This is a genomic window from Nitrospirillum amazonense (genome assembly GCF_029594735.1).
In the GTDB taxonomy this organism is placed as follows: domain Bacteria; phylum Pseudomonadota; class Alphaproteobacteria; order Azospirillales; family Azospirillaceae; genus Nitrospirillum; species Nitrospirillum amazonense.
On record NZ_JARPAF010000001.1, the window covers coordinates 1,250,109 to 1,294,522 of the forward strand.

Annotated in this window: 39 protein-coding genes (1 of these 39 only partly in view); 20 read left to right on the forward strand and 19 right to left on the reverse strand. The window is 68.3% G+C overall.

Annotated elements, in window-relative coordinates:
• The 3 genes in view from P5F91_RS05035 to P5F91_RS05045 are tightly spaced (at most 30 nt apart) and all read right to left on the reverse strand, a layout consistent with a single transcriptional unit that may run on beyond the window.
• On the reverse strand, positions 1 to 560 hold the 5' portion of the coding sequence (locus P5F91_RS05035; protein WP_145612400.1) for an HvfC/BufC N-terminal domain-containing protein. 190 nt of this gene lie to the left of the window's left edge; only the first 560 of its 750 coding nucleotides appear in the window; it begins with the start codon at positions 558 to 560; its stop codon lies beyond the left edge, outside the window.
• Positions 553 to 1,470 (reverse strand): MNIO family bufferin maturase, encoded by a 918-nt coding sequence (gene bufB, locus P5F91_RS05040; RefSeq protein ID WP_145612401.1) that lies wholly within the window; start codon positions 1,468 to 1,470, stop codon positions 553 to 555. Before bufB ends, P5F91_RS05035 begins: the two co-directional genes overlap by 8 nt.
• A gap of 30 nt (positions 1,471 to 1,500) precedes the next feature.
• Positions 1,501 to 1,818, reverse strand: coding sequence for a BufA1 family periplasmic bufferin-type metallophore (locus tag P5F91_RS05045; protein ID WP_186454868.1), 318 nt, complete (start codon positions 1,816 to 1,818; stop codon positions 1,501 to 1,503).
• A 305-nt stretch (positions 1,819 to 2,123) separates the two neighbouring features.
• On the opposite strand from P5F91_RS05045, the gene P5F91_RS05050 reads away from it, so the two are divergent.
• The 5 genes from P5F91_RS05050 (at position 2,124) to P5F91_RS05070 (ending at position 5,849) form a co-directional block, all read left to right on the forward strand.
• On the forward strand, positions 2,124 to 2,732 hold the full coding sequence (locus P5F91_RS05050) for a YceI family protein (protein WP_040843798.1): 609 nt from the start codon (positions 2,124 to 2,126) through the stop codon (positions 2,730 to 2,732).
• Positions 2,733 to 2,779: 47 nt separating this feature from the next.
• Positions 2,780 to 3,352, forward strand: coding sequence for a cytochrome b (locus tag P5F91_RS05055; RefSeq protein WP_277906694.1), 573 nt, complete (start codon positions 2,780 to 2,782; stop codon positions 3,350 to 3,352).
• Positions 3,353 to 3,390: 38 nt separating this feature from the next.
• Entirely contained in the window at positions 3,391 to 3,969 is a 579-nt protein-coding gene (locus P5F91_RS05060) for a YceI family protein (protein ID WP_277906695.1), read from the forward strand.
• Positions 3,970 to 4,126: 157 nt separating this feature from the next.
• Positions 4,127 to 4,711 carry a YceI family protein gene (locus P5F91_RS05065; RefSeq protein WP_145612404.1) on the forward strand — a complete coding sequence of 195 codons (585 nt, stop codon included), beginning with the start codon at positions 4,127 to 4,129 and terminating at the stop codon, positions 4,709 to 4,711.
• Between the two features lie 148 nt (positions 4,712 to 4,859).
• Positions 4,860 to 5,849 carry a CBS domain-containing protein gene (locus tag P5F91_RS05070; protein ID WP_145612405.1) on the forward strand — a complete coding sequence of 330 codons (990 nt, stop codon included), beginning with the start codon at positions 4,860 to 4,862 and terminating at the stop codon, positions 5,847 to 5,849.
• Between the two features lie 69 nt (positions 5,850 to 5,918).
• Here the strand turns inward: P5F91_RS05070 and ilvD are convergent, their stop codons facing one another.
• The 3 genes from ilvD to P5F91_RS05085 form a co-directional block, all read right to left on the reverse strand.
• Positions 5,919 to 7,763, reverse strand: coding sequence for a dihydroxy-acid dehydratase (gene ilvD / locus P5F91_RS05075; RefSeq protein ID WP_145612406.1), 1,845 nt, complete (start codon positions 7,761 to 7,763; stop codon positions 5,919 to 5,921).
• 137 nt (positions 7,764 to 7,900) lie between these two features.
• Entirely contained in the window at positions 7,901 to 8,791 is an 891-nt protein-coding gene (locus P5F91_RS05080) for an ABC transporter ATP-binding protein (protein WP_277906696.1), read from the reverse strand.
• A gap of 12 nt (positions 8,792 to 8,803) precedes the next feature.
• On the reverse strand, positions 8,804 to 9,700 hold the full coding sequence (locus P5F91_RS05085; RefSeq protein ID WP_277906697.1) for an ABC transporter permease: 897 nt from the start codon (positions 9,698 to 9,700) through the stop codon (positions 8,804 to 8,806).
• A 282-nt stretch (positions 9,701 to 9,982) separates the two neighbouring features.
• Between P5F91_RS05085 and P5F91_RS05090 the strand changes: the two genes are divergently transcribed.
• Entirely contained in the window at positions 9,983 to 10,324 is a 342-nt protein-coding gene (locus P5F91_RS05090) for a hypothetical protein (RefSeq protein ID WP_277906698.1), read from the forward strand.
• 27 nt (positions 10,325 to 10,351) lie between these two features.
• Positions 10,352 to 11,812: a methyl-accepting chemotaxis protein gene (locus P5F91_RS05095; RefSeq protein WP_186454869.1), complete on the forward strand. Its 1,461-nt coding sequence runs from the start codon at positions 10,352 to 10,354 to the stop codon at positions 11,810 to 11,812.
• 77 nt (positions 11,813 to 11,889) lie between these two features.
• Here the strand turns inward: P5F91_RS05095 and P5F91_RS05100 are convergent, their stop codons facing one another.
• Both P5F91_RS05100 and P5F91_RS05105 read right to left on the reverse strand, forming a co-directional pair.
• The gene (locus tag P5F91_RS05100; protein ID WP_246134509.1) at positions 11,890 to 13,560 is read right to left on the reverse strand and encodes an MDR family MFS transporter; all 1,671 of its coding nucleotides are present in this window, start codon (positions 13,558 to 13,560) and stop codon (positions 11,890 to 11,892) included.
• A gap of 32 nt (positions 13,561 to 13,592) precedes the next feature.
• A complete protein-coding gene (locus P5F91_RS05105) occupies positions 13,593 to 14,711 on the reverse strand; it encodes an HlyD family secretion protein (protein WP_277906699.1) in 1,119 nt (372 codons plus the stop codon).
• A 282-nt stretch (positions 14,712 to 14,993) separates the two neighbouring features.
• On the opposite strand from P5F91_RS05105, the gene P5F91_RS05110 reads away from it, so the two are divergent.
• Complete coding sequence (locus tag P5F91_RS05110) at positions 14,994 to 15,611, forward strand: TetR/AcrR family transcriptional regulator (protein WP_145612409.1); 618 nt, start codon at positions 14,994 to 14,996, stop codon at positions 15,609 to 15,611.
• A 79-nt stretch (positions 15,612 to 15,690) separates the two neighbouring features.
• On the opposite strand, the gene P5F91_RS05115 is transcribed toward P5F91_RS05110, so the two are convergent.
• A complete protein-coding gene (locus P5F91_RS05115; RefSeq protein ID WP_277906700.1) occupies positions 15,691 to 16,482 on the reverse strand; it encodes a hypothetical protein in 792 nt (263 codons plus the stop codon).
• Positions 16,483 to 16,981: 499 nt separating this feature from the next.
• Between P5F91_RS05115 and hpnA the strand changes: the two genes are divergently transcribed.
• The 7 genes from hpnA to P5F91_RS05150 all read left to right on the forward strand — a co-directional run bounded on the left by hpnA (position 16,982) and on the right by P5F91_RS05150 (position 25,217).
• Positions 16,982 to 17,983, forward strand: a complete 1,002-nt coding sequence (gene hpnA, locus P5F91_RS05120; protein ID WP_145612411.1) for a hopanoid-associated sugar epimerase — start codon at positions 16,982 to 16,984, stop codon at positions 17,981 to 17,983.
• On the forward strand, positions 17,980 to 19,230 hold the full coding sequence (locus P5F91_RS05125; RefSeq protein ID WP_145612412.1) for a glycosyltransferase: 1,251 nt from the start codon (positions 17,980 to 17,982) through the stop codon (positions 19,228 to 19,230). The genes hpnA and P5F91_RS05125 overlap by 4 nt, the downstream gene beginning before the upstream one ends.
• The gene (gene hpnC, locus P5F91_RS05130) at positions 19,227 to 20,105 is read left to right on the forward strand and encodes a squalene synthase HpnC (protein WP_277906701.1); all 879 of its coding nucleotides are present in this window, start codon (positions 19,227 to 19,229) and stop codon (positions 20,103 to 20,105) included. Before P5F91_RS05125 ends, hpnC begins: the two co-directional genes overlap by 4 nt.
• The gene (gene hpnD, locus P5F91_RS05135; protein WP_277906702.1) at positions 20,102 to 20,983 is read left to right on the forward strand and encodes a presqualene diphosphate synthase HpnD; all 882 of its coding nucleotides are present in this window, start codon (positions 20,102 to 20,104) and stop codon (positions 20,981 to 20,983) included. Before hpnC ends, hpnD begins: the two co-directional genes overlap by 4 nt.
• Complete coding sequence (gene hpnE / locus P5F91_RS05140; protein ID WP_277906703.1) at positions 20,983 to 22,272, forward strand: hydroxysqualene dehydroxylase HpnE; 1,290 nt, start codon at positions 20,983 to 20,985, stop codon at positions 22,270 to 22,272. The genes hpnD and hpnE overlap by 1 nt, the downstream gene beginning before the upstream one ends.
• 115 nt (positions 22,273 to 22,387) lie before the next feature.
• On the forward strand, positions 22,388 to 24,391 hold the full coding sequence (gene shc, locus P5F91_RS05145) for a squalene--hopene cyclase (protein WP_422394445.1): 2,004 nt from the start codon (positions 22,388 to 22,390) through the stop codon (positions 24,389 to 24,391).
• A 121-nt stretch (positions 24,392 to 24,512) separates the two neighbouring features.
• Positions 24,513 to 25,217 (forward strand): phosphorylase family protein, encoded by a 705-nt coding sequence (locus tag P5F91_RS05150; protein WP_186454870.1) that lies wholly within the window; start codon positions 24,513 to 24,515, stop codon positions 25,215 to 25,217.
• Here the strand turns inward: P5F91_RS05150 and hpnH are convergent.
• Together hpnH and ispH are read right to left on the reverse strand one after the other, a co-directional pair.
• Positions 25,152 to 26,288, reverse strand: coding sequence for an adenosyl-hopene transferase HpnH (gene hpnH, locus P5F91_RS05155; RefSeq protein ID WP_040850176.1), 1,137 nt, complete (start codon positions 26,286 to 26,288; stop codon positions 25,152 to 25,154). The two genes, P5F91_RS05150 and hpnH, sit on opposite strands and share 66 nt — an antisense overlap.
• A 104-nt stretch (positions 26,289 to 26,392) precedes the next feature.
• Complete coding sequence (gene ispH / locus P5F91_RS05160; RefSeq protein ID WP_145612417.1) at positions 26,393 to 27,313, reverse strand: 4-hydroxy-3-methylbut-2-enyl diphosphate reductase; 921 nt, start codon at positions 27,311 to 27,313, stop codon at positions 26,393 to 26,395.
• Between the two features lie 711 nt (positions 27,314 to 28,024).
• Between ispH and P5F91_RS05165 the strand changes: the two genes are divergently transcribed.
• The 4 genes from P5F91_RS05165 to P5F91_RS05180 all read left to right on the forward strand — a co-directional run bounded on the left by P5F91_RS05165 (position 28,025) and on the right by P5F91_RS05180 (position 33,396).
• The gene (locus P5F91_RS05165) at positions 28,025 to 28,438 is read left to right on the forward strand and encodes a copper resistance CopC family protein (RefSeq protein ID WP_211107025.1); all 414 of its coding nucleotides are present in this window, start codon (positions 28,025 to 28,027) and stop codon (positions 28,436 to 28,438) included.
• Positions 28,439 to 28,454: 16 nt separating this feature from the next.
• On the forward strand, positions 28,455 to 30,113 hold the full coding sequence (locus tag P5F91_RS05170; RefSeq protein ID WP_145612418.1) for a CopD family protein: 1,659 nt from the start codon (positions 28,455 to 28,457) through the stop codon (positions 30,111 to 30,113).
• Between the two features lie 83 nt (positions 30,114 to 30,196).
• Positions 30,197 to 32,815, forward strand: a complete 2,619-nt coding sequence (locus tag P5F91_RS05175; RefSeq protein WP_277906704.1) for an MMPL family transporter — start codon at positions 30,197 to 30,199, stop codon at positions 32,813 to 32,815.
• Positions 32,816 to 32,922: 107 nt separating this feature from the next.
• Entirely contained in the window at positions 32,923 to 33,396 is a 474-nt protein-coding gene (locus tag P5F91_RS05180) for a VOC family protein (RefSeq protein WP_277906705.1), read from the forward strand.
• 61 nt (positions 33,397 to 33,457) lie between these two features.
• Here P5F91_RS05180 and P5F91_RS05185 read toward each other — a convergent pair whose 3' ends face one another.
• From P5F91_RS05185 to hpnI, 7 genes are all read right to left on the reverse strand, one after another.
• The gene (locus P5F91_RS05185; protein ID WP_186454871.1) at positions 33,458 to 35,047 is read right to left on the reverse strand and encodes an inorganic phosphate transporter; all 1,590 of its coding nucleotides are present in this window, start codon (positions 35,045 to 35,047) and stop codon (positions 33,458 to 33,460) included.
• 192 nt (positions 35,048 to 35,239) lie between these two features.
• Positions 35,240 to 35,884: an HAD family hydrolase gene (locus P5F91_RS05190; RefSeq protein WP_277906706.1), complete on the reverse strand. Its 645-nt coding sequence runs from the start codon at positions 35,882 to 35,884 to the stop codon at positions 35,240 to 35,242.
• A 38-nt stretch (positions 35,885 to 35,922) separates the two neighbouring features.
• Positions 35,923 to 37,530, reverse strand: coding sequence for an inorganic phosphate transporter (locus tag P5F91_RS05195; protein ID WP_145612421.1), 1,608 nt, complete (start codon positions 37,528 to 37,530; stop codon positions 35,923 to 35,925).
• Positions 37,531 to 37,620: 90 nt separating this feature from the next.
• The gene (locus P5F91_RS05200) at positions 37,621 to 38,580 is read right to left on the reverse strand and encodes a lysylphosphatidylglycerol synthase domain-containing protein (RefSeq protein ID WP_277906707.1); all 960 of its coding nucleotides are present in this window, start codon (positions 38,578 to 38,580) and stop codon (positions 37,621 to 37,623) included.
• 11 nt (positions 38,581 to 38,591) lie between these two features.
• On the reverse strand, positions 38,592 to 39,488 hold the full coding sequence (hpnK, locus tag P5F91_RS05205; RefSeq protein ID WP_277906708.1) for a hopanoid biosynthesis-associated protein HpnK: 897 nt from the start codon (positions 39,486 to 39,488) through the stop codon (positions 38,592 to 38,594).
• Positions 39,489 to 39,641: 153 nt separating this feature from the next.
• The gene (hpnJ, locus tag P5F91_RS05210; RefSeq protein WP_211107027.1) at positions 39,642 to 41,069 is read right to left on the reverse strand and encodes a hopanoid biosynthesis associated radical SAM protein HpnJ; all 1,428 of its coding nucleotides are present in this window, start codon (positions 41,067 to 41,069) and stop codon (positions 39,642 to 39,644) included.
• Positions 41,066 to 42,421 carry a bacteriohopanetetrol glucosamine biosynthesis glycosyltransferase HpnI gene (gene hpnI / locus P5F91_RS05215; RefSeq protein WP_277906709.1) on the reverse strand — a complete coding sequence of 452 codons (1,356 nt, stop codon included), beginning with the start codon at positions 42,419 to 42,421 and terminating at the stop codon, positions 41,066 to 41,068. The genes hpnJ and hpnI overlap by 4 nt, the downstream gene beginning before the upstream one ends.
• A gap of 249 nt (positions 42,422 to 42,670) precedes the next feature.
• On the opposite strand from hpnI, the gene P5F91_RS05220 reads away from it, so the two are divergent.
• Complete coding sequence (locus P5F91_RS05220) at positions 42,671 to 43,426, forward strand: MlaA family lipoprotein (RefSeq protein WP_186454872.1); 756 nt, start codon at positions 42,671 to 42,673, stop codon at positions 43,424 to 43,426.
• 305 nt (positions 43,427 to 43,731) lie between these two features.
• Here P5F91_RS05220 and P5F91_RS05225 read toward each other — a convergent pair.
• Positions 43,732 to 44,414 (reverse strand): ABC transporter substrate-binding protein (locus tag P5F91_RS05225; protein ID WP_277906710.1); only part of this gene is annotated, 683 nt, incomplete at its 5' end.

Consider the following 44,414-nt stretch of genomic DNA (forward strand, 5'->3'; position numbering starts at 1 on the left):
AGCACCAGCACCTCGCCATCCGCGGCGTCCGGTGCCGGCGGCACCCAGGTCTCATCCTCCTGCGCCTGGCGCCACAGGGGCAGCACGTCATGCCCCAGCCACAGCACCCGAGCGGCCGGATGGGGGATGAAGCGCAGCCGGGCATAGTCGCCGGGGGGGAAGGCCGTCAGTTGCTCCACCGTCAAGACGGGGGCGTCGGCGGCGAAGTAGGCCTCCATCACCGCCCATTCCAGGCGCGCCATGTCCGCCGCCCCAGTGTCCAACGGCGCCAGCGCCGCGGGGAAGCCGCCGCCGTAGGCCGCCAGTTGCGGCCGCGTGGGCGGGTGGGCGCGCACAAAATCCAGGGCCGCCGTGCGGAAGGCCGGCACGCCCATCAGCCGCAAGGTGACGGGGAAGGCGGTGGCCAGTGCCTCCGCCAAGGATTGCTGGACGTTGGCGCGATAGATTTTCAGCCGCGCCCCGGCCACCGCGCCGGGGGCGAGGTCTATTCCGGCCCCGCCCTCACCGCCGCCGGCGGCCAACAGGGCCCGCTGCATCTGTTGCTGGAAGGCCTCAAGCATGGGCCGCCACCCCGTCCAGCAACGACTGGGCGTGGGCCGCCTCCCCCAGCAGCACCTCCAGCGGCGGCACGTCCATGTCCCATTCCACCAGCACCGGCAGCGGCCCGGTACGGGACAGCACGCCGGCCAGCAAGTCCCAGACGGTGTCCGACACCCGGCTGCCATGGTCGTCGATCAGCACCACGCCGCCGGCCCCCGCGTCCGGGCCCACCCAGGGGGCGAAGGCCTCGCGCCGATGGCCGGCCACATGAATCTCGCCCACCGCCTCCAACGGGAAATCCGCCAGATAGGCGGCGGCGTCGAAGCCCAGATTGTGGGCGCAGACCACCACGTTGTTCACATCCAGCAGCAGGCCGCAGCCGGTGCGTGCCACCAGATCCGCCAGGAACTGCGGCTCGGGAATGGTCTCCACCCCCGGCGGCAGGATCAGCGGCATGTAGAGGGAGGGATTCTCCACCAGCAGGCGGCGGCCCAGGACATCCTGGGCATGGGCGATGTTGATCGCCACCACGTCCCGCGTCTCCGCCGTCAGCGGCAGGGGCAGCAAATCGTTGAGGTAGGCGCCGCCGGTGCCGGTCCAGGCCAGGTGGTCGGAGATCTGGTCAGGCTGCAGCCGGTCGTACAGCTGACGCAGATTGGCCAAATGATTGGCATCCAGCCCGGCGGCGCTGCCCAGGGACAGCCCGACCCCATGGCAGGACAGGGCGTAGTCGCGGCGGATGGTTTCCAATGCCGCCAAACGCGGCCCACCCGCGACCAGATAGGTTTCGCTGTGCACCTCCACCCAGGCCACGTCCGGCCGCTCCCCGCTCAGGAAAGCCGGGACGTGCGGGTGGCGCAGGCCGATACCGGCGCGGCGCGGCAGGGTAACCGCCGGGGTGGCGCCCGGGGCCGGGGCGGCGGTGTCCATGGGCGCCCTTCTGTCCACGGGGCCGGCCGTTCAGTCTTGCGCCGGCTTCGGCACGGCCGCCTTGGGGGGCTTGCCCACGCCCTTGAATGGTTTCAGCTTGCCGCCCATGGTCTTGCACTCGCCCTTGGCCACGTCGAGGTATTCCTGGCCGTCGTAGTCCACCTTGGACATGGCGCCGCAATCGTGGGTGCCGGCGGCCGACGCGCAGGAATTCTCCCCCGCCTTGGCGACGCCGTAGCACTTTTCCCGCCCCGGGGCCAAGGGGGCGTCGTGCGCCGCCGCGCTGAGCGCCGTCAGGGCGCCGGCCAGGGCCAAGGCTGCGGTCAGGGCGGTGGTTCGGTCGGTCATCAGGCCATCCTTCGGCAAAGACGGGCGCCATCGCGCGCGCCCGGGGCCGCCCCGCTGGGGGCGAGCCCGCAGACCCTACGCCCTTTGGCGCCGCGACAAAACCCCTGCCTTGCGTGTGAAATCGACGCGGTGAGGGCACGATTGGTGCGACGAATGGAACAATGAATTCCAGGTGACCTTGATTGTGGGCGAGGGCGGCGCGACTTAGATTAGGCCCGTACCGCCGGTCACCACCCGTCCCACGGGTGGCGGCCGGCGTTCCCTCCCTCCTCGGCCGTCCGGCCTGCTTCCACAAGGACCATCCCATGAAGCGCATTCCCGCCCTGATGCTGGCCGCCGCCCTGTTGGCCGCCCCCGCCACGGCCCTGGCCCAGGCGACCACCGATCTCAGCAAGGTCGAAGGTGGCCACTTCACCCTGGACAAGAGCCACGCCAAGGTGGTGTTCGCCATCACCCACTTCGGTTTCTCCACCTACTACGGCGCCTTCCCGGATCTGGAAGGCACGCTGGACTTCGACCCCAAGGCGCCGGCCAAGAGCAAGCTGGACGTGACCATCAACGTGAAGGGCCTGGCCACCGCCAACCCGAAGCTGGATGAGCACCTGAACAGCCCGGACTTCTTCGACACCGCCAAGTTCCCGACCGCCACCTTCAAGACCACCAAGATCGAGGTGACCGGCGCCACCACCGGCAAGATCACCGGCGACCTGACCCTGCACGGCGTGACCAAGCCCGTGACCCTGGACGCCAGCTTCCACGGCGGCGGCAGCAACCCGATGACCAAGGCCTATGTCGTCGGCTTCGACGCCAAGGCGCAGGTGAAGCGGTCCGAATTCGGCGTCGACAAGTACGTGCCCTACGTCGGTGACGAAGTCGAACTGCTGATCAGCGGCGAATTCGACCGCGCCCAGTAATAGCGTTACTATCCATCGCGTTATCGGACTGAAGGGGGAGCCGGACCATGACCGTCGCGGCGCGTTACAACAGCGTGGCCATCCTGGTTCATTGGCTGACCGTCATCGCCATCCTTGCCCTGTTGATCATGGGCTGGACGATGACGTCGCTGCCACCCGGCTCCCCCGACCAGTTCAAGCTGTTCCAGTTGCACAAGTCGGTGGGCATCACCGTGCTGGCCCTGACCCTGTTCCGGGCGGCCTGGCGTCTGGCCCATCGGCCCCCACCCCTGCCGGCCCACATGCCGGCGTGGGAGAAGTGGGCCGCCCACCTGGGCCATGCCGGCCTGTACGCCCTGCTGCTGGGCATGCCGCTGACCGGCTGGGCGGTCGTCTCCACCTCGAAATTCAACATCCCGACCGTGCTGTACGGCCTCATCCCCTTCCCCCACATGCCCGTCCTGACCGACCTGGAGAACAAGGCGCCGATCAACGACGTGGTGTCGGAGGCGCACGAGCTGGCCGCCTGGATCCTGGTGGCCCTGGTGGTGGTCCACGCCCTGGCGGCGCTGCGCCACCACTTCCTGGTCAAGGATGATGTGCTGCTGCGTATGGTTCCCCGTTTCGGCCGCCGGGCCTAAGTCCCCGGCCACCCTTTCCAAGACTGAGGATGCCCATCATGAAGTTCCTCGCCCCGCGCGTTGCCACCACCTGGGCCGCCACCGCCCTGGGCGCCCTGCTGCTGGCCGGCCCGGCGTCGGCCGCCGGCTGGACTGTGGACACCGCCCACAGCAAGCTGGGCTTCACCGGCAGCCAGAGCGGCACCGCCTTCAGCGGCCAGTTCACCCGCTGGGATGCCACCATCGATTTCGACCCGGCCAACCCGGCCACCGGCCACGCCACCGTCACCATCGACATGGCCAGCGCCAAGACCGGCGACGTGCAGAAGGACCAGTCCCTGCCCGAGGCCGACTGGTTCAGCACCAAGGCCTTTCCCAAGGCGGTGTTCGAGGCCACGACCTTCCGCGCCAAGGGCGGCAACCAGTATGACGCGGTGGGCACCCTGACCATCCGCGGCATCAAGAAGGACGTGACCCTGCCCTTCACCCTGGACGTGGCCGGCGGCAAGGCCCATGCCGTGGGCAAGCTGGATCTGGTGCGCACCGACTACGGCGTGGGCCAGGGCGCCTGGGGCGACGGCAAGATGGTGGCTCTGGCCGTCAGCGTCACCGTCGATCTGAACGCCACCGCCAAGTAAGCCGTATAAGGGCAGGCGCGTGAACGAGGCGGCCCCGGCGCGATGGCGTCCGGGGCCGTTCGTTTTACAGCGTATGCTACGCGGGGTCGCAGGCCCCGCCGCCGGCCCGTCGATTACCATGGGGGACCGCCGCACCGCATTCCTGGAGGCCGTTCCCGTGACCCCGCGCCCATCCATCCTGACCCCCGTCCTGTCCATCCTGATGCTGGCCGCCCTGCTGTTGCCCGCGCCCGCCGGGGCCGCGACCTGGACCGTGGACAAGGAAGAAAGCGTGCTGGGGTTCATCGGCAAGCAGAGCGGCAAGGAATTCACCGGCCGCTTCGGCCGCTGGAACGCCGCCATCGACTTCGACCCCGCCGACCCCGCCGCCAGCCATGCCAAGGTGACCATCGCCATGGGCAGCGCCACGATCGGCGACGCGGAAAAGGACCAGGCCTTGCCCGGCGAAGACTGGTTCAATATCCAGGCCTTCCCCGACGCGGTGTTCGAGGCCACGACCTTCCGCGCCAAGGGCGGCAACCAGTATGACGCGGTGGGCACCCTGACCATCCGGGGCATCAGGAAGGATGTCGTCCTGCCCTTCACCCTGGACATCACCGATGGCAAAGCCCACGCCGTGGGCCGGCTGGACCTGGTGCGCACCGACTATGACGTCGGCGGACACGGCCTGTTCAGCAAAGGCCGGACGGTGGACCTGAACGTGGCGGTGGTCGTCGATCTCATGGCCACGGCCCAGCCCTGACCACCGCCCATTACCAAAGGGTAGCCCCAGCGACGCATTGGAGGAAGGCCGCTACGGCCATGATGCAGCGCAAAGACTGCGCCATTTCATTGGGTTATCTTTTCCCGGAACGGCCCCGACGGATCCATTGAGAAGAGAGCCCCGCCCCATGCGCGCCCACGACGTGATGACCGAGGATGTCCTGACCCTGGCGCCCGACACGCCGGTCAGCCGCATCGCCACCCTGCTGCTGGACCGGGGCGTCAGCGCCGCGCCGGTGGTGGACGGCCATGGCGGCGTCATCGGCATGGTCAGCGAAGGCGACCTGATCGCCCGGGACGAGGCGGGGGCAGACCATGAGGCGCGGCGCGACTGGTGGCTGGCCCTGGTGGCGGAAGGCGAACAGCTGCCCGCCTACTTGGCAGACACACAAAAACGGGAGCGCACTGCCCGGGACATCATGTCCGCCCCGGTCATCACCGTCGACATCAACACCGACACGGCCGAAATCGCGCGTCTGCTGATGACCCATGGCATCAAGCGCGTGCCCGTGGTGCTGGACGGATCGCTGGTGGGCATCGTGTCACGCGCCGACCTGTTGAAGGTGCTGGCGGCCGAGCCCGCCGAGAAGACTGAGCCCGCGCACCGCCCCGGCCTGTTCCAGCGGTGGGAGAGGAAAGCGCCGCCCGCGCAGGCACCGGTGCGTGAGCCGGCGCATGAACCCCTGTTCCGCGCCGCCGACTTCCGCCACCTGGTGGGCAATTTCCACGACGAGAACGCCCGCCAGCTGGCCGAGCAGCGCAAGGAGGCGCTGGTCCGCCGGCAGGAGAAGGTGCAGGAATTGATCGACCATCATGTGGCCGACCATGGCTGGCACAAGCTGCTGGAGGGCGCGCACGACGCCGCCGCGCGGGGTGAGAAGGAATTCCTACTGCTGCGCTTCCCGGCGGAATTGTGCAGCGACGGCGCCCGCGCCATCAACGCCCCGGAACCGGACTGGCCCCGCACGCTGCGCGGTGAGGCCGCCGAGATCTACCAGCGCTGGCACCATGAGCTGCAGCCGGCGGGCTTCAGCCTGACCGCCCGCGTCCTGGACTTCCCCAACGGCTTCCCCGGCGACGTCGGCCTGTTCCTGGTGTGGGGCGAGGCAGAGGGGTAAAGACATTCAAGCGCCCGATGCGTCGTGCGCCTGTAGCGGCATGAGGTGGAACCTCATGCCGCTGCCCGATCAAATCCCCGACGTGTCCCGCACCGCCCCGCGCGAGGCGGAGGTGGCGAAGTAGGCGTAGGCCTTGAGCGCGCCGGAGACCTGGCGGTCACGGGTGGCGGGCTTCCAGGCCTTGGCACCCTTGGCCTTCATGGCGTCGCGGCGGCGGTCCAGTTCACTGTCCTCCACCTCCAGCCGGATACTGCGGTTGGGGATGTCGATGACGATGCGGTCGCCCTCCTCCACCAGGCCGATGGTGCCGCCCTCGGCCGCCTCGGGCGAGATGTGGCCGATGGACAGGCCGGAGCTGCCGCCGGAGAAGCGGCCGTCGGTCACCAGGGCGCAGACCTTACCCAGGCCCTTGGACTTCAGGTAGCTGGTGGGGTACAGCATCTCCTGCATGCCGGGGCCGCCGCGCGGGCCCTCATAGCGGATCAGCACCACGTCACCCGCCTGCACCCGGTTGCCCAGGATGGCGGAGACGGCATCGTCCTGGCTTTCGAACACGCGGGCCTTGCCGGTGAAGGTCAGGGCCGCGGGGTCCACGCCCGCCGTCTTCACGATGCAGCCGTCGACCGCCAGGTTGCCGTACAGCACGGCCAAGCCGCCGTCCTGGCTGAAGGCGTTCTCCTTGCTGCGGATGACGCCATTCACGCGGTCCCGGTCCAGGCTGGTGTAGCGCGACGCCTGGCTGAAGGCCTGGGTGGTGCGCACGCCGCCGGGCGCGGCCGCGTAGAACTCGGCGATGTCGGCGTCGTTGGCGCGGGTGATGTCCCAGCGGTCCACGGCGGCGCCGATGGTGGGGGCGTGCACGGTGGGCACGTCGCGGTGCAGCAGGCCGGCGCGATCCAGTTCGCCCAGGATGCCCATGATGCCGCCGGCGCGGTGCACATCCTCGATATGGACGGTGGCGGAGGACGGCGCCACCTTGCACAGGTGGGGCACGCGGCGCGACATGCGGTCGATGTCGGCCATGGTGAAATCCACCCCGCCCTCATACGCCGCGGCCAGCAAATGCAGCACTGTGTTGGTGGAGCCGCCCATGGCGATGTCCAGCGCGATGGCGTTCTCGAACCCCTCGAACGTGGCGATGGAGCGCGGCAGGACGCTGGCGTCGTCCTGTTCATACCAGCGCTTGGCGATCTCTACCGCCGTGCGGCCGGCCCGCAGGAACAGGGCCTTGCGGTCGGCGTGGGTGGCCAGCACGGTGCCGTTGCCGGGCAAGCCCAGGCCCAGCGCCTCCACCAGGCAATTCATGGAATTGGCGGTGAACATGCCGGAGCAGGAGCCGCAGGTGGGGCAGGCGTTCTGTTCCAGCGCCTGGACCTCGGCATCGCTGACGCTGTCGTCCGCCGCCGCCACCATGGCGTCGATCAGGTCGACCGAGCGGATCTCGCCATGCACGGGGGCCTTGCCGGCCTCCATCGGGCCGCCGGAGACGAACACGGTGGGGATGTTGAGGCGCAGGGCGGCCATCAGCATGCCGGGCGTGATCTTGTCGCAGTTGGAGATGCAGACCAGGGCGTCGGCGCAATGCGCGTTGACCATGTATTCCACGGCGTCGGCGATGACCTCGCGCGAGGGCAGGCTGTACAGCATGCCGGCGTGCCCCATGGCGATGCCGTCATCCACCGCGATGGTGTTGAATTCCTTGGCCACGCCACCGGCCGCCACCACCTCGCCCGCCACCAGCTGGCCCAGGTCCTTCAGATGCACGTGGCCGGGCACGAACTGGGTGAAGGAATTGGCGATGGCCACGATGGGCTTGCCGAAGTCGGCATCCGTCATACCGGTGGCGCGCCACAGGCCGCGGGCGCCGGCCATGTTGCGGCCATGGGTGGTGGTGCGGGAGCGAAGCTGGGGCACGGAACCAGATCCTGAAAGATTGTTACCTGACTGGGGCCAATTTCTAAAACTATCTGGCCGCAGAGGCAACCTTTCCGGCGTTGGCCTGGGCGATCCCCCGGCATGCCCAGCGCGCGGGTCAGCACAGGGGCCAGCACCTAACCCCGCCGCCAGGCCCGGATGCGTCCGACGTCGATGGCGGCGCGATAGGGGCGGCCGTCGGCGCCCAGGCGGGCGCCCGGCGCCAGGCGCAGTATGTCGCGATGGTAGAAGTCGATGCCGGTGTAGGGGTCGCCCAGAAAGACCTTCCGGCCCTGGTCCAGCACCAGCAGGCTGTCGCAGGATTCTTCCAGCAGCGCGCTGGTGTGGCTGATGATCAGCACGGTGCGGCCCTCGCCGCACAGCTGCTTGATGCGGCGGCGGCATTTGTCCTGGAAGCGTTCATCGCCCACCGCAAGGATCTCGTCCAGCAGCAGCACCTCGTTCCGGATGTGGGATGAGACGGCAAAGGCCAGGCGCATGTACATGCCGATGGAGTAGTGCTTCACCGGCGTGTTCAGGAAGTCGGCGATCTCCGCGAAGTCGATGATCGCGTCCACCACCTCGCGCGCCTCGGCCTGGGTCATGCCCAGGATGGCGCCGCTGAAGTCGATGTTCTCCCGCCCCGTCAGTTCGGGGTGGAAGCCGGACCCGATCTCCAGCAGGGCGCCCACCCGGCCGCGCACCACGGCCTCACCCTTCGTGGGCGCGGTGATGCGCGACAGGATGCGCATCAGCGTGGTCTTGCCCGAGCCGTTGCGGCCGACGATGCCCAGCACGCCGCCCTGGGGAACGGTGAAGCTGAGGTCGTCCAGCGCCCAGAAGCCGGTGGGTTCCGCCCGTCCGCGGCGCCCGGCCAGCAGGTCGTAGATCATGCCTCCCCGCCCGGCGCCGCCATAGCGTTTGGACAGGTGCCGCACCTCCACCGCCGGGGGTGGCAGGGCGTTGGCCAGGCGGTGGGATTCGCGGATTTTGGCGCCGACCGCCCCATCGAACGTGCACAAGGTCATGAGGGGACCCCTTCAGATCAGATCGGCCATGGCCGGTTCCATGCGCCGCACGGTGCGCAGGCCCAGCAGCAGCAGCCCGGCGGCAAGCGCCACCGACAGCAGGGCCGGCACCGGTTCCGGCGCGGGGGTGCCCAGCAGGGCGGTCCGCGCGCCCTCGATCACCGTCACCATGGGGTTCAGGCGATAGACCGCACCCATCACCCCGGGCACCAGGTGGGCGGGATAAATCACCGGGGCCGCCACCATCAGCACCTGGGTGGTCAGCGGCAACAGATGCCCCACGTCGCGAAAGCGCAGCACCAGAGCGGACAGCAACAACGCCGCGCCCGCGCCGGTGACGAGCAGCAGGGCCAGCGGCCCCAGCAGCAGCAACCAGCGCACCTCCGGCCAGATGCGGAAAACGGCCAGCAGCAGCGCCAGGCACACCAGGCCCGCCGCCATATCCACCGCCGCCACCATCAGCGAGGCCAGCGGCATGTGCAGACGGGGGAAGTAGACCTTCGTGACGAAGTGGGCCTGGTGCAGGATGCTGGCGCTGGCGTCCATCAGCGCGCGCGAGAAAAACTGCCACAGCACCAAGCCGGTAAAGGCGAACACGGGATAGGGGGCGTCGCCGCCCGTGGGCACGCCCAGCAGATGGCCGAAAATCCCCCAATAGACCAGCATGAGCAGCAAGGGCTGCAGGATGGCCCAGCCCGCCCCCAGCCAGGTCTGGCGGTACCTGGCCTTAAGGCTGCGCCGCGCCAGCATCAGGGCGATGCGCCGGGTGCGCCAAGCCTCCGCCAGCCAGGGTAGCAGGCCCGGCCCGCGGGGGGTGATCAGCGTCGCGTCGGGCGACAGGGGGGCGGGCGGCAGGGGGGCGGGCGACAGAGGAGCGGGCGGCGGGGGCGTGAAGGAAGCCAGGCTCATGCCCCCGCTCCCGACCGCGCGCGATCCGTGACAGTTATGCCTTTCGACATGGGTGATCCTGGACTTTAGGCGAAGGTGCAAACGTGAGGCTATCACTGCCGAACGGGCCCACGCCTGTCGCGGCAGCCCCCCTGCGAATTGACGCAGCGCCACGGGGCCTACGCCGTCCTTAGGTCCATCGGGATAGGTCGTCCGACCTAGAAGGCGAATTAACTCATTCCATAGGTTTGGGCGCCATCGTGACGCCATTGGTTAATGGGCGGAGCACACAAGGTTCCAGTCATGGCGGACATGGGGGCGAAGGTCACGGGCAAGGGGCTGGCGTGGGCGGTGGTCGCCACCGTCGCATCGTTGCTTCCGGCTTTGGCCGGGGCCGCCTTCCCGCACCGCACTGCCGGTTTCGCGCTGGCGCTGTTCCCACCCTGGACCGACCAGGCCGGCCAATTGCAGGCGCTGGCCCGGGCGGATGTCCTGCTGGTCGATGGCGGGCCGGGACGGTGGGTGGTCAAGGTGGGGAACGGCCCTTTTCCCGGTTTCCTCCTGGACGGAGGCTTGCTGGTGCCGCTCAACGGGTTCCAGGCGTGCGGTATCGCGGCCAAGGCGGCCGCGCCCTTTCGCGGCTGACATGTTTAGCAAGGTCGAGGCGACAAGATGATCAAGATGTCCTTCATCCGGGCCATGGCCCTTCGGGTCTTCGTCGTGTTCCTCTGGGTATGCGCGCCCGTGGCGGCGCTGACCGGCGGCCTGTCCGGCAACGGCTGGATGGGGCCGGGCCTGGCCGCCGCAGCCCTGGCCGCCGTGCTGACGGGCGGCCTGCTGCTGCGCCTGCCGCGGCAGACGCTGGAATACATGACGGCCCTGCTGGCGGTGGCGCAGACCTCCGTCCTGGTCATGGCGGCCTCGGGCGCATGGCAGCTGGACTACCACATGGTCTACTTCGCCGTGCTGGCCATGCTGACGGCCTTCTGCGACTGGCGCATCATCATCCTGGCCGCCGGCGCCACCGCCGTGCATCACCTGACCCTCAGCTTCCTGGTCCCGGCCTGGGTATTCCCCGACAGCGAGGGCGACGTGCGCCGGGTGTTGTTCCATGCCGCCGTCGTTATCATGGAGACCGGCATCCTGGTGTGGCTGGCCTGGAGCCTGGAGCGCCTGTTCGCCGCCATGGACAAGGCCCTGGCCAAGGCCGAAACCGCCGCCGCCGAAACCGAGGCCCTGCGCCAGCAGCAGGAGCAGCAGGCCCAGCAGGCCCGTCAGCAGCGGGTCGCCCTGCGCCTGGCCCTGGCGGACCAGTTCGCCAGCGAGATTGCCGGCCAGACGGACCGCCTGGTCGGGGCCATGACCAACCTGTCCGACAACGCCGGCGCGCTGGACCAGCTGGCCGACAGCGCCCGCAGTTCAGCCACCGGCGCCACCGCCGAGGCGGAAGACGCCATGAGCCACGCCGGCACCGTGGCGGCGGCGGTGGAGGAGATGGCCGCGACCATCGCGGAGATCGTGCGCTCCGTCGAGGACGCCGCCAGCCGCGCCCGTTCGGCCGCCACGCAGGTGGAGGCGGTGGACCGCCAGGTCACGACCCTGGGCGAGGTCGCCACCCGCATCGGCAGCGTGGTGCAGATGATCAGCGACATCGCCGGGCAGACCAACCTGCTGGCGCTGAACGCCACCATCGAGGCGGCACGGGCGGGTGAGGCGGGCAAGGGCTTCGCCGTGGTGGCCAGCGAGGTGAAAAGCCTGGCCAATCAGACGGCCAAGGCCACCGAGGACATCACCCAGCAAATCCAGGAAATCCAGGCCGCCGCCCAGGGCACGGCCAGCGCGGTGGCGGAGATCGCCCAGTCGGTCGCCGCCCTGGACGCCAGCTCTGGTGAGGTCGCCAATGTCATCGGCCAGCAAAGCGCGGCGGTGGACGAGATCTCGCGCAGTATCCAGCTGGTGTCGGACCGCACCCGCCGCCTGGGGGAGGCGGTGGGCGGCATGAGCGACCTGGCGACCCAAGTGGCCAGCCAGGTGACCGCCACCCGCAGCACCGCCGTCCACGCCGACGGTACGGCCAGCGCCATGCGGAGCGGCATCCAGGGCTTCCTGACCCGCCTGCGGGAGAACGCCTGACGCCTTTGGACACAGCCCGGTCATCCATGGCCGCAGCCGGTCATTGCGTCACGACCGGCCACGGTCCCGGCGGGTCTTCAGTGCGCGCCGCCGGCGTCCGCCCCGGAAGCGGCCTTCTTCAGGAACAGGATGGCGACGGCCGAGAGGGCCATGGCGCTGCCCAGGAAGAAGAAGGCGTCGCTGTAGGCCATCAGCCAAGCCTGGGCGCGAACCCCTGCATCCACCTCCGCCACCGCCTGGCGCCAGGCGGTGAGGGCGTCGGGCACGCCGTGTTCCATGAACTTCCGCTGCAGCATGGCCAGGTGCTGGCGGGTGCTTTCCCCGAACAGGCTGACCTGCCCCGTCATGACGTTGGAATGGAACTGTTCACGCTTGGTCAGCCAGGTCTGGGTCAGCGCGATGCCGACGGCGCCGCCCAGGTTGCGCATCATGTTGAACAGACCGGAGGCGGAGCCCGCATTCTCCTTCTCGATGCCGCCGGTGGCCAGCACCGACAGCGGCGTCATGACCAGGGCCTGGCCGAAGGCGCGCACGATGTTGGGCCAGAACAGCTGGTCCGATGCGCTGCCCAGCCACAGGTGGATGTTCATGAAGTTGCTGCCGGCGAAGACCGCCGCCCCCACCAGGGCCAGCCAGCGGGCGTCAAATCGTTTCATCAGCATCGGCACCAGGGGGATCAGCACCAGTTGCGGCAGGCCCACCCAGGCCATGACGGACCCGATCTGCTGGGCGTTGTAGCCCTGGATTTGGCCGAGGTAGCGCGGCAGCAGGTAGGAAGAGGCATAGAGCACCACGCCCAGCAGCACGTTGGCGACGATGCCCAGGCCGAAATTACGCCGCGCCAGCAGGCGCAGGTTTAGCAGAGGCTTGGCCACCTTGAGCTCGATGACCAGGAACGCGCCCAGCGCCACGGCGGCGATGACGGCCAGCCGCACGATGTAGGCGGAACCGAACCAGTCGTCCTTGTTGCCTTCCTCCAGCACCGTCTGTAGGCAGGCCAGACCCACCGCCATGGTAGCAATGCCCCACCAGTCACCCTGGCGCAGCAGGTTCAGGCGCAAGGGCGCCCGCTCCAGCGAGGCCCACAGGGCCGCCACCATGAACACGCCCGGCACCAGGTTGATGTAGAATATGTACTTCCAGCCGTAGGTCTCGGTCAGGTAGCCACCGATGGTGGGACCGATGGCGGGTGCGAAGGTGGCGGTCAGGGCGAACAGGGCCAGGCCCAGCGGATGCCGCGACTTGGGCAATAGGGTTATGATCAGCGTGAAAGCCATCGGGATGAGCACGCCGCCGCAGAAGCCCTGGATGGCGCGTAGCACGATCATCTGCTGCAGGTTCTGGGCGAAGGCGCAGGCGACGGAAAACAGCAGGAACAGCACCGTGTTGGTGATCAGGTAACGGCGCACGCTGAACACCTGGCTCATGAAGCCGGACAGCGGGATGACGATGATCTCGCCGATCAGGTAGGCGGTGGCGATCCAGCCGCCATCGTCCACGCCAGCGCCGATACCGCCCTGGATGTCGGCCAGGGAGGCATTGACGATCTGAATGTTCAGCACCGCCATGAACGCGCCCAGCACCGACCCCAGCACGGCCAGCCAGGTCTTGAACGGCACATGGTCGGCGGCGGGGATGGAGGGCGCGGCCCGGCCCCCGTCGTGGGGGGCCGGGCCGCTGGCCGGCGGCAGGGTGCGGGGGAGGGTGCCGCCGGCGGTCAGGATGGTGCTGCTGTCGAGGGGAGCCATGGCTTGGAGCCTTCAGCGATCCGGTGCGGCCCTCAGCGGGCCATGGGGTAGAGGCCTGAGGTGGACGTCGCCAGCTGCGGCGCCTGGGCCGCGTGGGCGGGCTGCACCCGGGTATCGATCACCGGCTCGGCCGACATGCCGGGGCGCAACAGGCCCGCCAGGGGCTGGCCTTCGTCCAGCACGATCTTGATGGGGATGCGCTGCACGATCTTGGTGAAGTTGCCGGTGGCGTTGTCCGGCGGCAGCAGGGCGAAACTGGTGCCGCTGGCAGGCGACAGGCTGTCCACCCGGCCCTTCAGGGTGGTGCCGGGAAAGCTGTCCACCGTCACCTGCACCGGCTGGCCGGGACGCACCTCGGTCAGCTGGGTCTCCTTGAAATTGGCCAGCACATAAACCTGGGACAGGGGCACCACGGCCATCAGTTGGGTGCCGGCCTGCACCAATTGGCCGACCCGCAGGGTGCGGGCACCCACCGTGCCGTCGATGGGGGCGGCGATGGTCGTGTAGGACAGGTTGAGCGCCGCCTGGCGGGCGACGGCCTGGGCGCGATCCAGCACGGTCGCGGCCTTGGCCTCGGCGGTGGCCAGCACGTCGACCTGCTTCTGCGCCGCCACCAGGGCCGCCTGGTCGCGCTGCAAGGTCGACGCCTTGTCCGTCACCGCCGCCTCGGTCTGCTGCGCGCGCTGCACCGTACCGAATCCGGTCTTCATCAGGTCGCGATAGCGGTCGCGGTCCTGGCGGGCGAAGGTCAGGTTGGCCTGGTCGGCGGCCAGCGCCGCCTGGGCCTGGGCCACCACGGCCTGCTGCTGCGTGCGCTGGGCCTGGATGTTGCGGATATCGGCCTCGGCCGTGGCCACGTCGGCCTTGGCCTGGTCCAACGCCGTGCGGAAGTCGCGGTCATCGATGCGGGCCAGCACCTGGCCGGCCTTCACCGGCTGGTTGTCCTCCACCAGCACTTCCGCGATATAGCCCGACACCTTGGGCGCCACCGTCGTGTAATCGGCCTGGACATAGGCGTCGTCGGTCGATTCGAGGAAGCGCCCCGTCTTCCAATAGTAATTCCCGCCGACGGCGGCCCCACCCAAAAGCGCTATGGCCGCGACGGCACCGGCCAATACTTTAACGGAAGACTTCTTTACAACCCCGCTCACCGCTACTCTCCTTGCATCTGATCCCGCAGGGACGACCGGGGGCGTTCCGGCCCAAGGAAGGATGGGCCGGGAGTGGAACCGGATGTCGGCGGGAAGGACCATTTCGCTATGGTCCGTTTCGTAACGGTAAGGTAGTGTGAAACCGGTGTGAGGAGCACTGCGACAAACGAAACGCTGTGTAGCGTTTCATATCCATGGCCGTGCGACGCGCATCACAGACCGGCCCCGGTCAACCAGGGGCCGGCTTAATAATCGGGGCTTCATTTTGAGCGAGGAGAGAGGGTGACGGATAAAGCCATGCGGGGGCCTGGACGGCCCCGGTCAGACCAGGCCCGGGACGCCATCCTGGACGCCGCCTTCCAGTTGCTGGAGGAAAACGGCCTGGAACGCTTCACCATTGAGGGAGTGGCCGCCCGTTCGGGCACGGCGAAGACGACCATCTACCGCTGGTGGCCGGGCAAGGGCGCCCTGGCCATGGAGGCGCTGCTGGCCCATGCGGAGCTGACGGTGCCGATTCCGCACACGGCGTCGGCCGTGTCCGACCTGCGCACCGTGCTGGACGGCATCGCCCGCAGCTTCGCCGGCGCCACCGGCCGGGTGGTGGCCAGCATCGTGCTGGCGGGGCAGAACGACCCGCCGACGCTGAAGGTCTATCATGAGAAGGTGGTGGAGCCGCGGCGCCAGCGCCTGCGCGACATCATCGAGCGGGGCAAGCGCAATGGGGAGTTCCGCCCCGACCTGCACGTGGAAACCCTGGTGGAGGCGATGTACGGCGCCCTCTATACGCGCCTGCTGATCCGTTTCAGCCCGCTGGACGAGCCGGGGTGGATGGACCGGCACATCAACCAGCTGCTGGAAGGCGCCCTGCCCCGGCCGCTGTGCGGCCAGGCGGCCAAATAGAAAAAGGGCCCGGGAGTCGGGGGACTCCCGGGCCTTATCCATATCTTTCGGAACTTGGGTCTTTTGGACCCGGCCGGCCTTAGGCGGCCAGCGCCGTGGGTTTGCTTTGCATGGCGATGGCCGGGCGGCGGTCCCGCCCCTTGGCCTGGTCGCGCAAAGCCACCAGGGCGCGAGCCCAGTCGCCCAGTTCATCCCCCCGGGCGGCGGCGGCCATAACGGCGCGCAGATCGTCGTTTCCGGCCCCGGCCCAGCGGGCCAAGGGGCGGCGCAGCAGCGCCAGCAGGAACAGGGCGCTCATCATCATGGCCGCGGCCGTACCCAGCACGCCACCCCAGGCCGTCAGGCGGATGGTGCGCGCCTGCAGGCGGCCGGCGTCGGCCGCCAAGCCGTCCAGGACCTGGCCCTGGGTCTCGATGAAGGCCCGGGCCAGGCCGGCGGCCTGGGCGTCCAGCGGGCCCACGGTGGTGCGCAGGCGGGTCAAGGCACCGGCCTCGTCACCGCCGCGCACGGCCGTCACCATGGCCGTCATTTCCGTCAGGGCCTGGGCCTGCGGCGCCAGGAAGGCCGCGTCGGCGGCCCGGTCGCGCAGGCCGGCGACCAGCAGCCCCATCTCCGTCAGCCGCGCGGATGCGCGCTCGACAAAGGTACCGCGATCGGCCGCCGGTTCCAGCAGGGTGTTCAGCGCGTCGCGCTGCACGGCGCGGCTGATGGCCCGCACGTCCGTGGCCTGCACCAGCGTGGTCCGCGCCTGGTCCAGCGACTGGGCAACCCGCGCCACCCGGTCCTGGCCCACCTGGCCAGCGGCCACCAGCACGCCGCCCAGGGCGGCAACACCAATGACAGGCAACAAAAACTGGACCTTCACGCGCATCTCTCAAATCCCCCGGATCGTTTCAAGGTCCCGCAGGCGCGACGCCTCGGGACAACCCACCTCGCTTGCTGGAAATTCGACTGATGGCATCACCGTGATTCCACCAGCCCCTCCTACAACCATGAGCACAATGCATCCTGACCGGCGGGTCAATCAGTATTGGACGCACATAACCGAATGGTCAGATGATATTGTAGATGAGATGGGATGGCGAGTACGGGCGGGCGCCCATTCGCGATGCAACATTTACAGGAAATCCCGCATCATCAGCGTGGCCGACAGTAGTTAACATACCGTTAAATACTTAGCCGTCCGCTGGGCGCCGGCGGCCCTGGCGGCGGCGGCGCACCTGTGGCATCGGCGCCGCAGCAGGCCAGCCATCCGCCGGACGCCGGTGCCCAACCCTTTCCCCTCCGCACCAGGGAAGTGATATGGTCCGCGCCGATTGATGGGTGCCGACCAAAGCCCAACCAAAGCATTGATGGGGACCGTAAGGCCGATGGCCGATAAGCAGCGACTGTTCATCACCGGGGCGACGGGATTCGTCGGCGCGGCCGTGGCCCGTGTGGCCTTGGCGCGTGGGCACGACGTCACCGTGCTGAAGCGCGCCGCGACGCCACCGACCAACCTGGCCGGCCTGGACGTGCGGGTGGTGGAAGGCGACCTGAACGACCCGGACAGCCTGACGCGCGGCATGGACGGGGCGGACGCCCTGCTGCATGTGGCGGCCGACTACCGCCTCTGGGCGCCCAACCCGGAAGAGATCGTCCAGAACAACCTGCGCGGCACCCGCGCCATCATGGAACTGGCGGTGCGCCACCGCCTGAAGCGCGTGGTCTACACCAGCAGCGTGGCCGTGCTGGCCCCCCGCACCGATGGCGTCGCGGTGGACGAACGCGCGGTGATGGCCCCGGACGCCGCCATCGGCGCCTATAAACGCAGCAAGATCCTGGCGGAACAGGCGGTGCTGGACATGGTGGCCAAGGATGGCCTGCCGGCCGTCATTGTCAATCCGTCCACCCCCATCGGCCCCCGTGACCTGCGCCCCACCCCTACCGGCCGCATCATCGTCGAGGCCGCGACCGGCAAGATGCCGGCCTTCGTCGACACCGGCCTGAACCTGGTGCATGTGGACGACGTGGCCGAGGGCCATCTGCTGGCCTTCGAGAAGGGCCGGGTGGGCGAACGCTACATCCTGGGCGGCCAGGACGTCTCCTTGCAGCAAATGCTGGCTGACATCGCCCGGCTGGTGGGCCGCAAACCGCCCACGGTGGCGGTGCCGCGCGGCCTGATCCTGCCCATCGCCGTGGTGGCGGAAGCGGTGGCCAAGGTGACCAAGCGCGAGCCCTTCGTAACCGTGGACGGCCTGCGTATGTCCAAATACCGCATGTTCTTTTCCTCGGCCAAGGCCGAGGCCGAGTTGGGCTATACCGCCCGGCCCTACGGCCAGGCCCTGGCCGACGCCCTCACCTGGTTCAAGACCGCGGGGTACCTTGCATGAGCCTGATCTTCCTCATTGGCCTCATCAGCCTGGCGATCTGGGTGGTCCTCGTCTTCGCCCGCGGCCTGTTCTGGCTGGGGCTGGAACGGGACGACATGGCGGTGGTGCCGGCCAACAGGCCGGGGGATCTGCCCAGCGGCCCAGCTCATGGCCATGGCGGGCTGGAGGGCGGCTGGCCCTCCGTCACCGCCATCATCCCCGCCCGCAACGAGGCTGACGGCATCGCCCAGGTGATCGCGTCCCTGGGCGCGCAGGATTACCCCGGCGCCCTGAACATCGTGCTGGTCGACGACGGCAGCGACGACGGCACCGCCGACCTGGCCCGTCACGCGGCGGAAACGTCCGGGTCCACCGCCACGCTCACCGTTCTGACCGGGGCGGACCTGGCGCCGGGCTGGACGGGCAAGCTGTGGGCCGTGCGCCAGGGCATCGCGCATGCGCAGGAAGGCGACTTCCCGCCCGATTACCTGTGGCTGACCGACGCCGACATCGCCTACGCCCCCGACACGCTGACCCGCCTGGTCACCCGCGCCCAGACGGAAAACCGCGTGCTGGTCAGCCTGATGGCCAAGCTGCGCTGCCAAAGCTGGGCGGAAAGGGCCTTCATCCCCGCCTTCATCTACTTCTTCCAGATGCTGTACCCCTTCGGCCGGGTGAACGACAGCGGATCCACCGTGGCGGCGGCGGCCGGCGGCTGCATGCTGGTGGACCGCCAGGCCCTGGCGCGCGCGGGCGGCATCGACAGCATCCGCGACGCCCTGATCGACGATTGCGCCCTGGGCCGCCGCCTGAAGACGCAAGGCTCCATCTGGCTGGGCCTCAGCGACCGCGCCGTCAGCCTGCGCGCCTATGACAAGGTGGACGACATCCGCCGCATGGTCATCCGCAGCGCCTACGCGCAGCTGAACTATTCCCCGGCGCTGCTGGCGGGTACCGTGCTGGGCATGCTGCTGACCTATGTGGCGCCCGTGCTGCTGGCCCTGTTCAACCGGGAGGCGGCGGGCATCTTCGGCGCGCTCGCCGTCGGCCTCATGCTGGCCAGCTTCGCCCCCATCCAGGTGTTCTATCGCCTGTCGCCTATGCGGGCCGTCACCTTGCCGCTGATCGGCATCGTCTATACCGTGTGGACCGTGGACAGCGCGGTCCAGCATTGGCTGGGCCGTGGCGGCATGTGGAAAGGGCGCGCCCAGGCCCAGCACGTGCATCCGGTGCACTCATCGGGTCAGAACGGAACCACCGCGCCATGACGGCAGCCAACCACCGCACCGGCAAGGGTCACAAGGACGAGAACTTCCCCGTCGCCTCGCTGATCATCCGCCGGGACGCCCGGGCGCCGGTGATGGCCTATTACGCCTTCGCGCGCGTGGCCGACGACGTCTCGGACAGCCCCATCCTGGCGCCGGATATGAAGCTGAAGCTGCTGGACGCCATGGGCGCCAGCCTGCGCGGCGAGCGGGAGAACGAGCCGGAGGCCGTGGCCCTGCGCGAGGTCTTGCGCGAGCGGGGCCTGTCCGACCAGCACGCCCACGACCTGCTGACCGCCTTCCGCCGCGACGTCACCCAGCTGCGCTACACCGACTGGGACGACCTGATGGACTATTGCCGGTATTCCGCCATGCCGGTGGGCCGCTACGTCCTGGACGTGCATGGGGAAAGCCGCGACACATGGCCGGCATCGGACGCCCTGTGCGCCGCCCTGCAGGTCATCAACCACCTGCAGGACTGCGGCAAGGACAAGCGGGCGCTGGACCGCGTCTACATCCCCCTGCCCCTGCTGATCGCGGGTGACCTAACGCCCGACGTGCTGCTGGAGCCGGTGGCGCCGCCGGCCTTGCTGGACATTATCCACCACCTGGCCAAGCGCACCGACGCCCTGCTGGATCAGGCTGAGCCGCTGGCCGCCCAGGTGAAGGATCTGCGGCTGGCCATCGAGGTCGCCATCATCCAGCGCCTGGCCCGCCGCCTGGTGCGCCTGTTGCTGATCCGCGACCCGCTGTCGGACCGGGTGCACCTGACCAAGATGGAAACGCTGTGCACCGCCGCCGGCGCCACCCTGTCGACCCTGTGGCAGCGCATGACCGGCGGCGGCACCCGCGCCGTGCCGGCGGGGAAAAAGCCATGAGCCTGGCCGCCGAGATGACCGAGACCAATCCCAATATCCCGGGCCAGAACGAGACCGCGGCCAAGTCGGCCAGCGGCAGCTCGTTCTACACCGCCATGCGCGTCCTGCCCCCGGCGGAACGCGACGCCATGTTCCATATCTACGCCTTCTGCCGCGCGGTGGACGACATCGCCGACGGCGACGACCCGACCATCGCCGCCACCAAGGCGGCTCGGCGCGAGGCGCTGGACACATGGCGGCGCGACATCGCCGCCGTGTGCGAGGGCAAGGGCCCCGCCAAGCTGGCCGGCCTGCAGGCCGCCACCCTGCGCTTCGGCCTGCGCCATGACGATTTCATCGCCGTCATCGACGGCATGCAGATGGATCTGGACGCCGACATCCAGGCGCCGGACATGGCCACCCTGGATCTGTACTGCGACCGGGTGGCCAGCGCCGTGGGCCGCCTGTCCGTCCGTGTCTTCGGCATGCCGGAGGACAGCGGCATCGCCCTGTCCCACCATCTGGGCCGCGCGCTGCAGCTGACCAACGTGCTGCGCGACGTGGACGAGGATGCGGCGATCAACCGGCTGTACCTGCCGGCCGAGCTGCTGCGCAAGCACGGCATCACCGCCACCGACCCCAACACCGTGGTGGCCGACCCGCGCATCGATGGCGTGGCGCGCGACCTGGCGGTGCGGGCCGCCGAGCATTTCCGCGAGGCCGACCGGCTGCTGGCGGCCCCCCCCCGCCGCGCCGCCCGGGCCCCGCGCCTGATGAGGGACGTCTACAAGGTGTACCTGGACCGGCTGCTGGTGCGCGGCTGGGCCGGGCCCCGCCCCAAGGTCCGCATCGCCAAGCCGCACCTGCTGTGGATCGTGCTGAAGGCCTTCCTGTTCTGATGACCACCCCCCTTCCTTCCCCCGGGGCTTCCTCCCCCGGGCCGACCGTGCATGTCGTCGGCGCCGGCCTGGCCGGCCTGGCTGCCGCCGTGCGCCTGACCCAGGCCGGGCGCCGCGTGCGCCTGTATGAGGCGGCGGCCCAGGCCGGCGGCCGCTGCCGCTCATATGATGAGCCCAACCTGGGTATCCGCATCGACAATGGCAGCCACCTGATGGTCAGCGGCAATCACGCCGCCATGGCCTATTTGCGCGCCACGCACGGGCCTGGCCGGGAACCGGCACTGGAAAAGGTGGAATACCGGTTCTGGGACGGGGCCACCGGCCGGCGCTGGCAGGTGCGGCCCAACGACGGCAAGCTGCCGTGGTGGGCCCTGGTGCCCTCGCGCCGCGTGCCGGGGACCAAGGCCAGCGACTACCTGGCCGGGTGGAAGCTGATGCGGGCCGACCCGCTGGCCCCCATCGGTGAGGTGCTGGCCTGTTCCGGCCCCGCCTGGGACACCTTCTTCCGCCCGGTCCTGCTGGCGGCGCTCAATACCGAGCCGGAGCAGTCGGCCGCGGGCCTGGCCGGCGCCATCATCCGCGAGACGCTGGCCCAGGGCGGTGCGGCCTATCAACCCCTGCTGGCCAGCGGCGGCCTGTCGCCCGTCTTCGTCGACCCGGCACTGGAGTGGCTGGCGGCGCAGGGGGCGGAGATCATATGGCGCCGCCGCCTGCGCGCCCTCACCCGTGTGGACCAACTGGTCACAGCCCTTGATTTCGGCACCGAAACGATTGAGCTGAAGCCGGAGGACCGGGTGGTGCTGGCGGTGCCGGCCTGGGTGGCGGCCGACCTGCTGCCCGGCCTGACGACGCCGACGGAACACCGCTCCATCCTGAACGTTCATTTCCGCCTGGACCGGCCGGCGGGCATGCCCCGGATGACGGGCATGATCAACACCGTGGGCGAATGGGCCTTCGCCTATGACGACCATGTGTCCGTCACGGTCAGCGGTGCCGACCGCCTGATGGAGTCGGACCGGGAAGAGACGGCGCGCGCCATTTGGGGTGAGATCGCCGCCCTCGCCAACCTCGATCCCACCACACCGCTGCCTCCGTGGCAGGTGGTGAAGGAGAAACGGGCCACCTTTGCCGCACTGCCAGAACAGGCAAAGCGTCGCCCGAATGCAACGGCGGCCGGAAAAAACCTTGCGCTGGCAGGGGATTGGACCGCTACCGGATTGCCATCCACCATCGAAGGCGCCATACGTTCAGGATTCACTGCTGCGGATGCGATCCTGACCGCACGGTGAGCCGCCTGAGCATTTCAGGCATGAGGTTGAGGTGTGCGCTGGCGCACAGCCCGGCTTGGCGTTTGTTGAATCATCCCGCTTCAGGTTAAGTCGCGTTTGTAGAGGTCGCTTGGTCATGGATGTTCGTATGGAAGCCGATTTCGTCGGCACCGGCGCCGCTTCGGCCCGCGTCAACGAAGGGGTGCTGCAGCAGTCGATCGACCGCGCGGCCCGCGTCCTGATGGACCGCCAGGCGGCAGACGGCCACTGGGTGTTCGACCTGGAGGCGGACGCCACCATTCCTGCCGAATACATCCTGTTGAAGCACCACCTGGGTGAGGAGCCGGATCCGGAGATCGCGCGCCGCATCGGCAACTACCTGCGCCGCATCCAGGGCAGCCATGGCGGCTGGCCCCTGTTCCACAACGGCGCGTTCAACATCAGCGCCAGCGTAAAGGCCTACTTCGCGCTGAAGGCCATCGGCGACGACATCGACGCGCCGCACATGGCCCGCGCCCGCCAGGCCATCCGCGACAACGGCGGGGCGGCGGCCAGCAACGTCTTCACCCGCATCATGCTGGCGCAGTTCGGCGCCGTGCCGTGGACCGCCGTGCCGGTGATGCCGGTGGAAATCATGCTGCTGCCCAGGTGGTTCCCCTTCCACCTGACCAAGATCAGCTATTGGGCGCGCACCGTCATCGTGCCGCTGCTGGTCCTGATGGCGCTGAAGTCCAAGGCCAAGAACCCGCGCAACCTGCGCATCGATGAGCTGTTCCTGGTGCCGGCCGACCAGGTGAAGTCCTGGCCCAAGGCGCCGCACGTCAAGAAGCCCTGGGGCGAAATCTTCGGCGTCGTCGATCGCGTGCTGCGCGTGGTCCAGCCCTACTTCCCCAAGAAGAGCCGCGACAAGGCCATCGAGAAGGCGGTGGCCTTCGTGCGGGAGCGCCTGAATGGCGAGGATGGCCTGGGCGCCATCTACCCCGCCATGGCCAACACCGTCATGATGTTCGACCTGCTGGGCTGGTCGCCCAAGCATCCTGAGGTCGCGACCGCCCGTTACGCCATCGAGAAGCTGCTGGTGATCGACGAGGCGCGGGATGAGGCCTTCTGCCAGCCCTGTGTCAGCCCCGTGTGGGACACCAGCCTGCTGTGCCATGCCATGCTGGAAGTGGGCACCGACGAGGCGCTGGCCCGCACCGGCCAGGCCCTGGAATGGCTGAAAGGTGAGCAGGTGCTGGACGTGAAGGGCGACTGGGCCGACCAGCGCCCGAACGTCCGCCCCGGCGGCTGGGCCTTCCAGTACGGCAACGACCATTACCCCGACCTGGACGACACCGCCGTGGTGGTGATGGCCTTCAACCGTGCCCAGCCGCAGCTGGCCGCGGCCGGCCTGCCCGCCGACTACGACATGACGGTGGCGCGCGGCGCCGAATGGGTGGAAGGCCTGCAGAGCCGCAACGGCGGCTGGGGGGCGTTCGACGCCGACAACACCCACTACTACCTGAACTACATCCCCTTCTCCGACCATGGCGCCCTGCTGGACCCGCCCACCTCCGACGTCACCGGCCGCTGCCTGGGCATGATGGCCCAGCTGGGCGCCGACAAGGACGGCAAGGCCATGCGGGAAGGCGTCGACTACCTGCTGAAAGAGCAGGAGAAGGACGGCAGCTGGTTCGGCCGCTGGGGCGTCAATTACATCTATGGCACCTGGTCGGCCCTGAACGGCCTGAACGCCGCCGGCCTGCCGCCCGACCATCCCGCCATGAAGCGGGCCGTGGACTGGCTGGTGCAGATCCAGAACCCCGATGGCGGCTGGGGGGAGGATTGCGAGAGCTATGCCCTGGATTACAGCGGCTACCAGCCCTTCCCCTCCACCGCCTCGCAGACCGCGTGGGCCCTGCTGGGCCTGATGGCGGCCGGTGCCATGGAGCATCCGGCCGTTGCGCGCGGCATTGACTGGCTGACGCGCAACCAGGGCGAGGATGGCCTGTGGAAGGAAGAGTATTACAGCGGCGGCGGCTTCCCCCGTATCTTCTACCTGCGCTACCACGGCTATTCGAAGTACTTCCCCCTGTGGGCCATGGCGCGCTACCGCAACCTGTCCAACAGCAACAGCAAGCTGGTCAGCGTCGGCCTTTGACGAAAAGGACGCCTGTAAAAGGCCCTTTTTAAAACTGTAAATCGCCGCGACTGCGGGTAATAAAGACGCCTGGAAGGTCAACCTTCCAGGCGTTTTGTTTTTACGAGTTCGGAAAATGGTCATGGTCCAGGCTCAGCGGCGCGTCATGGCGCGCCCCATCATCGTCGTCACCGGCCTGAAGCGGGAGGCGGCCATCGCGCAGGGTCGCGGCTGGCTGCCGCTGGTCAGCGCCGGCGATCTTGAGCGGACGGAACGGGAACTGACGGCCCATGCCCCCGGCGCCTGCGGCTTCCTCAGCTTCGGACTGGCCGGCGGCCTGCAGCCCGGGCTGGAACCCGGTACCCTGGTCGTCGCCAACCGCATCGTCACCGACGGCGGCGACTTCCTGCCCGATCCCGGCTGGACGGCGGGCTTGGCCGACGCGCTGCCCCGGGCCATGGTGGCGCCGGTGGCCGGGCAGGAACGCATCATCAACACGGTGGCGGGCAAGCAGGCCCTGTTCGCGGCCACAGGGGCGGCGGCGGTCGACACCGAATCCCAGATCGCGGCCCGGGTGGGGGCCCGCTTCGGCGTGCCGGTGGCGGTGTTGCGTGCCGTGTGCGATCCGGCCCACATGACCCTGCCGCCGGCGGCGACTGCCCCCCTGAAACACAACGGGACGCCGGACCCGTTCCGGATCCTGGCGTCCCTGTGGCGTCAGCCGGGCCAGATCCCGCAACTGCTGCGGCTGGCCCGGGATTCCGAGGCGGCGTTTAAGGCCTTACTCGGCGGCTTTGCTGGCGTCGCGCGCGCGGATGTCAGCCAGCGCCTTCTCGACATGGCGTGAGAAGACGAACTCAGCCGGGCGCTGGTTGGCCAGGCTGATTTCCGGCGCCATGTCGCCACTGGTCTTCACGCCGCGCAGGCCGACCCAGGCGGCCTTCAGCGGGTTGGCCAGGGTGTCGGTGACGGCGGTCGCCTCATACCCGCAATGGACCATGCAGTCGGCACACTTCTCGTAGTTGCCGGTGCCGTACTTGTCCCACTCCGTCTCCTCCATCAGCTCCTTGAAGGTCTTGGCATAGCCTTCGCCCAGGAGGTAGCAGGGACGCTGCCAGCCGAAGTAGGTGCGGCAGGGGTTGCCCCACGGGGTGCAGTGGTATTCCTGGTTGCCGGCCAGGAAGTCCAGGAACATGGTCGACTGGTTGAACCGCCAGTTCTTGCCACCGTTGCCGCGCTTGAAGACCTCGCGGAACAGGTTCTTGGTGGCCGTGCGGTTCAGGAAGTGCTGCTGGTCGGGCGCACGCTCATAAGCGTAGCCCGGCGAGACGGTGATGCCCTCCACGCCCATTTCCATGACGCTGTCGAAGAAGCGGGCCACGCGCTCCGGATCGGCGTCGTTGAAGAAGGTGCAATTGATGCTGACACGGAAGCCGCGATCCTTCGCCGCCTTGATGGCCGCGACGGCGCGGTCGTAGGTGCCCTTCTGGCAGACCGACTTGTCATGCGCCTCGCGGTCGCCGTCCAGGTGCACCGACCAGGTGAAGTACGGGCTGGGCTTGAACAGGTCCAGCTTCTTTTCCATCAGCAGCGCGTTGGTGCAGAGGATGGCGTACTTCTTCTTCGCGATGATGCCTTCGACCATCTGGTCGATTTCTTTGTGCAGCAGCGGCTCGCCGCCGGCGATCACCACCACGGGCGCGCCGCACTCATCCACCGCCGACAGGCAATCCTCCAGCGGCAGCCGCTGGTTCAGGATCTCATCCGGGTAGTCGATCTTGCCGCAGCCGGCACAGGCCAGATTGCACCGGAACAGCGGTTCCAGCATGAGGACCAAGGGATAGCGCTTCACGCCCGTCAGCCGCTTCTTGAGAAGATACGAGCCGATACGGACGACCTGATGCAGCGGAATACCCATGCCTTCAATCTCCTTGAACCCCAGCGCCATTAACCGCGGCGGCGCGGGTTGAAACATTTTGTCTACCGAATTGGCGGGCAAAAGACCACCAACCGGCGTGCGCGTCAGGCCAGCGTTTCCGGCAGGCGGAATTGAACGTCTTCCACGATGCCCGGCAATGTCGACAATTCGATGGGACCCAGGCGCCGCAGCGCCGCGATCACACCGTCCACCAGTACTTCCGGCGCCGAGGCGCCGGCTGTGACGCCCACCACACCGCATCCCGCCAGCCAGGCGGGGTCGATGGCGCGTTCGTCAGGGACAAGGTAACTGGGCACGCCCAGTTCCTCACCAATTTCCCGCAGGCGGTTGGAATTGGAACTGTTTGCCGACCCAACTACCAAGATAAGATCGGCCACCTTGGCCAGTTCCCGCACCGCGGCCTGCCGATTCTGCGTGGCGTAGCAGATGTCTTTGGTCTCAGGACCCAGAATATCCACGAATCGGTGCTTCAGCGCCGCGATCACCGACCGCGTGTCATCCACGCTGAGCGTCGTCTGCGTCACATAGGCGACGGGCGTCTCCGCCGCCAGGGGCAGGGCCTCCACGTCATCGACACTGGACACCAGATATGTATCGCCCGGTATCTGGCCAAGGGTGCCTTCCACCTCGGCGTGACCGGCATGGCCGATGAGGATGACGGTCCGGCCCTGCGCCACGTAGCGCTTGCCCTCCGCATGCACCTTGGACACCAGCGGGCAGGTGGCATCGATGACGCGCAGCTCACGCGCCTCCGCCTCCGCCTCCACGGCGCGCGATACGCCGTGGGCGCTGAAAATGGTCAGGGCGCCGGCCGGCACCTCCGACAAATCCTCGACGAACCGGGCCCCCTTGGCCCGCAACCCTTCGACCACGTGCTGGTTATGGACAATCTCATGCCGCACATAAACGGGTGCGCCGTGGCGTTCCAGCGCCCGCTCGACAATGTCGATGGCGCGGATCACTCCGGCGCAGAAGCCCCGCGGCTGGGCGAGAACTACCTGCATTGCGGAAACCCCTGGAAGACACCCCAAGTCCATCGTCCGCAACGGACCCGCCGGGGCATCCCACTTCAACATGTTAGCGATACCAACTGTCCCCCGCCGGACAGGGTCCGCCAGGTCCATATTGGCTACGGATGGTAAAACCGACCCCCCGCCTCGATCGAACACCGGCGATAGATACCTGTGCCAATCGAATCCGCCACCGCCCTATGGTCAGGCCAGACTTGCACAAAATTTAACGCGTGCCAATGCGTGGCGATTGCTTGAGCGATCTGCGCTTCACGTGTGGCATCGCGGCAACGGGTGGCCTAGACCTTAGCTAATGGCATCTTTAGTGGACAGAAAACGCAAACATCTTCCGGCGGGAAGGCTATACGGGGCGTTAAAGCCCTTTCCCCAGTGATAGCGTATGGGCCGACAACGCATATGCAACAAAACGTCACGCGCGGCGCAACCTCCACAGCCCCAGATGCGACCCAGATGCGCTATGCATGATGCTTGATCTCCGTCGCCACAGCCGGGACGATGACGGAAAGAATTGACATAGACGCTGTCGCGCCCGACACCGGCCCGGTAGAACGTCGCCTGACGGACGCGGACCGGCCCCGGCGGTGGCCCATCCGCCCCAGCCCGACGGCTCCGCCCCCTTTTTCGAACGCGGGCGGCGGCCGGCCGCCCCCCTGTTTTCGTGGTTCCCAGAGGAGAACACCCCCCGTGTCGACCGTACGGCCCCCCGTTTCCCGCCCCACCCGCCGGCCCTTCCTGGTCCTTGGCCTGATGGCCCTGGCGGGTGCCGCGCTGGCGCCCCTGCTGGTCCCGGCGGCAGCCCAGGCCCACGCCATCGTCATTGACAGCAATCCCAAGGTGAACGACACGCTGGGCGTGGGCGGCAACGTCCTGAAGGTGCATTTCAACAGCCGAATCGACCGCGCCCGGTCCAAGCTGACCGTCATCGCCGCCGATAAGACCGAGGTGCCGGTGACCATGTCCGAAAGCCCGGATGACGAGACGCTGGCGGGTCAGGTCACCCTGCCCTTCGCCGGCAGCTACAAGCTGCGCTGGCAGGTGTTGGCCGTGGACGGGCATACCACCCGCGGCGACATCCCGTTCACCGTGACCCAGCCGTAATCGGGGCCTGCCGCACGTGGATACCCTTGTCGATATTTTCGGTTACCTGACCGTTGTCCTGAACGGCATCAACCTGGTGGCCATGACCATGGCCTTCGGCAGCGTGCTGTTCCTGACCTGCCTGGCCCTGCCGCTGGCGGCCCAGCTGAAGCTGTCCGCCGACGCGGTGGCCGACGCCGGCGCGCGCTACGCCCGCTGGGGCGGCATCGCCACGGCCATTGCCACCCTGTCCTCGCTGACGCTGAACGCCCTGGTGCTGTCCGGCACGCTGGAAATGCCGGTGCTGCAGGTGGCGGGGGCCTTCTTCATCGAGGCCGGCATCGTCCAGGTCCTGGCGGCCATCGCCATCGTGGTGGTGGCGCGCGGCCACATGACCCGCCCGCGCGTCGCCGTGCTGACGGCCTTGGCCCTGCTGATGCTGGTCGCCTCGCTGGCCACCAGCCACGCCGCCGCCCGGCCGGGTGAGCGCGTGTGGATGCTGCTGGCCACCTTCTCGCACATCCTGGGCGCCGGCCTGTGGCTGGGCGGCCTGCCGGCCTTCCTGTCGTCGTTGGGCCAAGCCCAGTCGCGGGATGAGGGTGCCGCCATCGGCCAGCGCTACAGCCTGATGTCCATCACCGGCGTCATCCTGATCGTGCTGGGCGCCATCGGCATCAGCATCGGCTTCATCGGCGGCCTGCAGGGCTTTTACGGCACGGCCTACGGCGCCATGGCAGCGACCAAGGGCGTCATGCTGGGCATCCTGCTGCTGCTGGGCCTGGGCAACTTCCGCACCATCCGCCGCTTCGCCGCCGGCCAGGGCGAAAGCCTGACCCGCGTGCGGCGCTTCGTGGAGGTGGAGATCGCCTTCGCCATCGCCATCCTGCTGGCGGCAGGCTCCATCACCTCGCAGCCGCCGGCCAGCGACCTGACGGACGACCGCGCCACCTGGGCCGAGGTGGTGGAGCGCATGACCCCCGTCATCCCGCCGCGCCTGGAAAGCCCCAGCCACGACAGCCTGGCCATTCCGGCCCTGCAGGAGAAGCTGGACAAGGAATGGCGCGACCAGCAGGCCAGCAACCGGCCACAGGCCTTCGTGCCCGGCGCCGGCGAGCTGCCGCCCCGCAACGCCGACGACATCGCCTGGTCGGAATACAACCACCACTGGGCGGGCCTGGTGGTGCTGCTGGTGGGCCTGTTCGCCCTGCTGGAGCGGGCGGGCGTGCGCTGGGCCAAGCACTGGCCGCTGTTGTTCCTGATCCTGGCGGGCTTCCTGTTCCTGCGGTCGGATCCGGAAACCTGGCCCATGGGCGACGTCGGCTTCTGGGACAGCTTCCGCGATCCGGAGGTGGTGCAGCACCGGTCCTTCGTGGTGCTGATCATCGCCTTCACCGTCTTCGAATGGGGCGTGCGTACCGGGCGGTGGAAGAACCAGGCCCTGGCCCTGGTCTTCCCCGTGCTGACCACCGTGGGCGGCGACCTGCTGCTGACCCACAACCACGCCATCAGCAACATCAAGGAACAGCTGCTGATCGAGCTCAGCCACCTGTTCCTGGCGGTGCTGGGCGTGGCGGCGGGTGCGGCCCGCTGGATGCAGATCCGGGGCAGCGGCCGCGACGCCCGCTGGGCCGGCTGGATCTGGCCCACCTGCTTCGTGCTGGTCGGCCTGTTGTTGCTGGCCTACCGCGAGGCCTGATATCAAGGCCTTGGCGTTGATGATCTGGGAACGGGCGCCGGGAGACCGGCGCCCGTTTTCACATAGGAAGCAAGGAAGCGAACATGGCGCGCGCCGACGGAAAAATGGGCCTTAACGACCGGGTGGCCGCGCTGGTGGCCGCCTGCTGCCGGCGCTGGCAGCTGACCTTGCTGGCCGGCCTGGTGCTGGGAGCGGCAGCCGCCTTCCATGTCGCCACCCACTTCGCCATCGACACCGACGCCGTGAAGCTGCTGTCGCCGCAGCTGATCTGGCGCCAGCGCGAGATCGCCTTCGACAAGCTGTACCCCCAGAAGGTGCAGCAGACCGCCATTGTCGTGGACGGGGTGACGCCGGAACTGGCGGAGCGCGCCACCCGCATGCTGGCCGACGCCCTGCGCAAGCGCACCGACGTGGTGCGCAACGTCTTCCGCCCCGATGGCGGCCCCTATTTCGACCGCGAAGGCCTGATGCTGCTGCCCACGGAAGAGGTGCAGTCCACCATGCAGTCGCTGATCCAGGCGCAGCCGCTGCTGGGGCCGCTGGCGGCCGACCCCTCGGCGCGCGGCCTGTTGGACACGCTGGGCACCTATCTTCAGGGCGTCAGCTACGGCCAAGCCAGGCTGGAAGATCTTCAGCGCCCCTTCGACGCGCTGTCGGGCACGCTGGAGGCGGCGACCCAGGGCAAGATGGTGCCCCTGAACTGGCGCGGCCTGGTATCCGGCCAGCCGCCCAACCCTATGGAACTGCGCCGCTTCATCCTGGTGCAGCCGGTGCTGGACTTCAACGACCTGCAGCCGGGCGCCATGGCGTCCGACGCCATCCGCGCCACCGCCAAGGATTTGGGCCTGACGCCCGAAAATGGCATCCGCGTCCGCCTAACGGGCGAGGTGCCCATGGCGGACGAGGAGTTCGGCACCCTGGGCGAAGGGGCAGCCTTCAACGGCAGCCTGACGGGCATTGCCGTGCTGGTGCTGCTGTGGCTGGCCGTGAAGTCCTTCCGCATGGTGGGCGCCATCCTGCTGACCGTGGTCATTGGCCTGGCCGCCACGGCCGCCTTCGGCCTGATCGCCACCGGCCCCTTCAACCTGCTGTCCATCGCCTTCACCGTGCTGTTCGTGGGCCTGGGCGTGGACTTCGGCATCCAGTTCTCCGTCCGCTATCGCGCCGATCGGCTGGCCCATGACGACCTGGCCGAGGCCCTGACCGCCGCGGGCCGCGGCGTCGGCCGCGGCCTGACCATCGCGGCGGCGGCGACCGCCGCCGGCTTCCTGGCCTTCCTGCCCACCGACTACCGCGGCGTGTCGCAGCTGGGCATCATCGCCGGCGTGGGCATGGGTGTCGCCTTCCTGCTGTCCGTCACCTTCCTGCCGGCCCTGCTAATGCTGCTGCGGCCGAAAGGGGAACAGGTGGAGGTGGGATACAAGGCGCTGGCGCCCCTGGACCGCCTGGTGCTGACCCGCCGCCGCTGGGTGCTGGGCGCCGCCGCCGTGCTGGCCGTGGCCTGTGCCGCCCTGCTGCCGCGCCTGTCCTTCGACTTCAACCCGCTGAACCTGCGCAGCCCCAAGACGGAGGCGGTGTCGGTGGTGCTGGAGCTGATGAAGGACCCCCTGTTCACGCCCAACACCATCGACGTGCTGGCCAATTCGGAGGATGAGGCGCGGGCCCTGGCCGACAAGCTGTCCAAGCTGCCGGAGGTGGCGCAGGCCATCACCCTGGACGACTACATCCCCACCGACCAGGACGCCAAGATGGCGGCCATCTCCGACGCCGCGTCGCTGATCGGCCCCAGCCTGGCGCCCACCGACGTGCGCCCCGCCCCCAGCATCGAGGATGTGCGCCAGTCCATGACCGGCATCGTCGCCGCCCTGGACAAGCTGAACCCCGACGCCGCCAGCCCGGCCGGCACCTCCGCCCTGCGGTTCAAGAAAGCGCTGGAGGGGGCCCTGGCCGCTCCGGCGGAAAAGGTGGTGCCCCTGTTCCAGAAGGCGGTGGAACCTGGGCTTCAGACCATGCTGGCCCAGGTGAACGACAGCCTGCAGGCCACGCCCGTGACCTTCAAGGACCTGCCGGAGGATCTGAAGCGCGACTGGGTGGCGGCGGACGGGCACGCCCGCATCTCCGTCTTCCCCAAAGGCGACAGCAACGACAACCGGGTGCTGAAGCGCTTTGTGACGGCGGTGCGGACCATCGCCCCCGATGCCACCGGCACGCCCATCAGCATCCAGGAAAGCAGCGCCACCATCATCCACGCCTTCCTTCAGGCGGGCATACTGGCGGTGATCCTGGTGACCATCCTGCTGGCGGTCACCCTGCGCAATGTGGGCGACGTGCTGAAGACCCTGGCGCCCCTGGCGCTGGCGTCGCTGCTGACCCTGGCCGCCGCCATCCTGGCGGGCAAGCCCATCAATTTCGCCAACATCATCGCCCTGCCCTTGCTGTTCGGCATCGGCACGGCCTTCAACATCTATTACGTCATGGCCTGGCGGCAGGGTCAGACCAACCCGCTGACCTCCAGCCTGACGCGCGCCACCATCCTGTCGGCCCTGACCACCGGCACCGCCTTCGGCAGCCTGTGGACCAGCCACCACCCCGGCACCGCCAGCATGGGCGAGCTGCTGGTGTTCTCGCTGGCCAGCATCCTGGCCACGGCGCTGCTGTTCCTGCCGGCCCTGCTGGGGCCGCCCAAGACGCTGCCGGAATAATTTAAGCGGAATTTACGGCGGCGGTGTCGGGCATCACCCAGCCTGGCCGTCCTTGGGGCAAAGGCGCATAGTCGGTTCGCGCCTTTCCCCAGAAAAAGGACGAGGACATGCCCAACATCAACCCCTTCCTGTGGTTCGACACCCAGGCGGAAGACGCGGCCCGCTTCTACGTCAGCATCTTCCCCAATTCGCGCATCACCACCATCAGCCATTACGGCGAGGCGGGCCCCCGCCCCGCCGGCCTGGTCATGACCGTGGCGTTCGAGCTGGACGGCAAGCCCTTCATCGCCCTGAACGGCGGCCCCCACTGGAAAATCAACGAGGCCATCTCTTTCGTCATCGACTGCGCCGATCAGGCGGAGGTCGACCGCTATTGGGAGGCGCTGACCGCCGATGGTGGCAAAGCCCACGCCTGCGGCTGGCTGACGGACAAGTTCGGCGTCACCTGGCAAGTCGTGCCGTCCGGTTTCATCGAGCTGATCACCAGCCCCGACCCGGTGACGGCGGCCCGCGCCATGGCCGCCATGCAGCAGATGATCAAGCTGGACATCGGCGCTCTGCGCCGGGCTGTCGAGGGCTGAGCCTAAAGCGAAGGGGCGGCCCTGGTGGACCGCCCCGGCGCCCGGTGGCTTGACGCTTTTCTCAGAAAAGGTGCCGGAACAGCCAGAACAGGCCGCCAGCCAGGACGATGGAGGCCGGCAGCGTCAGTACCCAGGCCATGGCCATGTTGCGCACCGTCGACCACTGCAGCCCCGAACCGTTGGCCGCCATGGTGCCGGCCACGCCGGACGACAGCACGTGGGTGGTGCTGACCGGCAGGCCGAAGGCATCGGCGGCGCCGATGGTGGCCATGGCCACCAGCTCGGCCGAGGCGCCCTGACCGTAGGTCAGGTGTTCCTTGCCGATCTTCTCGCCCACCGTCACCACGATGCGCTTCCAGCCCACCATGGTGCCCAGGCCGAGCGCGATGGCCACGCCCACCTTCACCCAGGTGGGGATGAAGCGGGTGGCGTGGTCGTAGCGGCCCAGCAGCTCCTTCAGCACCGGCTGGTCCGCGGCATCGATGGCCGGCGCGCCCGACTTCTGAATGATGCGCAGGGCCTCGGCCGACAGATAGATGTCGTTGCGGACGTTGCGCACCTTTTCCTGTGGCACCTGATCGACCGAGCCATAGGCGCGGATCTGGTCGGCGATGCTGGCCGTCAGGTCGTGGATGCCGCCCATGGTGCCGTCGGTCACCTGGCGGGTGCGGACGAAGTCCTCAACCGCGGCACGGGGATCAGCCGGGGTTTCCTTGACATAGTGGCTCAGCACCTCGCTAGCGCGGTCGAAGGTGGCGATGTAGGCCGGCGTGTCGTGGATGGTGACGGCGCGGTTCAAGGCGTAGGCGGTGGGCACCGTGCCGATCAGGATCAGCATGATCAGGCCCATGCCCTTCTGCCCGTCGTTGGAGCCGTGGGCGAAGCTGACGCCGGAGCAGGTGAGCACCAGCAGGCCGCGGATCCAGGACGGCGGGGCCTTGTTGCCCTCGGGCGCCGTGAACAGCTTCTTGTCCTTGATCAGCGTGCGCATGATGACCAGCAGGGCGGCGGAGCAGAGGAAGCCCACCAGCGGCGACAGGATCAGCGACCAGCCGATCTTGGTGGCCTGGCCCCAGTCGACGCCGCTGGTGGCGGTGCCGGAGGTGGCCATCAGCTGGTTCATCAGGCCGACGCCGATGATGGACCCGATCAGGGTGTGGGAGCTGGAGGACGGCAGGCCCAGGTACCAGGTGCCCAGGTTCCAGATGATGGCCGCAATCAGCAGCGAGAACACCATGGCGAAGCCGGCGTCGCTGCCCACCTGCAGGATCAGTTCGACCGGCAGCAGCGAGACGATGCCGAAGGCGACCGCGCCGGTGGAGAACAGCACGCCGGCGAAGTTGCACAGGCCTGACCACACCACCGCCACGTTGGCCGGCAGGGAGTGGGTGTAGATCACCGTGGCCACGGCGTTGGCCGTGTCGTGGAAGCCGTTCACGAATTCGAAGCCCAAGGCGATCAGCAGCGCCACGCCCAACAGCACGAAGGGCAGGACAGAGCGGGTATCGACCCCGCTGAGGTCACTGATCAGGTTGACCGCCATGTAGCCCAGGCCTACGGCCATCAGGGCCAGGAACAACAGGGTCCCATAGCGCGCGGCCGGGCCGCCGGAGGTTGCGACGGGGGAATTCACGGCTTCCGTATGCGCCATGGCGCCAGTCCTTCTTGAAAAAGCAGGTCCGGCACCCTAAGGCGCGAGTCATGACAACTTTATGTCGCAGGCCCCACCATTTGGTTAATAAATGGCCGATTTGCCTTAACCATAAAGGTGTGGGTCTGCTGCCAGGACACCCCAAACCCGCACTGGATCAAGGCCTTACCAGCCCACAGCCATAAAGATCCTTTAATCGTTTTGCGCGTCCAAAAGGCGGCGGAGATCACGCAGATCGCGAATATGAAAGCGCGCCCGGCCATCCCAGGCAACGCCGGGACGGAGACTCTGGACCGTGGGCATGCCCAGGCTGTTGCCGGCGGCGATTTCCGACTCTGGATTGTCGCCCACCACCAGGGCCTGGGCCGCCGGCACGCCGGACTGGTCCAACAGCATCCGGAACAGCGCGGCTTTGCCGGGGTGCCCCGTCTCATCAATGGCGTCGATGTAGACGCCCTTCATGTGGCGGGCGAGACCCAGCGCCCGCACCTTGCTCTCCTGCAAGCGGCGAAAGCCGGACGTGACGAGGTAAAGCGGCAGGCCCAACTCGGCCAACAAGGGCAGGTCGCCGTAGTCGGCCATGGCGCCCGTCACCTCCAGCCCCGCCGTCGCCGCCCAGGCGGCCTGGTGCATGGCGGGGCTGAAGCCGTGTGTCCGGCTGACCCAATCCAGAGGATGGCGCCAGATGTCGGCGAAGGCGGCATCCAGGGCGTCCGGGGCCAGGGTGCCGCCGTTGGCCGCCGTGATGGCGTCGAACACCGGTCGCATGAGCCCCACGCCGATGCCATCGGCCGGGGCCAGGCAGTTATCCAGGTCGAAGATGATGGTCCAGATCATACGGCGACGCTCCCCTGCCGGCGCGGCGGCGAACCGGGTCAGAACAGGTGGCGGAACAGCCAGAACAGGCCCCCGGCCAGGATGATGGAGGCCGGCAGCGTCAGCACCCAGGCCGTGGCCATGTTGCGCACCGTGGACCATTGCAGGCCGGAGCCATTGGCCGCCATGGTGCCGGCCACGCCGGACGACAGCACATGGGTGGTGCTGACCGGCAAGCCGAAGACGTCGGCGGCGCCGATGGTCCCCATGGCCACCAGCTGGGCGGAGGCGCCCTGGCCATAGGTCAGGTGTTCCTTGCCGATCTTCTCACCCACGGTCACCACGGTGCGTTTCCAGCCGACCATGGTACCCAGGCCCAGGGCGATGGCCACACCCACCTTCACCCAAGTGGGAATGTAGCGGGTGGCGTGATCGTAGCGGCCCAGCAAGTCCTTCATCACCGCGCGGTCGTCATCGTCAAGCAGGGGGAAGCCCTGCTTCTGCAGGCGGCGCAGCGCTTCGGCCGACAGGTACATGTCGTTGCGCATCTGGCCCTGCGCCACGCCGGACAGGGCGCCGGAAAATCGCAGCTGGTCGGCGATGCTGGCCGTCAACTCATGCAGCCCGCCCAGGGTGGCGCTGGTCAGGGCGCCGCTGCGGACGTAATCCTCCACCACCGCGCGGGGGTCGGTCGGCATGCGCTGGGCATGACGGCCCAGCACATCGCCGGCCCGGTCGAAGGTGGCGACATAGGCGGCCGTGTCCGCGGCGGTGATGCCCCGGTTCAGGCCATAGGCGGCCGGCATGGTGCCGATCAGGATGAGCATGATCAGGCCCATGCCCTTCTGCCCGTCATTGGAACCATGGGCGAAACTGACGCCGGAGCAGGTGAGCACCAGCAGGGCGCGTATCCAGGCGGGCGGCGGCCTCCGGCCCTTGGGCGCCTGGAACAGCGCCTTGTCCTTGATCAGGCCCCGCATCAGCATCAGCAGCGCCGCGGCGCAGACGAAGCCCACGATGGGGGAGATCAGCAGCGTCTGAATGATCTTCAGGGCTTGGCCCCAGTCCACGCCGCTGGCCGCGGCGCCGGGGGCGGCCATCAGCTGGTTCATGAGGCCGACGCCGATGATGGACCCGATCAGGGTGTGGGAGCTGGAGGACGGCAAGCCAAGGGCCCAGGTGCCCAGGTTCCACAGCACAGCGGAAATCAGCAGGGCGAAGACCATGGCGAAGCCGGCCTCGCTGCCCACTCGCAGGATCAGCTCCACCGGCAGCAGCGAGACGATGCCATAGGCCACGGCCCCGGTGGACAGCAGCACGCCGGCGAAGTTGCACAGGCCCGACAGCACCACGGCGGCATGCGCTGGCAGGGAATGGGTGTAGATCACCGTGGCCACGGCGTTGGCCGTATCGTGGAAACCATTCACGAATTCGAAGCCCAAGGCGATCAGCAGCGCCACGCCCAGTAGCACGAAAGGCAGGGCGGACGCCGTACCCATCCCGCGCAGGTCGGCCGCCACATTGACCGCCACATAGCCCAAACCCAGGGCCAGCACCGCCAGCAGCGCCACCGTCCCCAGCCGTGCCGCCAACCCGCCGGATACGGCGGGCAGGGGCGTCAGGGGGGATTCGTCCAGTGACGGCTGGAGGGCCTCAAGGTGCGCCATGGTTTCAGGCTCCGGTGCGTTAGCCGTTGGCAGCGCGCAACGGCGCCGGAAGATGGCTTAAGACGGGGCGCGTGGCCTTGATCGTGATCATCACGCCGCCTTGACCTTGCGGATGGTCGTCCAGGCGACCAGGCCCGGCAGGAAGACCACCAGGTCGCGCAGGCGGCGGGCGGCCGCCAGGGCCAGCGCGGCGGGCGCGTCCAGGCCCAGCGCGCCGCCCAGCAGCAGGAAGGCGCCCTCCTGCACCCCCAGGGCGCCGGGCACGACGAAGGCGGCGCTGCTGACGGCCTGGATCAGGCCCTCGATCACCAGCGCCTCGACCAGGCCCATGGGATGGCCCAGCGCCCACAGCGCCAGCCAGATCTCACCCGCCCCCAGGGCCCAGCCCAACAGCTGCCACAGGAAGCAGCCGGTGATGGCGCCGGTGCGGCGGTACATGGCCTTGGACGCGCGATCGATGCGGGCGCTGTGCGCCATGATGCCGGCCAGCCGCCCGGACGCCGCCTTGTCCAACAGTCCGGTGACCTTGGCAAACAGGCCGGCGCGCTGCACCAGGATGAACAGCGCCACCAGCGGCACCATGGCCAAAAGCCCCAGGGTCACCTGGCCGGCGATGCCCACGGGGCCCTTCAGCGCCACCAGCAGGCCCACCGCCAGCAGGGAGAAGCCCAGTTGGCTGAGGATGGAAATGGCCATGTCCACTACCAGGCTGGCAGCGGCAGGCGCGACGCGCACCCCATCCAGGCGCAGGATGCGGAAGGATACGATCTCCCCCCCGATGCGCGCCACGGGCAGCAGGCCGTTGACCGACTCGCGGATCCAGACATTGCGGGCCATGGCACCCAGCGAGGGGCGCGTGGCCCCGGGCAGCAGCACCTGCCAGGCGCGGGCGTTGGCCACCATGGGCACGGCATGGAACAGGCCCGCCGCCACCAGGCCCACGCCGGCCGTCTTCAGCAGGGCCCAGAGGGCGCTGGTGTCCTCGCGGGCGACCAGCACCACGGCCAGGACCAGCCCCAGCAGGGCGAACAGGCGGGCTGCCTTTTCCATCGGGTGCGGGCCTATTCCAGGGTGATGGGCAGATCGCGGAAGCCGCCGCGGGGAAAGGCGGCGGCCAGGGCGTTGACCTCGGGATCCAGCAAGGCGGCCAACTCGTCGCGGTAACGATAACCGGGGGCGCCACCCGGCACGTCGTCGCTGACGGCGGGGTGCAGGTAGATTTCCGTGACGCCGGCCGGCAGGCGGGCCAAGGCGCCGCGCAGCTTCTCCGCCGTGACGGCACCGGTCCAGGCCAGGCCCAGCACCTGGTCCGGGGCGGCCAAGCCGGCGCGGCGCACCTTGGCGCGCAGCAGCTTGGCCCAGGGGCCGGTAATGTGGTGCAGACCCAGGTCGGCCTGGGGCGTCACCGCCCGGATGACGTCGGCGGGTTCCACCGGCACCCGCATGGCGCGGGCCCCGTGGCGCCGCGCCGCGTCCAGCAGGATGCGGCCCACGGTGGGATGCAGGTGATAGTGCTTGTGGGCGTTGACATGGTCCAGCGGCAGCCGGGTGGACCGGAAGGCCTGGAACTGCGCCTCCACCTCGGCTGCGACCTGAGCCGCGACCTTGGACCGGAAGAAGATGGACGCCCCGACCTTGGCCAGGTCGTTGCGGAACAGGCCGTCGGGCCCCACCAGGTCGGGAATCCGTTCAGGCGGCAGGAAGGGCTTGCCGTCCACCAGCACGACATGCAGGCCCACGGCCAGGCTGGGCTGGGCATGGGCCAGCGCCACCGCCGCGTCGGCGGCGGCCCCTGCCACCATCAGGCTGGCGGCGGTCAAGATGCCATTGAGGTGAGCGTCGATGACGGCGGCATTGACGGCGGTCGACAGGCCGAAGTCATCCGCCGTAACGATCAGGCGCCGCCCCGATCCCCCATTTCTGGGGGTCGCGGCGGCGCCCGGCGTGGATACGGACATGGGAACGTGTGTCCTGAACCCGAGGTGATAAGCACCGCATTGATCCTTTGTGATTTCTCGCCAAGGATCAATGCCGGCGGCGACTGCCGCCGCGCCGCTGCTGCGGCGTAAGCCAAGCCGGCGGAGCCGGCGCCCGGCGCTTGAGGGCCGGCGTCAGGCGGCGTTGCGGCGTTCGCGCAGGAACTGCCAGAACTCCACGCCCTCGCGCAGGCGGCGCTTCATCATATCCCGGTCACGGACCATCTCGCCGACGATGGAGGCGATCTTGCCGCTGCGGAAGTAGAACTTCTTGTAGAAGGTCTCGACCGAGCCGAAGATCTCGGAGTGGCTCAGGTGGTCGTAATGTAGCGGGGCGATCTGCACGCCGTGCTCGTCCACCAGCTCGGCGTTCGCGTCGTCCAGCCAGCCATTCTCGATGGCCTGCTGGTACAGGAAGGTGCCGGGGTACGGGGCGGCCAGCGAAACCTGGATGGTGTGCGGGTTGATCTTCGCCGCCCACTTGATGGTTTCCTGGATGGTTTCCTTCGTCTCGCCGGGCAGGCCCAGGATGAAGGTGCCGTGGATCTGGATCCCCAGCTCATGGCAGTCCTTGGTGAACTTCTCAGCCACCTCGACGCGCATGCCCTTCTTGATGTTGTGCAGGATCTGCTGGTTGCCGGACTCGTAGCCGACCAGCAGCAGGCGCAGGCCGTTGTCGCGCAGCACCTTTAGCGTCTCACGCGGCACGTTGGCCTTGGCGTTGCACGACCAGGTGATGCCCAGCTTGCCCAGTTCCTTGGCGATGGCCTCGGCGCGCGGCAGGTTGTCGGTGAAGGTGTCGTCGTCGAAGAAGAATTCCTTCACCTGGGGGAAGTTCTTCTGCGCCCACGCGATCTCCTCCACCACATGGCCGACGCTGCGGGTGCGGTAGCGGTGGCCGCCCACGGTCTGCGGCCACAGGCAGAAGGTGCAGCGCGACTTGCAGCCGCGGCCGGTGTAGATGCTGAGGTAGGGGGCCTTGAGGTAACCGATGAAGTAGTTCTCGATCACCAGGTCGCGCTTGTAGACCGGCGACACCCACGGCAGAGCGTCCATGTTCTCGAGGATCTCGCGGTCCTCGTTATGGACGATCACACCCTCGGAATTGCGGAAGGACAGGCCCTTGATGTCCGACCACTTCTTGCCGTCGGCCACGTCCTTAATGGTGAAGTCGAATTCGTTGCGGGCGACGAAGTCGACGATGGGGGCCTGGGCCAAGCTCTTGTCCGCCTCGACCGCCACCTTAGCGCCGATCAGGCCAGCCTTCAGATTGGGGTTGACGGCCTTCAGCGCCTCGATCGTCGCCACGTCCGACTTGAACGACGGGGTGGAGGTGTGCAGCACCACCATGTCGAAGTCTTTGATCTGGGCCGTGATTTCGGACAGCTTGGTCTTGTGCGGCGGGGCATCGATCAGCTTGCTGTTCTCGATCAGCGCCGCCGGCTGGGCCAGCCACGTCGGATACCAGAAAGACTTGATCTCGCGGCGCGCCTGGTAGCGCGAACCGGCGCCGCCGTCAAAACCATCGAAAGAAGGCGCCTGAAGAAATAGCGTCCGCATCATGACCCACCATTTTCGCCGACCGGCACCATTGTGCCGTCGGATTTGACCGAAAAGCGCTGTCCGCGCCAACTCACACGTCGAATGCCAAAGCTGGCAACGAACACCAAAAATGACAAGACGTCTCTGATCAATCCAGGCCATCGCGGCCGGGACCGTGTGATCCGTGCATCAATCGTCACCTGAAGCACGAGACGGGCGGCGACCGCAAGCCCCAGCAGCAGCAGGGACCACGCATGCCAGCCCGCGAAAATTGCGCCGATGAGCGCCAAGGGCACCGGATGGGTGACAATGGAGCCGGCGTAGCCCCCGGGGTCCAGGCCCCGGATGGTGCGGGCCCAGCGCAACTCATGAGTCAGCACGGCGCCCAGGTTGGACTCGGGTGACAGGTGCCCCACCACAAACGGCGGCACCGCCACGGCCAGCCCCAGCGCGCGCACCGCCATGCCCATGGCATGGTCGTCCGCCAGGATGTCACGGAACGCGGCGAAGCCGCCGATACGCGCCAGCGTCTGATCTGTCAGGGCGATGGTGGAGCCGAAACAAGGCTTGGCCAGCCCGAGGCGCAGCCCCACCAGCACGTTGGGCAGGAAATGATGATCCACGGCGCGGGCCGCCTGGTCCTGCCAGAAGGAGCCGGCATCCACCGGATCGCCCCGGTAGAGACAGGTGACCAGGCCCACGCCCGGGCGCGTCAAGGCATCCACCACCCGCGCCAGATAATCGGGCGCCACGGCGATGTCGCTGTCGGCCAGCACCAGCACCTCGTGCCGGGCGACCGCCATCAGGTTGATGACGTTGGAAATCTTGGCATTGGCGCCATGGCGGGTGGTGTCGACCACCAGGTCCAGGCGCACCGGGCTGCCCACCGCCTCAAGCTCGGCGATCAGGTCTTTCACGATGGCGATGGCGGGGTCATCGTGGGCCTGGACGCCGCACACCACCTGCACCGGCCCCGCGTATTCCTGGGTGGTCAGCGCCCGAAGGCGGGCTGCCAGCCCCGGCTCCGCCCCGTGCAGCGGGCGCAGCACCGTCACCGCCGGCGCGGGCTCGCCTATTCCCTCGCCCTTCCCACTCCTGCGCGGCGCGAAGAAGCGCCGGGCACTATCCACCGCTGCCATGGTGTAAAGAGTACCGACCGCGGACATCGCCCCCAACCCCCAGCCCAGGGCGTCGGTCAGCAGGGTGCCCAGGGCGTCGGTGGACGAGAACGGCATGCCGTGCGGAACTTTCAAATAGAAGCGGACCGGCGACCCGGTCCGATGATGTCTCTGTGCCCGTGGTCTTAACGTAAGCGCGCCGCACACGCCAGCGAACGTCACCGCGGCGCGGGTTACCGCTGCATTGCGATACACCGAACGCGAATGCGCATCCTGTGACGGCGGACATAGCCCCTACCGTCACACGCGTTATTGCCTTTGCCGATCATCCATCGACCGGCATATTGCGTTGCACGCTCCGATATTACACTTCGGGAGTGCATTTCCAATCATGGTGGTCGACACCATCCTTTGTTATCCAAAGTGTCGCACCCTGGCGTCGCAGCCCAACCGGGCAGGCGGCGCGGTCCCCGGTTCCGCATCCCGCAGGAAAGTATGGCCAGCATGATCAGACAGTCCCGCGCGGCCCTGGCCGCCTGCCTCCTGATGGGCTTCATGCTCGCCGGCTGCGCCGCGCCGCCCAATGGCGGCCGTGACGAGCTGGGCGTGGTGGAGCCCTGGGATCCGATGGAGAACGTGAACCGGGTCACCTTCGACGCCAACATGTGGCTGAACGACAACGCCATCGGCCCGGCCGCCCAGGCCTATCGCTGGGCAGTGCCGGAGTATGTGCAGCTGCGCCTGCGCCACGGAATCGAGAACCTGGGTGAGCCGCTGATCTTCGGCAACGATCTGGCCCAGGCGCGCATCAAGGCGGCCTTCACCACCTTCTGGCGATTCGTCTTCAACAGCACCATCGGCCTGGCGGGCATGTACGACGTGGCGACGGACATGGGGCTGACGCGGCAGACGGGCGACTTCGGCCAGACCCTCTATGCCTGGGGCGTGCGGCAGAGTCCTTATTTCGTGCTGCCCCTGCTCGGGCCGTCCACCGTGCGTGATGGCGTGGGCGTGGGCGTGGAGTTGTGGGCCGACCCCACCGGCCGCTTGTTCGACCACGCCGACGGCGGCGACGCCAACTACGCCATAGGCGTGGTGGGTGGCCTGGACAAGGCCCGCAACCTGGAAACCCTGGATGAGTTGCGCAAGGGCACCATCGACTTCTACGCCCTGCTGCGCAGCGTGTGGCTGCAGAACCGGCAGGCCGCGCTGGATGAGTCCATCGGCGTGACCACCAACAACATGCCTGCGATTCCTTAACGATGCCCTCAGGCGGCGGGCGGGCCCATCCGGGCCCTTGCCTTCCTCGGCTCGCGCCCTGCGGTGCTCGCTCCGGCGGACGCGGTCGCGTCCTGCTGGTTCCTAAACGATGCCCTCAGGCGGCGGGCGGGCCCATCCGGGCCCTTGCCATCCCCGGTTCCCAGCCTGCGGTGCTTGGCATACAGCGGCGGTCGCGTCCGAACGGCATGAGCGCCCGGCGGGGAAAGTCGGACTTATAAGCAAGAAAAAGGCCCGGCCTCCCCCATGGAAGACCGGGCCCGATTCCTGACGGCGTCGTGAGAGGCTCAGGCGCCGGCCAGCAGTTTTTCCGCCTGCTGCTGCAACCCCTGGATCAGGGCGTCGGCGCCGCCTTGCTGGACGGCGGCGGAGAACTCCGAGCGCCGGGTGGCCAGCTGGCTGATGGTGCCATTGAGATAAACATCGACGATGCGCGTCTGGTCGCCCTGGCCGCGCATCAGGTAGTTCAGCGGTACCGGCGGCTGGCCATTAGGGGTCAGCTTGGTTTCGACGATCTTGTCGGCCCCGCGCGTCTGGGGCGTGGGATCGACGTCGAAGACCTCGCCATTGAAACCGTCGAACTGGTTGGCGTAGGTCGCCACCGTCACCTTGGTGAAGGCGTCGATGGCGCCCTTCTGCTGGTCCGGCGTGAACTTCTCCCACGCAGGGCCAACGGCCAGGCGGGTCATGGTCGCCAAGTCGAACGTCGACTTGATCACCGGGTCCAGCTTTTCCGCGCGGCCCTTCACGCCCAGCTGCTTCGCCTGCTTCATGCAGCTCAGCAGCGTGTCGTAGAAGCCCTTGACCTTGGCCACCGCCGGATCGGCGGCTTCCGCCGTCGCAGCGGCCTGCTGGGCCAGGGCCGGCAGCGCCGTGCCGGTCATGGCCAGGGCCACGAAGGCCGCGGCGATGGCTTTACCCTTGAACGCGGTGACCTTGGTCGTCATGCGGTCCTCACCTGAGCGTTGGC

Coding starts and splice junctions, on each gene's coding strand:
- P5F91_RS05175 (WP_277906704.1), top strand. CDS start 30,197: ATGGCGCGCGCCGACGGAAAAATGGGCCTTAACGACCGGGTGGCCGCG.
- hpnA (WP_145612411.1), top strand. CDS start 16,982: ATGGCCGATAAGCAGCGACTGTTCATCACCGGGGCGACGGGATTCGTC.
- P5F91_RS05055 (WP_277906694.1), top strand. CDS start 2,780: ATGACCGTCGCGGCGCGTTACAACAGCGTGGCCATCCTGGTTCATTGG.
- hpnK (WP_277906708.1), bottom strand. CDS start 39,488: ATGTCCGTATCCACGCCGGGCGCCGCCGCGACCCCCAGAAATGGGGGA.
- bufB (WP_145612401.1), bottom strand. CDS start 1,470: ATGGACACCGCCGCCCCGGCCCCGGGCGCCACCCCGGCGGTTACCCTG.
- hpnH (WP_040850176.1), bottom strand. CDS start 26,288: ATGGGTATTCCGCTGCATCAGGTCGTCCGTATCGGCTCGTATCTTCTC.
- P5F91_RS05200 (WP_277906707.1), bottom strand. CDS start 38,580: ATGGAAAAGGCAGCCCGCCTGTTCGCCCTGCTGGGGCTGGTCCTGGCC.
- P5F91_RS05185 (WP_186454871.1), bottom strand. CDS start 35,047: ATGGCGCATACGGAAGCCGTGAATTCCCCCGTCGCAACCTCCGGCGGC.
- P5F91_RS05050 (WP_040843798.1), top strand. CDS start 2,124: ATGAAGCGCATTCCCGCCCTGATGCTGGCCGCCGCCCTGTTGGCCGCC.
- P5F91_RS05070 (WP_145612405.1), top strand. CDS start 4,860: ATGCGCGCCCACGACGTGATGACCGAGGATGTCCTGACCCTGGCGCCC.
- P5F91_RS05190 (WP_277906706.1), bottom strand. CDS start 35,884: ATGATCTGGACCATCATCTTCGACCTGGATAACTGCCTGGCCCCGGCC.
- hpnJ (WP_211107027.1), bottom strand. CDS start 41,069: ATGATGCGGACGCTATTTCTTCAGGCGCCTTCTTTCGATGGTTTTGAC.
- P5F91_RS05100 (WP_246134509.1), bottom strand. CDS start 13,560: ATGGCTCCCCTCGACAGCAGCACCATCCTGACCGCCGGCGGCACCCTC.
- hpnC (WP_277906701.1), top strand. CDS start 19,227: ATGACGGCAGCCAACCACCGCACCGGCAAGGGTCACAAGGACGAGAAC.
- P5F91_RS05125 (WP_145612412.1), top strand. CDS start 17,980: ATGAGCCTGATCTTCCTCATTGGCCTCATCAGCCTGGCGATCTGGGTG.
- P5F91_RS05085 (WP_277906697.1), bottom strand. CDS start 9,700: ATGAGCCTGGCTTCCTTCACGCCCCCGCCGCCCGCTCCTCTGTCGCCC.
- P5F91_RS05150 (WP_186454870.1), top strand. CDS start 24,513: ATGGTCCAGGCTCAGCGGCGCGTCATGGCGCGCCCCATCATCGTCGTC.
- hpnE (WP_277906703.1), top strand. CDS start 20,983: ATGACCACCCCCCTTCCTTCCCCCGGGGCTTCCTCCCCCGGGCCGACC.
- P5F91_RS05220 (WP_186454872.1), top strand. CDS start 42,671: ATGATCAGACAGTCCCGCGCGGCCCTGGCCGCCTGCCTCCTGATGGGC.
- P5F91_RS05095 (WP_186454869.1), top strand. CDS start 10,352: ATGATCAAGATGTCCTTCATCCGGGCCATGGCCCTTCGGGTCTTCGTC.
- P5F91_RS05180 (WP_277906705.1), top strand. CDS start 32,923: ATGCCCAACATCAACCCCTTCCTGTGGTTCGACACCCAGGCGGAAGAC.
- P5F91_RS05115 (WP_277906700.1), bottom strand. CDS start 16,482: ATGCGCGTGAAGGTCCAGTTTTTGTTGCCTGTCATTGGTGTTGCCGCC.
- shc (WP_422394445.1), top strand. CDS start 22,388: ATGGATGTTCGTATGGAAGCCGATTTCGTCGGCACCGGCGCCGCTTCG.
- ispH (WP_145612417.1), bottom strand. CDS start 27,313: ATGCAGGTAGTTCTCGCCCAGCCGCGGGGCTTCTGCGCCGGAGTGATC.
- P5F91_RS05080 (WP_277906696.1), bottom strand. CDS start 8,791: ATGACCTTGTGCACGTTCGATGGGGCGGTCGGCGCCAAAATCCGCGAA.
- hpnD (WP_277906702.1), top strand. CDS start 20,102: ATGAGCCTGGCCGCCGAGATGACCGAGACCAATCCCAATATCCCGGGC.
- P5F91_RS05195 (WP_145612421.1), bottom strand. CDS start 37,530: ATGGCGCACCTTGAGGCCCTCCAGCCGTCACTGGACGAATCCCCCCTG.
- P5F91_RS05090 (WP_277906698.1), top strand. CDS start 9,983: ATGGCGGACATGGGGGCGAAGGTCACGGGCAAGGGGCTGGCGTGGGCG.
- P5F91_RS05045 (WP_186454868.1), bottom strand. CDS start 1,818: ATGACCGACCGAACCACCGCCCTGACCGCAGCCTTGGCCCTGGCCGGC.
- P5F91_RS05060 (WP_277906695.1), top strand. CDS start 3,391: ATGAAGTTCCTCGCCCCGCGCGTTGCCACCACCTGGGCCGCCACCGCC.